Source organism: Paraburkholderia sp. WC7.3g (assembly GCF_050436345.1).
GTDB lineage: Bacteria > Pseudomonadota > Gammaproteobacteria > Burkholderiales > Burkholderiaceae > Paraburkholderia > Paraburkholderia podalyriae.
In genome coordinates this window covers 1,381,438-1,437,700 of sequence record NZ_JBNDMA010000004.1, presented here as the reverse complement: position 1 = coordinate 1,437,700, position 56,263 = coordinate 1,381,438, and the positions used below count along the sequence as shown (strand labels likewise).

At 60.9% G+C, this 56,263-nt stretch carries 53 protein-coding genes and 10 pseudogenes (1 of these 63 cut by a window edge); 34 read left to right on the top strand and 29 right to left on the bottom strand.

Going from position 1 to position 56,263, the window contains the following annotated elements; translation table 11 throughout:
* From OKW43_RS40150 to OKW43_RS40135, 4 genes are all read left to right on the top strand, one after another.
* A protein-coding gene (locus OKW43_RS40150; protein WP_429454311.1) for a LysR substrate-binding domain-containing protein crosses the window boundary here: on the top strand, positions 1-325 show its 3' end. Its footprint begins 611 nt before the window's first position; the window shows 325 of its 936 coding nt (coding positions 612-936); the start codon falls outside the window, past its left edge; it ends in the stop codon at positions 323-325.
* A gap of 401 nt (positions 326-726) precedes the next feature.
* Positions 727-879 carry a hypothetical protein gene (locus tag OKW43_RS40145; RefSeq protein ID WP_429454309.1) on the top strand — a complete coding sequence of 51 codons (153 nt, stop codon included), beginning with the start codon at positions 727-729 and terminating at the stop codon, positions 877-879.
* A 4-nt stretch (positions 880-883) separates the two neighbouring features.
* A complete protein-coding gene (locus OKW43_RS40140) occupies positions 884-1,411 on the top strand; it encodes a protein-L-isoaspartate O-methyltransferase family protein (RefSeq protein ID WP_429454307.1) in 528 nt (175 codons plus the stop codon).
* A 473-nt stretch (positions 1,412-1,884) separates the two neighbouring features.
* Positions 1,885-2,361 (top strand): acyl-CoA thioesterase, encoded by a 477-nt coding sequence (locus OKW43_RS40135; RefSeq protein ID WP_429454305.1) that lies wholly within the window; start codon positions 1,885-1,887, stop codon positions 2,359-2,361.
* Between the two features lie 1,047 nt (positions 2,362-3,408).
* Here OKW43_RS40135 and OKW43_RS40130 read toward each other — a convergent pair.
* The 4 genes from OKW43_RS40130 to OKW43_RS40115 all read right to left on the bottom strand — a co-directional run bounded on the left by OKW43_RS40130 (position 3,409) and on the right by OKW43_RS40115 (position 5,708).
* The gene (locus OKW43_RS40130) at positions 3,409-4,581 is read right to left on the bottom strand and encodes an MFS transporter (protein WP_429454303.1); all 1,173 of its coding nucleotides are present in this window, start codon (positions 4,579-4,581) and stop codon (positions 3,409-3,411) included.
* Positions 4,582-4,656: 75 nt separating this feature from the next.
* Complete coding sequence (locus OKW43_RS40125; RefSeq protein WP_429454301.1) at positions 4,657-4,887, bottom strand: tautomerase family protein; 231 nt, start codon at positions 4,885-4,887, stop codon at positions 4,657-4,659.
* Positions 4,888-4,957: 70 nt separating this feature from the next.
* Positions 4,958-5,371, bottom strand: coding sequence for a (R)-mandelonitrile lyase (locus OKW43_RS40120; protein ID WP_429454299.1), 414 nt, complete (start codon positions 5,369-5,371; stop codon positions 4,958-4,960).
* Between the two features lie 10 nt (positions 5,372-5,381).
* On the bottom strand, positions 5,382-5,708 hold the full coding sequence (locus OKW43_RS40115; RefSeq protein WP_429454297.1) for a carboxymuconolactone decarboxylase family protein: 327 nt from the start codon (positions 5,706-5,708) through the stop codon (positions 5,382-5,384).
* Positions 5,709-5,904: 196 nt separating this feature from the next.
* On the opposite strand from OKW43_RS40115, the gene OKW43_RS40110 reads away from it, so the two are divergent.
* Complete coding sequence (locus OKW43_RS40110) at positions 5,905-6,804, top strand: LysR family transcriptional regulator (RefSeq protein ID WP_429454295.1); 900 nt, start codon at positions 5,905-5,907, stop codon at positions 6,802-6,804.
* 40 nt (positions 6,805-6,844) lie between these two features.
* Here OKW43_RS40110 and OKW43_RS40105 read toward each other — a convergent pair whose 3' ends face one another.
* Positions 6,845-8,110 carry an IS256 family transposase gene (locus tag OKW43_RS40105; protein WP_429444807.1) on the bottom strand — a complete coding sequence of 422 codons (1,266 nt, stop codon included), beginning with the start codon at positions 8,108-8,110 and terminating at the stop codon, positions 6,845-6,847.
* A gap of 219 nt (positions 8,111-8,329) precedes the next feature.
* On the opposite strand from OKW43_RS40105, the gene OKW43_RS40100 reads away from it, so the two are divergent.
* From OKW43_RS40100 to OKW43_RS40075, 6 genes are all read left to right on the top strand, one after another.
* Positions 8,330-8,935 (top strand): hypothetical protein, encoded by a 606-nt coding sequence (locus OKW43_RS40100; RefSeq protein ID WP_429454293.1) that lies wholly within the window; start codon positions 8,330-8,332, stop codon positions 8,933-8,935.
* A 2-nt stretch (positions 8,936-8,937) separates the two neighbouring features.
* On the top strand, positions 8,938-9,312 hold the full coding sequence (locus OKW43_RS40095; protein WP_429454291.1) for a hypothetical protein: 375 nt from the start codon (positions 8,938-8,940) through the stop codon (positions 9,310-9,312).
* On the top strand, positions 9,309-9,566 hold the full coding sequence (locus OKW43_RS40090) for an SET domain-containing protein (RefSeq protein ID WP_429454287.1): 258 nt from the start codon (positions 9,309-9,311) through the stop codon (positions 9,564-9,566). Before OKW43_RS40095 ends, OKW43_RS40090 begins: the two co-directional genes overlap by 4 nt.
* A 386-nt stretch (positions 9,567-9,952) precedes the next feature.
* Complete coding sequence (locus OKW43_RS40085) at positions 9,953-10,228, top strand: hypothetical protein (protein WP_429454285.1); 276 nt, start codon at positions 9,953-9,955, stop codon at positions 10,226-10,228.
* A 293-nt stretch (positions 10,229-10,521) separates the two neighbouring features.
* The gene (locus OKW43_RS40080) at positions 10,522-11,397 is read left to right on the top strand and encodes a DUF3800 domain-containing protein (protein WP_429454283.1); all 876 of its coding nucleotides are present in this window, start codon (positions 10,522-10,524) and stop codon (positions 11,395-11,397) included.
* Between the two features lie 753 nt (positions 11,398-12,150).
* A complete protein-coding gene (locus OKW43_RS40075) occupies positions 12,151-12,417 on the top strand; it encodes a hypothetical protein (protein WP_429454281.1) in 267 nt (88 codons plus the stop codon).
* A gap of 74 nt (positions 12,418-12,491) precedes the next feature.
* On the opposite strand, the gene OKW43_RS40070 is transcribed toward OKW43_RS40075, so the two are convergent.
* Complete coding sequence (locus OKW43_RS40070) at positions 12,492-12,851, bottom strand: BON domain-containing protein (protein WP_429454279.1); 360 nt, start codon at positions 12,849-12,851, stop codon at positions 12,492-12,494.
* 137 nt (positions 12,852-12,988) lie between these two features.
* On the opposite strand from OKW43_RS40070, the pseudogene OKW43_RS40065 reads away from it, so the two are divergent.
* Together OKW43_RS40065 and OKW43_RS40060 are read left to right on the top strand one after the other, a co-directional pair.
* A pseudogene (locus OKW43_RS40065) lies at positions 12,989-13,099 on the top strand (sigma factor-like helix-turn-helix DNA-binding protein); the annotation flags it as partial.
* A 215-nt stretch (positions 13,100-13,314) separates the two neighbouring features.
* Positions 13,315-13,920, top strand: a pseudogene (locus OKW43_RS40060) (DUF3047 domain-containing protein); the annotation flags it as partial.
* A 172-nt stretch (positions 13,921-14,092) separates the two neighbouring features.
* Here OKW43_RS40060 and OKW43_RS40055 read toward each other — a convergent pair.
* The 12 genes and pseudogenes from OKW43_RS40055 to OKW43_RS40000 form a co-directional block, all read right to left on the bottom strand.
* Complete coding sequence (locus tag OKW43_RS40055) at positions 14,093-14,353, bottom strand: DUF2783 domain-containing protein (RefSeq protein ID WP_429454277.1); 261 nt, start codon at positions 14,351-14,353, stop codon at positions 14,093-14,095.
* A 10-nt stretch (positions 14,354-14,363) separates the two neighbouring features.
* Positions 14,364-16,058: an FAD-dependent oxidoreductase gene (locus OKW43_RS40050; RefSeq protein WP_429454275.1), complete on the bottom strand. Its 1,695-nt coding sequence runs from the start codon at positions 16,056-16,058 to the stop codon at positions 14,364-14,366.
* A 68-nt stretch (positions 16,059-16,126) separates the two neighbouring features.
* Positions 16,127-17,821 (bottom strand): MFS transporter, encoded by a 1,695-nt coding sequence (locus OKW43_RS40045; RefSeq protein WP_429454273.1) that lies wholly within the window; start codon positions 17,819-17,821, stop codon positions 16,127-16,129.
* A 195-nt stretch (positions 17,822-18,016) separates the two neighbouring features.
* Positions 18,017-19,336, bottom strand: a complete 1,320-nt coding sequence (gene fahA / locus OKW43_RS40040; RefSeq protein WP_429454271.1) for a fumarylacetoacetase — start codon at positions 19,334-19,336, stop codon at positions 18,017-18,019.
* Positions 19,337-19,338: 2 nt separating this feature from the next.
* Positions 19,339-19,977: a VOC family protein gene (locus OKW43_RS40035; protein WP_429454269.1), complete on the bottom strand. Its 639-nt coding sequence runs from the start codon at positions 19,975-19,977 to the stop codon at positions 19,339-19,341.
* Between the two features lie 21 nt (positions 19,978-19,998).
* Entirely contained in the window at positions 19,999-21,786 is a 1,788-nt protein-coding gene (locus tag OKW43_RS40030) for an FAD-dependent monooxygenase (RefSeq protein WP_429454267.1), read from the bottom strand.
* Positions 21,787-21,822: 36 nt separating this feature from the next.
* Entirely contained in the window at positions 21,823-23,340 is a 1,518-nt protein-coding gene (locus tag OKW43_RS40025; RefSeq protein WP_429454265.1) for an AMP-binding protein, read from the bottom strand.
* A complete protein-coding gene (locus OKW43_RS40020; RefSeq protein WP_429454263.1) occupies positions 23,337-24,503 on the bottom strand; it encodes an acetyl-CoA acetyltransferase in 1,167 nt (388 codons plus the stop codon). Before OKW43_RS40020 ends, OKW43_RS40025 begins: the two co-directional genes overlap by 4 nt.
* Before the next feature lie 180 nt (positions 24,504-24,683).
* Entirely contained in the window at positions 24,684-25,799 is a 1,116-nt protein-coding gene (locus OKW43_RS40015) for a LuxR C-terminal-related transcriptional regulator (protein ID WP_429454261.1), read from the bottom strand.
* A 292-nt stretch (positions 25,800-26,091) separates the two neighbouring features.
* Positions 26,092-26,544: a cupin domain-containing protein gene (locus tag OKW43_RS40010; protein ID WP_429454259.1), complete on the bottom strand. Its 453-nt coding sequence runs from the start codon at positions 26,542-26,544 to the stop codon at positions 26,092-26,094.
* 1,090 nt (positions 26,545-27,634) lie between these two features.
* On the bottom strand, positions 27,635-27,904 hold the full coding sequence (locus OKW43_RS40005) for a DUF1488 family protein (RefSeq protein ID WP_429454257.1): 270 nt from the start codon (positions 27,902-27,904) through the stop codon (positions 27,635-27,637).
* Between the two features lie 172 nt (positions 27,905-28,076).
* A pseudogene (locus OKW43_RS40000) lies at positions 28,077-29,222 on the bottom strand (tyrosine-type recombinase/integrase); the annotation flags it as partial.
* A gap of 195 nt (positions 29,223-29,417) precedes the next feature.
* Between OKW43_RS40000 and OKW43_RS39995 the strand changes: the two are divergent.
* Positions 29,418-29,612, top strand: a pseudogene (locus OKW43_RS39995) (DNA-binding protein); the annotation flags it as partial.
* A gap of 404 nt (positions 29,613-30,016) precedes the next feature.
* A pseudogene (locus tag OKW43_RS39990) lies at positions 30,017-30,133 on the top strand (PDDEXK nuclease domain-containing protein); the annotation flags it as partial.
* Between the two features lie 691 nt (positions 30,134-30,824).
* Here the strand turns inward: OKW43_RS39990 and OKW43_RS39985 are convergent.
* A complete protein-coding gene (locus OKW43_RS39985; RefSeq protein ID WP_429454255.1) occupies positions 30,825-31,799 on the bottom strand; it encodes a D-alanyl-D-alanine carboxypeptidase family protein in 975 nt (324 codons plus the stop codon).
* A 671-nt stretch (positions 31,800-32,470) separates the two neighbouring features.
* Positions 32,471-33,445, bottom strand: coding sequence for a cysteine synthase A (locus tag OKW43_RS39980; RefSeq protein WP_429454253.1), 975 nt, complete (start codon positions 33,443-33,445; stop codon positions 32,471-32,473).
* Between the two features lie 319 nt (positions 33,446-33,764).
* Here OKW43_RS39980 and OKW43_RS39975 point away from each other — a divergent pair, with 319 nt between their 5' ends.
* Positions 33,765-34,469 carry a hypothetical protein gene (locus tag OKW43_RS39975; protein ID WP_429454251.1) on the top strand — a complete coding sequence of 235 codons (705 nt, stop codon included), beginning with the start codon at positions 33,765-33,767 and terminating at the stop codon, positions 34,467-34,469.
* Positions 34,470-34,529: 60 nt separating this feature from the next.
* On the opposite strand, the pseudogene OKW43_RS39970 reads toward OKW43_RS39975, so the two are convergent.
* Positions 34,530-34,622: pseudogene (locus tag OKW43_RS39970) on the bottom strand (IS6 family transposase); the annotation flags it as partial.
* A gap of 653 nt (positions 34,623-35,275) precedes the next feature.
* Between OKW43_RS39970 and OKW43_RS39965 the strand changes: the two are divergent.
* Together OKW43_RS39965 and OKW43_RS39960 are read left to right on the top strand one after the other, a co-directional pair.
* Entirely contained in the window at positions 35,276-35,494 is a 219-nt protein-coding gene (locus OKW43_RS39965; RefSeq protein WP_429454249.1) for a hypothetical protein, read from the top strand.
* A gap of 349 nt (positions 35,495-35,843) precedes the next feature.
* Positions 35,844-36,047 carry a hypothetical protein gene (locus OKW43_RS39960; protein WP_429454247.1) on the top strand — a complete coding sequence of 68 codons (204 nt, stop codon included), beginning with the start codon at positions 35,844-35,846 and terminating at the stop codon, positions 36,045-36,047.
* Between the two features lie 336 nt (positions 36,048-36,383).
* Here the strand turns inward: OKW43_RS39960 and OKW43_RS39955 are convergent, their stop codons facing one another.
* The 6 genes and pseudogenes from OKW43_RS39955 to OKW43_RS39930 form a co-directional block, all read right to left on the bottom strand.
* Positions 36,384-36,695, bottom strand: coding sequence for a high-potential iron-sulfur protein (locus OKW43_RS39955; RefSeq protein WP_429454762.1), 312 nt, complete (start codon positions 36,693-36,695; stop codon positions 36,384-36,386).
* A gap of 87 nt (positions 36,696-36,782) precedes the next feature.
* A pseudogene (locus OKW43_RS39950) lies at positions 36,783-37,130 on the bottom strand (molybdopterin-dependent oxidoreductase); the annotation flags it as partial.
* 32 nt (positions 37,131-37,162) lie between these two features.
* Positions 37,163-37,528: a hypothetical protein gene (locus OKW43_RS39945; RefSeq protein ID WP_429454245.1), complete on the bottom strand. Its 366-nt coding sequence runs from the start codon at positions 37,526-37,528 to the stop codon at positions 37,163-37,165.
* A gap of 205 nt (positions 37,529-37,733) precedes the next feature.
* A pseudogene (locus OKW43_RS39940) lies at positions 37,734-38,834 on the bottom strand (IS1634 family transposase); the annotation flags it as partial.
* 332 nt (positions 38,835-39,166) lie between these two features.
* The gene (locus OKW43_RS39935) at positions 39,167-39,370 is read right to left on the bottom strand and encodes a hypothetical protein (RefSeq protein WP_429454243.1); all 204 of its coding nucleotides are present in this window, start codon (positions 39,368-39,370) and stop codon (positions 39,167-39,169) included.
* 317 nt (positions 39,371-39,687) lie between these two features.
* A pseudogene (locus OKW43_RS39930) lies at positions 39,688-39,998 on the bottom strand (DUF4148 domain-containing protein).
* Here OKW43_RS39930 and sufB point away from each other — a divergent pair.
* The 7 genes from sufB to OKW43_RS39895 are packed head-to-tail and all read left to right on the top strand — an operon-like array spanning position 39,942 to position 45,777.
* The gene (gene sufB / locus OKW43_RS39925; RefSeq protein WP_429454241.1) at positions 39,942-41,219 is read left to right on the top strand and encodes a Fe-S cluster assembly protein SufB; all 1,278 of its coding nucleotides are present in this window, start codon (positions 39,942-39,944) and stop codon (positions 41,217-41,219) included. The pseudogene OKW43_RS39930 and the gene sufB sit on opposite strands and share 57 nt — an antisense overlap.
* 43 nt (positions 41,220-41,262) lie before the next feature.
* Positions 41,263-42,054, top strand: coding sequence for a Fe-S cluster assembly ATPase SufC (sufC, locus tag OKW43_RS39920; RefSeq protein WP_429454239.1), 792 nt, complete (start codon positions 41,263-41,265; stop codon positions 42,052-42,054).
* Entirely contained in the window at positions 42,051-43,376 is a 1,326-nt protein-coding gene (gene sufD, locus OKW43_RS39915) for a Fe-S cluster assembly protein SufD (RefSeq protein ID WP_429454237.1), read from the top strand. Before sufC ends, sufD begins: the two co-directional genes overlap by 4 nt.
* Positions 43,373-44,626 (top strand): SufS family cysteine desulfurase, encoded by a 1,254-nt coding sequence (locus OKW43_RS39910; protein WP_429454235.1) that lies wholly within the window; start codon positions 43,373-43,375, stop codon positions 44,624-44,626. Before sufD ends, OKW43_RS39910 begins: the two co-directional genes overlap by 4 nt.
* The gene (sufU, locus tag OKW43_RS39905) at positions 44,623-45,078 is read left to right on the top strand and encodes a Fe-S cluster assembly sulfur transfer protein SufU (RefSeq protein WP_429454233.1); all 456 of its coding nucleotides are present in this window, start codon (positions 44,623-44,625) and stop codon (positions 45,076-45,078) included. Before OKW43_RS39910 ends, sufU begins: the two co-directional genes overlap by 4 nt.
* An 8-nt stretch (positions 45,079-45,086) precedes the next feature.
* Positions 45,087-45,455: an SUF system Fe-S cluster assembly protein gene (locus tag OKW43_RS39900; protein ID WP_187638523.1), complete on the top strand. Its 369-nt coding sequence runs from the start codon at positions 45,087-45,089 to the stop codon at positions 45,453-45,455.
* A gap of 1 nt (position 45,456) precedes the next feature.
* Positions 45,457-45,777 (top strand): non-heme iron oxygenase ferredoxin subunit, encoded by a 321-nt coding sequence (locus OKW43_RS39895; protein WP_429454231.1) that lies wholly within the window; start codon positions 45,457-45,459, stop codon positions 45,775-45,777.
* A gap of 565 nt (positions 45,778-46,342) precedes the next feature.
* On the opposite strand, the gene OKW43_RS39890 is transcribed toward OKW43_RS39895, so the two are convergent.
* A complete protein-coding gene (locus tag OKW43_RS39890; protein WP_429454229.1) occupies positions 46,343-47,176 on the bottom strand; it encodes a cell envelope integrity protein TolA in 834 nt (277 codons plus the stop codon).
* A 679-nt stretch (positions 47,177-47,855) separates the two neighbouring features.
* Between OKW43_RS39890 and OKW43_RS39885 the strand changes: the two genes are divergently transcribed.
* Both OKW43_RS39885 and OKW43_RS39880 read left to right on the top strand, forming a co-directional pair.
* Positions 47,856-48,266: a hypothetical protein gene (locus tag OKW43_RS39885; RefSeq protein ID WP_429454227.1), complete on the top strand. Its 411-nt coding sequence runs from the start codon at positions 47,856-47,858 to the stop codon at positions 48,264-48,266.
* 625 nt (positions 48,267-48,891) lie between these two features.
* Positions 48,892-49,278: pseudogene (locus OKW43_RS39880) on the top strand (transposase); the annotation flags it as partial.
* Between the two features lie 28 nt (positions 49,279-49,306).
* Here OKW43_RS39880 and phaZ read toward each other — a convergent pair.
* A complete protein-coding gene (phaZ, locus tag OKW43_RS39875; protein WP_429454225.1) occupies positions 49,307-50,542 on the bottom strand; it encodes a polyhydroxyalkanoate depolymerase in 1,236 nt (411 codons plus the stop codon).
* Positions 50,543-50,685: 143 nt separating this feature from the next.
* Between phaZ and OKW43_RS39870 the strand changes: the two genes are divergently transcribed.
* The 7 genes from OKW43_RS39870 to OKW43_RS39840 all read left to right on the top strand — a co-directional run bounded on the left by OKW43_RS39870 (position 50,686) and on the right by OKW43_RS39840 (position 56,146).
* Positions 50,686-51,279, top strand: coding sequence for a hypothetical protein (locus OKW43_RS39870; RefSeq protein ID WP_429454223.1), 594 nt, complete (start codon positions 50,686-50,688; stop codon positions 51,277-51,279).
* 337 nt (positions 51,280-51,616) lie between these two features.
* Positions 51,617-51,964 carry an MTH938/NDUFAF3 family protein gene (locus OKW43_RS39865; RefSeq protein WP_429454221.1) on the top strand — a complete coding sequence of 116 codons (348 nt, stop codon included), beginning with the start codon at positions 51,617-51,619 and terminating at the stop codon, positions 51,962-51,964.
* Between the two features lie 196 nt (positions 51,965-52,160).
* Positions 52,161-52,418 carry a hypothetical protein gene (locus OKW43_RS39860; RefSeq protein WP_429454219.1) on the top strand — a complete coding sequence of 86 codons (258 nt, stop codon included), beginning with the start codon at positions 52,161-52,163 and terminating at the stop codon, positions 52,416-52,418.
* A gap of 451 nt (positions 52,419-52,869) precedes the next feature.
* Entirely contained in the window at positions 52,870-53,331 is a 462-nt protein-coding gene (locus OKW43_RS39855) for a BON domain-containing protein (RefSeq protein ID WP_429454761.1), read from the top strand.
* 191 nt (positions 53,332-53,522) lie between these two features.
* Complete coding sequence (gene fusA / locus OKW43_RS39850; protein ID WP_429454217.1) at positions 53,523-55,598, top strand: elongation factor G; 2,076 nt, start codon at positions 53,523-53,525, stop codon at positions 55,596-55,598.
* Positions 55,599-55,756: 158 nt separating this feature from the next.
* A complete protein-coding gene (locus tag OKW43_RS39845) occupies positions 55,757-55,912 on the top strand; it encodes a hypothetical protein (RefSeq protein WP_429454215.1) in 156 nt (51 codons plus the stop codon).
* A 90-nt stretch (positions 55,913-56,002) separates the two neighbouring features.
* Positions 56,003-56,146, top strand: a complete 144-nt coding sequence (locus OKW43_RS39840) for a hypothetical protein (protein ID WP_429454213.1) — start codon at positions 56,003-56,005, stop codon at positions 56,144-56,146.
* Positions 56,147-56,263 lie beyond the last annotated feature (117 nt).

Sequence of the window (56,263 nt, the reverse complement as noted above, 5' to 3'; positions counted from 1 at the left end):
GCTTTACGACGCGGTCACGGGCGCCTGTGAGCGGGCTGGTTTCATTCCGAGGCTTGGGCAGGAGGCGCCACAGATCACCTCAATCGTACCGATGGTGGGCGCCGGCTTTGGCATTTCGATCGTGCCGCGTTCGACCAGCCAGATCCAGACTGACGAAGTGGTCTATCTGCCGATCTCAGGCGACGCGCCCAAAGCGCCGATCAGTCTCGCGTGGCGGCGCCACGATCGGTCGCCAGTGGTGCGCCACTTTCTGACCGTCGCTCGTCGGATGGCGCGCGAGTGGCGCAAGCCCGACCGTGTGGTCCGGCAACACACGCACCAGTGAACCGTCGCCCAGCCCGGCCAGCGCTGCATGAACGGGCAGCGCGCCGATACCATTGCTTGCGCGGATTGCGACCACAATTGCTTCGGCACTGTCGAACTGGATTGTCGGCAATTACCCATCGAAATCATTGAGTTTCCAGTTCATTTCGACCTTTTATGGAAATGACCGGCCACATGCTGCAACGGGGGCAGGGAATCCACGCTCGCCGAAACAACTGCCAAAAGCCAGGCGCTAATATCAAGCTATGACGTACCGAATGCCTATCGCTGCAGGCATCGATTGTTTCTGGCGAAGGGATGTGAACGGTTTGCGGTGGTTTTTTGCAGTCGGTCCCGCGGACGGCGAGAAAAGCGGCTCACTCGCGCATTAAGGCATGAGCGCAGTTCAGGAAGGCAACGATCATGGACGGCCTGACGAAGGCACGCGACAGGATGATCGTCCGGCTGCTGATCGCGTGGGGCATCTGCGATTACCGGGTGCTCGGAGCGATGCGGCGTGTGCCGCGCGAGGCTTTCGTCGACCGCCGGTTTGCGGGCGTTCGCCTACGACGATAAGCCGTTGCCGATCGACACGTTCCAGACAGTCTCGCAGCCATTCATGGTCGCGCTGATGCTGCAGGTTGCGGAACTGAAGCCCGGCGACCATGTGCTGGAGATCGGCACCGGCTCGGGTTATGCCGCGGCCGTGCTGGCCGAGTTGGTGGAGCGCATCAATACCGTCGAACGACACGCCGTGCTCGCCGATTCCGCGCGCGAGCGGCTCGCCGCGCTTGGCTACCGCAACGTCGTCGTGCATGCGCTGGACGGCACGCTGGGGTTGCCGCAAGCCGCGCCCTTCGACGCGATCATCGCCGCCGCCAGCGGCCCCGGCTGCCGTTCGCCTGGCGGGGCAACTGAAACCGGGCGGCCGCGCCGTGATGCCGCTCGGCAGTCACGATGCGGATCAGCGGCCGATCCGGTTCACGCGGCGCGAGCACGTTTTCGACGAAACCGATTTCGGTGCCGTGCGCTTCGTGCGGCTGATCAGCGGAAGCGCGGTTCGCGATCTCGCATAACACGTGTCAAGAGCACCTGCCGCCTGACATGACTACGCGAAGACTGCTTCCCGTGGGAGCTGCCGAAGTGATCACGCCGGGTTGAAGGGCAGATGCGGGTCGCTTTCGGAAATTCGCCGCAATTGCGAGACCACCGGCTTGCTGATCGAGCGCCGACTTCCGGGTTTGGCCACGAGCAGTCTTTCGCACTCGGTTGGCGAACGTCTGTTGGCGAGCGACGAGCCGCCATTTTTCAAGGCGACGACGACCGATGATTCGGCAGACGGGCCATACGCCCAACGGTGATTGTCGCTTGAGCGATCCGTTCGCGTCTCGTCAAGACAGGGCCTCTTTCATCACAGTCAGCAGTGTGATTGTGTCCCGCCTATCGGCACGCCGGCCTCGAGCCAGTTTTTTGTCATTCTTGACGACATTAAGGGAAAACCCTTAGTATAGTAAAACTAAGTGTTAACCCTTATTTCACTTCCGCATCAAGGCCGCGCCACTTTCAACGATGGGATCCCCGATGAATTTTCATACCCGCAAATGGGTCAAGCCCGAAGACCTGAACCCGAACGGCACGCTGTTCGGTGGCAGCCTGCTGCGCTGGATCGACGAGGAAGCCGCGATCTATGCCATCTGCCAGCTCGCCAACGAGCGCATTGTCACGAAGTTCATGTCGGAGATCAATTTCGTCAGCTCGGCGCGTCAAGGCGACATCATCGAGCTCGGCATGACCGCCACGCACTTCGGCACCACATCAATCACGCTGCGCTGCGAAGTCCGCAACAAGATCACCCGCAAGAGCATTCTGACTGTTGAGAAGCTGGTGTTCGTCAATCTCAACGAGAACGGCGAGCCGGCACCGCACGGGCGGACGAAGATCTGTCATGCGGATGAGGCGTTTGCTCGGTACCGCAAGAACGTGAACATATCGCCTGTTGTGCAGCCGCCGGTGGGCAACACTGATGCAGTGCGCGTCGAAGCAGATACGATGCACTGAGCGGCTTGTGCTGCCGGTCATTGCGAGGGGCGTACAGCGGGCATCGCGCTGTAGCCCCGTGCGCTGAAGAACTGAACTCGCTGCATGTATATGCGGCACTGGCACCCGATACTCGATGTCCGCGCTGTTCTTGGCGACTGAGATAGAGCGCGGACCGCCGCCCGTATAGATAATAATAAGATGTACAGAAGTCCGGAGGGGCGCTCCGCCTCGACCCGGACGTTGACCATAAGAGAAAAAATCGTTAGTGGTCTCCGGCTTGCTGCCCATATGTTTAATCTGATCAACATCAAGATGCTGTCGCGCGGCGCCACGCTGCTTGCGCCTATTTTCATCGCGGGATTCGTGACAGGTAACCGATGTGGTTCCGCGTCGAAATCGTGACCGTTTCAGCGTCTATTGCGACGGAGCGATCGCGCCTCGCCCCACTCGGGGTGCTGCTGCATTCGCTCGTCGTAGGCCTCGGTTTTGTCGCAATGACCATAGCCGCCGGAAGGCCAGCTTTGTTCGTGATTGCGTCAGTGTTGCTCGCGATGGCCTGCGTGGCCGTCACTGCCGCAGGCACAGAGATGCGCTGGGCAGGCTCCGTTACCTTCATCCCCGTCCTCTACCTCGCCTGCGTCACGGCAAACGATGCGAACGGGCGGAATCTGGCGCAGCTTGGTCTCCTCGGTCTCAACACGCTCCCCTATCTGCTTTGCGCGGCACTACCCGTCATACTGGACACGATGAGGGGCGGTAATGGGTCGACTTGCGACAAATTAGTGCGATCGAACGCGACTGGCCGTGCCGTGCCATGATGGGACAGGGTTCGGCCACAAGTTGCCGTTCACTTTCCTCGTCGCTCAGTCATTCGAGTGGCCGCTCGGACTCTATCAGCGGACCTTCGTAAAAGTCCAATGCTGGGCCGGTCATCGGCCACAGGAAACACTCAGTAAGGCCGGCCCGAATGGCCGCATTCAACATCTGACCGGACCATCCGTGGTGGTGATGGATTCGGAGCTTAAGGTCACTGGTCCGGCACCGAAACTTTTGCGTCAGAGATAGCTAAACATTCGACAGAGATTTGCCCCTTTCCGTGCATGCCACGTGAAGTACGAGTGGCAACAGCGCGGCGACAAGTCCGAAGACGCATACTGCCGACCATCCTCCATGTACCCACGCTACGCTTGCAACCGCCGAGCCACATGCGCCACCCATGAAAATTGCCGTCACATACACCGCATTGATCCGGCTTCTCGCGCTTTCGTCTAGCCCGAGAATCTTCGACTGGTTTGACACGTTTGCAATCGAAAGGCCGAAGTCGAGCAAGATGATGCCGACAATTAGTCCCGGTACCGAAACGAACAGCGGGAAGACGATGAAAGCCGCCAAGCAGGAGGCCAGCCCGATTAGCAAAGTTGCATACGCGCCGATCCGTTTGATCAATCGTCCGCTGCGATTTGCTGCGGCGATTCCGACCAGCCCGATCAGTCCGAATGCGCCAGCGACGGCAGGTCCGAATTCAAATGGAGGTTTCGACAGCAGCAGAGACAAGACCGACCAGAACGCACTGAAGACTGCGAACAAACAAGCCTGCATCAGGCAGGCAATCTGCAGCGCACGGTGCTTCTTCAGCAAGCCGAACATGGACGCGAGTAGTTGGCCATATGACTGTGTGGTTCGTGGCGACACCTTGGGCAAGGAACTGCCGAGGACGCTGCCGAGGATCAGTGCGATGAGACTTGCTAGTGCAAACATCCAACGCCATCCCAGCCACTCGCCGATAAACCCGCTGACCGTCCGCGCCAGTAGTAGTCCCGTCAGCAGCCCGCTGAAGACCACACCCACTGCATGCGCGCGCCGTTCGGGCGCAGCTAAATCGGCCGCTAGTGGAATCACAATTTGTGTGATCGTCGCACCGAAGCCGATGAACAGTGACGCTGCAACCAGAATGGGAAATGTGGGTGCCAGCGCGCAAGCCAGCATCGTTACCACCTGCAAAGCTGCGAGGCAAACCGTCAGCTTGCGACGGTCGACGAGGTCGCCCAGCGGAAGAAAGAAGAGTATGCCAAATGTATATCCGATCTGCGGTGCGGCGGCGAGTGTTCCCACCAATGACGTCGCGCCGAACGACTGCGCGATAACCGCCAGCAGCGGTTGCGCGTAGTACAGATTTGCGACAGAGGCTCCTGCCGACAATGCGAGGATACAGAGCTGTCTGTTCGTCAGCGAGGCCATGGCATCCATTTCAGTCGTGTTCGCGGTCGGCCCAGCGGCCACCACGTCGATGAGGGTTGCGCAGGCTATCCGCTTTCAAAACGGGTCGTAGCCAGGCTTCTTGTAAAGCTTGTCCATTTTAAGGACAATGTCAGGCCGGTAGACCTTCTCCATCCAGTCCCGCGCCGTCACCTCTTCGATGGTGACCGAGACAGCGCCGGCGCTTGCGTCCATGGTTAGCGCTGGGCTCTTGACGATGGCCTCGGCGAGTCTGGCCTTCTGTTGTTCAGTCGGGCCGGGCCAGAGTTTGACGACGACATGCGGCATGCAGATTCCTTCCAATATTGGGATGGCGATTTGTCGCTGGAGGCCGCACCTGCCGGGGCGGCTCCTTAGCTCAGTCTTTCGAAACAGGTCCGACGAGGTACTGCTCGTCGCTCACGCGTTTCATCCATTCCACGTTCTTGCCGTCGAGCGCTTCCTGAATCGCGATGTGCGTTATCGAAGTCGTGGGCGTTGCACCGTGCCAGTGCTTACGGCCGGGTGGACACCAGATAACGTCGCCTGCGCGAATCTCGACGATGGGCTCACCTTCGCATCGCGTCCAGCCGCATCCCGCGGTGATGAGCAAGGTTTGACCAAGTGGATGCGTATGCCAGTTCGAACGCGCGCCGGGCTCGAATGTCACGCTCGCGCAGGACACCCGTGCGGGCGGTGGCGGCGCATTCAAGGGGTCGATCCGGACAGTGCCGGTGAACCAGTCTGGAGGGCCTTTTACCGAGGCCTGTGATCCGGGTTTCTTGAGTTCCATGATGATACTTTTACTGCGTGGAGGCGGGGAACAGTTCCCTGAGTTTTGAGACCGCCGACATGGCTTGGGGCCAGCCCACGTAAAAGGCGAGGTGAGTGGTTAGCTCGACGAGCTCGTCATGCGTCACGCCGTTCTCAATGGCGCGTGGAAAATGGAAGTTCATCTGTTCAGTCTTGCCGAGCGTGATAAGCACCGCACACGTGACCAGACTACGGTCGCGTTTGGAAAGCTCTGGGCGTTCCCAGATATCGCCGAACAAGACCTCATCGCTCAACTCAGCCAGTTTGGGCGCTACATTGCCGAAAGACTGGCGAGCGGCCGTAGGTAGGGAGGGCATGAATTTGATCCTTTCTTAAATTGGAGCGCCAGCACGCTGGCAGGAGGAAGTGATCCGTCATGAGCGCGAGTCGGCCGTCCGGATCGAGAAATGTCTCGAAACTTAGCTGTGCCAGCACTTATCTCGGACTGTACGGCAGCGGCGTTTTGGTGAGAAGATCGTCAAATACATATGCACTTGTGCAAATAAATCACCAATGGCCAAAGAGAATTTGAACGATTTGCAGGCGTTCGTCGTGGTGGCGCGGGAACGCAGCTTCACCAAGGCAGCCGCGCAGCTAGGCTTGTCGCGTTCCGGGTTGAGTCACGCCATGCTGGCGCTGGAAGCGCGATTAGGCGTGCGCCTGCTCACACGGACCACGCGGAGCGTTTCGCCGACGGACGCCGGTACGCGGCTTCTGGCTACCATCGCACCGCATTTGCAGGAAATCGAGGCGGGACTCGGGGCTTTAAGCGCAATGCGCGACAAGCCTGCCGGCGCGGTACGTATTTCGGCGCATGATCATGCCATCGTCACCGCGCTGTGGCCCCGGCTCTTACCCCTCCTCAAGGAGTACCCGGATGTCGAGATAGAATTCAGCGTTGACTACGCACTGACAGATATCGCGGCTCAACGTTTCGATGCGGGCGTCCGCATAGGGGACCGCGTGGACAAGGATATGGTGGCCGTTCGCATCGCGCCCGACTTGCGAATGGCAGTTGCCGCATCCCCAGAATATCTCGCAGGAAAGCCGCTGCCGACAGCTCCGCATGACCTCACGGGTCATCGCTGCATAAACCTGCGCCTCCCGACTCACGGAGGATTGTACGTATGGGAATTCGAAAAGGATGGTCAGTCCGTCAACGTTCGCGTGCAAGGCCAAACTGTATTCAACAATACTTTCTTGATGCTGCAGGCGGCCTTGGATGGAATGGGCTTCGCATATGTGCCGCTTGACCTTGTTCGGCCACACATAGCTGCGGGCAAACTGGTCCCGGTACTTGAGGATTGGTGGCCGAGCTTTCCCGGATACCACCTTTACTATGCAAACCGGCGTCAGCTTGCGCCAGCCTTGGCATTAGTCATCAACGCACTCAGGTATTGCGAGCCGAGCTAACGTCAAGAGTGGTGTATGGGCAACTTGAAGGCAGGCGCTTTCAGGCGGCGAGTTTCTGCTGAACCCGTTGATCGTCTTTCACCTGTTCGCCGTCCTTGAAGGCAATGCCCTCCAGCAGCAGCTTGATCTGTGCAGGGCCGTTGATACGGCGCCAGGTTTTCTCGGCTTCCTCGATCAGCTTGAATGCCAGGCCCAGGAAGGTCGCTCGCGACACGCAGTTGCGCGTACGCGTGGTGCGGTGGCGCACGGTCGCGAACGTCGACTCGATCGCATTTGTCGTGCGCAGATGCTGCCAGTGTTCCGCCGGGTAATCGTAAAAGGCCAACAGGCTTTCCCGGTCCTTCTTCAACGTTTCGGTGGCTTTCGGATACTTCGCCGCGTAGACCGTCACGAAACGATCGAAGGCGGCGTATGCGTCAGCGCGCGTCGCGGCCATCCAGATCGCCTGCAGGTCTGCTTTGGCTTTGCCTTGCTGCGACTTCGGCAGCGCATTGAGCACGTTGCCCATCTTATGGAACCAGCAGCGCTGGCCTCGCGTCGCAGGAAACACTTCTTCCAGCGCGGCCCAGAAGCCCATCGCGCCGTCGCCGATCGCCAGCAGCGGACCAGCCTGCAGGCCTCTCGATTTCAGGTCGAGCAGCAGTTCCTGCCAGGACGCCTTTGACTCCCGGTACCCATCGCCGATCGCCACGCGCTCCTTGCGCCCATCCGGCCTCACGCCGATGATCACCAGCAGGCACTGGCCGTCCGAATTCTCGCTTCGCAGCCCCGTGTGGATCCCGTCGACCCACCAATACACGTAGTGCGATTTCGACAGATCACGTTGGCTCCAGCTGGCATGTTCGTCGGCCCACTGCGCCTTCAGGCGGCTCACCACATTGGCCGACAGACCCTTGGCATCTTCGCCTAGCAGGACGCTCAGAGCCTCGCTCATGTCGCCTGTCGAGATGCCTTTCAGATACAGCCACGGCAGCGCAGCACTCACGCGTGGCGACTTCCTCACATACGGCGGCACAATCGACGAATTGAACTTCACACCAGATCCTGATCGATCGCGAACCTTCGGGACCTTCACGGCAATTGGCCCAGCCGCCGTCAACACTTCGCGCTCAGGCAGATAGCCGTTGCGCACCACGGCGCGCTGGCCGTGCAAGGTCTTGACGTTCTCGAACCGCTCCAGCAGCGCCGCGAGCTCGGCTTCGATCGCCTGCTGGATCACCTGCCGGGCTCCGTGCCGCACCAGTTCGTCCAGACCCAGACCGGCTCCCGATAGACCAACGACTTCTTTTTCCGTAAACTTGTTCATGGTGGATGGTTTGTTGTTTGCTGGTTTCCGACTTCGACAATCAGATTCTCAGCTGAAACCTCCACCGCCTACAATCTCCCGCCTCAACTCCCCCGTACACCACTTCCGACTTTAGCTCTTGCGAGCCACGGGGGAACGCCTGATTGGCCGCATTGAGCGGTGCTGGACCCTGAGTTTGTCTGATCTCACCTTCCGCTTTGGCCGATGACTTGTCCTCGAGTGACGGCACGGACTGCCGCGCTGCTGGCTACGCAGGTCGAGGTTCGGGAGCTCGAGAAGGCGCAGGCTGAATCTCACGCGCAGCGCCAGGCGCTGGAGGCGGAGGTTGCCCGGTTGCAGCGTGAGAACGCCGGGCGCGACGCGGCGCTCGCGCAGGCCCGTGCGGACTTCGCGCAGGAACTGCAGAAGCTCAGGGACGATGCGCATCGGTCGGAGGAGCGGCTTCGGGCATCGGAAAAGCGCGCCCTGCTGGAGATCGACCGCGAGCGAGGTAACGCGGCGAAGCCGCAGAAAGAGCTGGACGAAGCCGCGCATCGCGCGGACCGCAAGGATGCGGACCACCGCCGGGCAGTTGACACCATGCAATCGCAACTGGGCGACGCGCGTCATCAGACGGGCGTACTGCAGGGGCGGCTCGATGCGGTTCAGGCGGAGAACACGCGGTTGCAGACGGAAGTCATCGCGCTGCGGGATGCGCAGGCGCGTGCGAGAGACGCGCATCGGTCTCCTGTTCCTGCCACGGTCCGGAACGCCCCGCGTGCGACTCGCCCGTCGCGCGCTGCGGTCGCGGCCAAACCGGGAACACGTCGCAAAAAAGCGGTATAAGCATGGGTCACCGCATTCCGGAAAGTCGCTGCATGACTGATATCTATCTGCTCACCGGGCTGACGCTCCCCGCCGGCATCGCGCATGAGTCGTTGCCCGGGACGGTCAAGGCCTTCATCGCTGACTGCTGGCAGGGCATGAGCCGCACGCAGATGATTGCGCGCGCGAAGTCGCGGGGTCTGCGCCTGTCGTTTCGCGCGACAGGACCGTGTGCGCATGGCAACACCGGGCTGTTTGAGTTGCGTTTCAGTGATGGGACATCGGGCTGCCTGATGCTGGCCCACCTGCAGCGGGTGCGGGGCGAGCCGCTGCCAGGCACAAGCGATCCGGAACGCCCGGTCATACGTTTATCTTCGGGCTGGCTGACGGACGCGTGATTGACGGCAGCGTGGGCGGCAATAGTGCCCGCTGGCTGAACCACTCCTGCCAGCCGAACTGCGAGGCGATCGAGGACGGGCGGGGGCGGGTTTTTATCGAGACGATCAAAGACGTACTGCCGGGCGACGAGCTTTCCATCGCCTATGGACTTACGACCGATGAAGCGATGACTCCCGAACTGGTCGCCGGGTATGCGTGCCACTGTGCGACGAAGCGGTGTACCGGTTCGATGCTGGCCTTGGCATACGCATGACAGGCGCGTCGTGACCGACGCAATCCGTTACTCTCCGGGAAACGGATCGGCGCGGGGAGATCCACGAGATGACTCGTCGCGCTCAGCTGGCCGCAGTTCAAATGCGACGACATCCTTTTTTGAGCTGGTCGAGCGGTTACGCCACGTCGGCGCCGATCTCAATTCACCTCGCCGAGGTGGCCGCCACACGGCCTTCTCGCGCTGTTCGGCATTGCGCCCGGTTTCGCCGTTACGTCATCATCGTTCTTCTTTTCAGTCTGGCAATGCGGGTAGCGCGATAGAGGAGCCCCGTCCTCGAACTAGCGTTGCGAACCGCGATTCACCATGGTAGAAGCACCGCACGAACGCGCCCGTTTGCGGCGCGGAGAATACGACAGGAGTATGCGGTGAAACGAACCGCCGAAAATCAGCGGAAGGTCGTCGCGGTACGCGTCAACCGACAGATCGAGCAAAGGTTGCGGCTATTGGCAGAATTGACGGGACGCGGCCAATCGTTTTTCCTGCAGCAGATGATCGAGGGCGGCATCGGCGCCATCGAGGATGCCTGGCTGCCGCCGGATGTTCTCTCGCAGGTCCGGAGCGGCTTGATGCCGTCGCGGCAACCGGCGACCGAAGCGATTCCAGACCTCTTTGACAGCGCATTGCCGAGCGATATGAACTGATGAGGATAGCGTTCTGCGCAGGAAATCGCGGCAATAAGGCTGCCAGGACACGCAACAGTTCTGAACTGAACGCGAGCGACGCTCCCCGGCTGCATGCCGTCATGTGTATGGGGGGCTGGCCGACCGACCTCCCGTGCGGGAAAGCGGGTGCGCGTCGATCGACATTAAAATAGTCGCGTCGCCGGACTGAGAACAGGATCCCGGCGGCACGCGCCAAATTCCACCCGCAGTTGCCGCGGTCGCGTGGAGAATCCGCGAACGGCGCGAAGACGACCAGGAGAGCGTAACAACATATGAGCAACGACCCGACGCCGGTGCCGCAGCAATTTTTGCTGTTTGATGATAAGCCGCGACATTACGTGGACGATGATGCCGGCGAGGCGTCGGTGCCCGGCAAATACAGCAATTTCGTCGTCTACGTGGATGAGAGCGGTGACCACGGCATGCAGACACTGGATGCCAATTATCCGGTGTTCGTGCTGGCTTTCTGTGTGTTCTACAAGCGGCACTACAGCGAAAAGGTCGTACCGGCGCTACACAAGTTCAAGTTCAACCACTTTGGTCACGACCTGGTGGTGCTCCATGAACATGAGATCCGGAAGGAAAAAGGAGATTTTCGTTTCTTCGTCAATCGCGAGCACAAACACCAGTTCATCTCCGAGCTGACCGGCATTATTGAACTCAGCAACTTCATCCTGATCAGCTGTGTCATTGACAAGATCCCGCTTCGTGAGCGCGGGGACGCGGACAATAACCCCTACCATCTTGCGCTCGGGTTCTGTCTCGAAACGCTCTACGAATTCCTTCGGGAAAAGAATCAGGACGGCGCGCTGACGCACGTGGTCGTCGAATGCCGCGGCAAGAAGGAAGATAACGAGCTTGAGCTTGAGTTTCGTCGCATCTGTGATGGCGCCAACCGCCTGGGCATCTCCTTGCCGTTCGACGTCATCTTTGCCGACAAGAAGGTCGATTCGCCGGGGTTGCAGCTAGCCGATCTCGTGGCCCGGCCGGTCGGGATGAGCGTTATTCGCCCGGGGCAGGAAAACCGCGCATTCGAGGTGCTGAAACGAAAATTCTATTGCAGCGGCGGGCGCGAACATCTGGGGGAAGGCTACAAGGACTGGGGACTGAAGATTTTCCCGGCGCGAGAAAGCGAAAAGCCCCGGTGAGACTCACCGAGGCTTTGACGCCGACCGGGAACTCCCAGTCCACTTGAACGTTATTATGCGGCCGACGGGCACTGCTGACAAGGTTTTTGTACGGGCTCCGATCTGCTGCATTGCCAGTTTTTAAGAGTGTTCTTAATACACCGCGCCGGTTGATCGAGCAACAAATTGTATCGAGGCGCGCCAGATTCCCGCTCGTGAGAATCTGTAGACAGATCGAGGCCCGCGGGCGTTATCCGTCAATCGGGAGGACGGTGGAATGGAGAAATCGAAGCCAGCACGCAAAAGGGCAGGACAGGCGAGTCTGCCGGACCTGATGGACCAGCTCGACTTGCGTTGATGGGTTGCCCTGCTCGCAGGTCAGTATTCAGTGACCTGTTGGATCTGAAGAGGCAACTTGGCCTCGCAGGCGGGAAGCCTTCTGCATCGATCTGCCTCCCAAACGCCTTCGCGTAATCGGCATCACCCTGCTGCCGATTCCCTATCGCTTTTTCCTTGAATCCTTGACACGCAGTGACCGTCGGCGCGCGTCCGGTCAAGCCGGTCGGTGTTTGTCTCGGATCGGCCAACTCCTGTCATTCGACATCGCTGGCTGGGTCGTTGACAATTGGCGGGGCGAAGCCGCGCTTGGGAGCTTCGCAGCCCCGCGCAACCGTGTGCGCAAACAATTCGAATGTCGTGCCTAAGTCGGGTTGTCGGTTCCTGATTAACAGGCGTATCTTGAAGGGTATTCCTTCCGACGCGATAGGGATAGTCATGGGCGACTTGTCGGTTATGGATGACATCCTCGAAAGGGCGAATGCGCTTGCCCGATGCACGCTTGCCCTTGCGGACGACGCCGAACAGTTTCCTTCGCAGGTGCAGCAACTGGTGTGGGACTGCCGCGCGAAAATTGGTTCTGAGGGCTCAGTGATGGTGCTCAGCGCGTTGTGCGCTGCCGAATCGTTGCTGCTCCTCAAGCGACCGGGCAGGGCGCTGACCTTGCTGCGTTCGACGCTTGTCGCCAATTCACAGAATGAATGATGATTCGAAAGTTGCGTTCTTTTTCATCGTCCGGTTCGTGATAACACGAACCGCGGCTGAGAAAGGTCGAAGGGTTAATACCCTTTCGTATAGAGCGTCAGATAGTTACTCACCGACGTTACACCCGGCACGCCCTTCGCCACTTCCGCGGCCTGCTGGATCTGAGGACCGTCCGACACGCTGCCGGATAATGTCACGACACCGCCCCGGGCCTTGACGAATACGTTCGACACGTTGAAGTTGGGCGCTTTCGATAACGCCTTGCGTACATCCCGAGCCAGCTTCTTGTCCGCTGGCGTCGCCTTGCCTGAGCTTGCAGCCGGACTCGACCCCATCGGCATAGCGTTGCTGGCTTGCGCGTAGACGTTCGACGTCAACGTCAACGTCACGCATCCCACGACGACGAGCAGAATCACGACGTACCATGCTTTCATGATCGCCTCTCTTGTTCGGCCTGGCGAGAATTGAAAATGGATAATATTTTGGGTCGCTTCAGATGTTGATGTTCGTTAATTATTCTAGCCGTGTTTACAGCTTTCGCTAATGAAAGATCGGGCGGCAGCTCCGGCCGCAGTTTGAGCTGACGCGCGAACGGATCCGACAGATTGAAGCCAAGGCACTGCGCAAGCTGCGACACCCCGCCCGGTCCGGGCGATTAAAGTCGTTTCTGGGCGAGCAGTAGAAACCAGAGGCAATAAACGGCCATGCGGGGCCGGGTACACCGGATGAGAAGCGGAGCGCCGCGTTGACGTGAAATCCCGACAGATTGTGCGACCAAATCAAGGCATTCGACGTGGCGGCTGCCGATGCCTTGGGCGACAAGGCGTGAGCACCGGGCAAAGTGCGAGCGAATATCACGTAAGAAGCGTCGGTAAGCTGTGACCGGGTGGCGTCGGCCTCCGGGTCACGAAAAGCGACGGCAGTACGCATTACCAACTCCTGCACTGGCATCCGAAGTCATCATCGGGAGCGACAAGAGTGAAGTCGAACCGCTCTGCTTCTGCGCTGATACACGAAGGTAATATCGACCTCGTCCGCACACCCGTCGTGGCATGGCGCTGGAAAGCAGAGAGGCCGATCGAGGGCGCCGACAATCGCATCGGATCGAAGGAAGACGCGCCAGCGCGACCAGTGTTCTTCTTTGACGGCGACAAAAGCAAGCTGTCGCTGTTCGACCGGGCCAAGATGGACCTGGCAAAGCGCCCGGGTGGTGAAGAGCTGCCCTATGCCACGCTGATGTATATCTGGTCGGCCACCGCCGCACCAGGCACCGTCATTGCCAAACCTCACACGGACCGCGTACAGATGATCGTGGTCTCTGGTCTGCCCGGCGACGCGGGTCAGTGGCAAAACCTGCGCCGCAATATCGTGCAAGACTATGAGCGGGTCTTTCACGAACCGCCAGGACGAATCACCGGCAACGGGCTGCTGACCGATACCGACAATACCGGTACCACGACACGCGCCTGGTATCGAGACATCCAGTTCCTGCCCGGACCTTGATAACGCAATGCCACCGGCTTCCGCCACCCGCGATCGCCGTGCCCAGGGTCGTCAAAAGCATGTTGCGCACGACTGCGAGTGCCTCTTCCGGTGCATGCGACGCATCAAACCCATGCACAAAATCCGTCAGACGCCATTCAGCCTGCATCAAATCATTGGATCCGCTCATGGATCAACGCTCCGCGGAAGGTTCGAGGTTGCCGGTGGTCTCCACTTTCCCCCTCGCGATACCAAGCGCCTCGCGCAGCACCGATAGATCGCCGATGTGGTTGGCCAGCAGCAGGATCAGCCGCGCGTTGAGCGTTGAACTCTGCGCATCGGTGAGGTCACGATGAGCATCGATGAGCGCCTCGTAAAAATCGTCGCCGGGAACGAACGAATAGAAATAGCGTTTGCCGGGTTCAGTAAAATTGGGCTGTGTAGTCAGTGCCATTCTGAGTCCTTCAATCGTTGCACGTCGCGCGGGCAATCGCACTCCGTACCTTCATCGGGTCAAGCTCGCGCCAGCGTGCCGCGACATGCTGGTCGGGCCGCACAAGATAGACGCTCCCGGGAGCGAGATCGTATCGCTCGCGGACGCGCCCCTTGACGTCGATGAGCGTGGGAATGCCGCCAGGGGCGCTGCCACCTTCCGTCACCACAACTGCCTCGACCGGAATCGGCGCGTCCGAAAGTTCGGCGAGCGCATGAACAGTCGCCGCATCGAGCGCTGATGCGTCCTTCGTGAAAAGGAGCAGCGCGAAGCGGTCACCGAATGCCCCGAGCAGCCATGATTGACCGCCACCGGTCACCGGCGCATCGGCCATCGGCGCCCCCGGCACCATCTTGCCGGCGAACGTCGACGCATCCGGCGTGTTAAGACTCGAGTCGATCTGGATGGTGGGCACCGAGAGACGGCCAGAGTTCACCAGCGCCCGTGCAAAAGGCTGTTCCCCGGCCAGCCCCAGTAGGGCATCACGGAACGTTTTGCTGATGTTGCTTTTCGGGGTAATGAAATCCGTCGAGCGCGTGGAGTTCCTGATGTTGTCGTCAGCAGCCAGCCCGCGCTCTTCCGTGTAGGTGTCGAGCAGCGCCGACGGCGCCTTGCCTTCCATAACGAGCTTGAGCTTCCATACCAGATTGTCGGCGTCCTGTATGCCCGAATTGGCACCCCGGCCGCCAAAAGGAGAAACCTGATGCGCGGAATCGCCGACAAAAAGCACGCGGCCATGATTGAAGCTGCCCATGCGCCGGCACTGGAACGTGTAGATGCTCACCCATTCGAGCTCGAACTCGCGGTCGTCGCCCAGCATCGCTTTGATGCGCGGGATCACATTCTCTGGCTTCTTTTCCTCTTCGGGGTCGGCCTGCCAGCCAAGCTGGAAGTCGATCCGCCAGACATTGTCGGCCTGACGGTGCACGAGCGCCGACTGATTACGGTGAAACGGCGGATTGAACCAGAACCACCGCTCCGTGGGGTAGTCGGCGTCCATGACCACATCGGCAATCAGGAACCGATCCTTGAAGATTTTTCCGTCGATGTCCAACCCAAGAAGGGTGCGGATCGGGCTGCGCGCGCCGTCCGCAGCGACGAGCCATTCCGTGTCCAAGGTGTAGTCCCCCGCAGGGGTCCTGACCTGAAGCGTCACCTCATGACCCTGCGGCATAACGCCGATGACCTCGTTCTTGAAACGGATCTCGAGATTCGGCAACTCGCGAGCGCGTCGAAGCAGAAACTCTTCGAGGTAGTACTGCTGAAGGTTAATCATGCCGGGCCGATGATGGTCGGGCTCCGGGCTGAGATTGAAGTTAAAAACTTCCGTCTCGTCAAAGAATGTACGGCCGACGTTCCAGGACACGCCCTTTTCCATCATCGGCCCACTGCAGCCGAGTCGGTCGAAGATCTCGAGCGTGCGTTTGGCGTACGCCACCCCGCGTGAGCCGAGTGAAACAGTATCGTCGTTGTCCAGGAGAAGCACCGGCGTCCCCTGGGCGGCCAGGTCAATAGCGGTAGTGAGACCAACCGGACCGGCGCCGACCACGACCACCGGGTAGCGCCCATGGGGAACGCCATTGAGCTCAGGCGGACGCACAAATTCGAATTTCTCGTACTGATAGGTACTATGCACTGTCAATGTCTCCAGATTACAACCTTGCATAACCGCGCCGCCAGGTCCACGCCATGCAACGCCGACCCGGCGCCCGCCCGCCACGCCAACCCCTCGTGTCACGTCTCGTGCTGCAGTCTTCCCGTGCGTGCCGCCAGCATGAACGCCACGACAAGGATTGCGCCGATCAGAGCGGCCAGCCTGGGATAGGCCAATCCTGCATACATGTTCCCGTTCGCCGCGACGATCGCGAAAGCCGCTGCAGGAAGAAATCCTCCAGTCCAGCCGAAGCCGATGTGGTAGCTCACGGAAAGCGCGGTGAAGCGAATCCTGGCTGGAAACAGTTCAGTCATGGCGGCTGCTAAAGGTGCGTAGGTCATGGCTGCAAAAGTGGCAAGGGCGACCAGCAGCAGGAAGACCATTGGCCGGTTCACATCCTGCGGCGTGGCCTTCTGCGGGTACCCAGCGGAGTCCAGCGCACCGCGCAACGAGGCGGCGAAAGCTTTAGCCTTGACTGGGGCGTCCGGCCCGCTGCCGTCGTAAGAAGCGACGACCTTATCGCCCACCCTGATGATTGCACCGGCACCCGCGCTCGCTATCTCATTCGTGTAGCTGATGCCGGCGCGGACAAGCGCACTCTTCGCGAGATCGCAGGACGTATGGAACTTCGACGTTCCGAGTGCATTGAATTGCGTCGAGCATTCGTGCGGATCGGCCACGACCACGACGGGCGCCGTCTCAATGGCGCGTTCCAGCGCCGGATTGGCAAAATGCGTCAGGCCGCGGTAGATAGCCGGATAACAAAGGACAACCAGAATGAAACCTGTGCAGATGACTGTCTTACGCTCGATCTTGTCGGACAGCACGCCGAAAGCGAGAAAAATCGGAACCGCCATGACGAGCGAGAACATTGAAAGCAGATTGGCCGTTGCGGGCTCAACGCGCAGCACCTCGGTCAGGAAAAATGGCGTGTAGAAAAACGCGCTGTAAAAAGTCACCGCCGCGCCGGGTCCAAGAGCGAACAGCGAACAGATCATTGCGACGATGTTGCGACGACCGGTGAACGCTTCCCTGAGCGGCGCGCGTGAAACCTGGTGTTCGTTGCGCAGCCGTTCGAATTCGGGTGATTCGCCCATGCGGGTACGCATCCACAACGACAACGCCAGCAAAACCAGCGATAGCACGAACGGCACACGCCAGGCCCATTCAAGAAAAGCCGCCTCGCCGAATGTAGAACGCGTGCCCTGCACGACCAGTTGAGAGAGGATCAGACCTGCGATCGGTGCAATCTGCAGCCACGACGTATAGAAGGCGCGCCGGTTTGCCGGAACGTGTTCCGCGACGTACACCATCGCCCCTCCATTTTCGCCGCCCAACGCGAACCCCTGCACAAGCCGCAGCCCGACGAACATAATGGGGGCGAGGACGCCGACGGTTGCATATGTCGGCAGCAGACCGATTAGCACGGTCGCGAGTCCCATCAGTGCGACCGTCACGACGAAAATCCGTTTTCGACCGAGCCGGTCGCCTATGCTGCCGAAGACCATCGCGCCAAGCGGCCTGACGAGAAAGCCTGCCGCAAATCCGAGCAACGTAAAGATCAGCGACAGCGCGGGATTGACACCGGAAAAAAACTGCTTGCCAATCACGGCAGCCATGGTGCCGACGAGGAACAAATCGTACGCCTCGAAGCACGATCCAAGCGATGCAGCAACCACAATCTGGTAAAGGCTCGCACCCGAGCGCTTTCCTGCGGAATGTTCAGGCAAAGCTGTGCCTGCCGCGAGGCTCGCGGCGGTTTGATCGGATCTCATTGTGTCTCCTCCATCCGGACGATGGTGGACCGGCTTTGGACCAAACCCTTTGGGCATGTCACTAGGTTGCCTTGTCCTTTACCGATCCGGGTGATTCCTGGGTAGCCGCTTATCTCTTACGGACAATGCGGTTCATGTTTTCCTACCAGCTGTGGACCAAGGCCACAGCCGCTCCTTACATCATCACGTCACCCATCACGGCCGGCGCGCGGGAAGCACCGTCGCGCGGCACTCACCGAACCCGATGCGACGATACCCGTCTCGTTCGCACCATGCGCGCATGATGACCGTGTCGCCGTCCTCCAGGAACGTGCGGGTTTCTCCGCTCGGCAACGTGAACGGATGCTTGCCGCCTTCCGTGAGTTCAAGAAGACAGGCGCGCGAAGCGGGATCGGGGCCTGAGAGCGTCCCGCTGCCGAGCAGGTCGCCTGGGCAAAGATTCGTCCCGTTCGATGTCTGATGTGCAATCAGTTGTGACATTGCCCAATAAGCGTCCGGATAACGCGAGACGGACAAGCTCGCCGGAGGTGCGCCGCTGGTTCGCATCTGCGCTGACTGCAACAGGGTCTCGACCCGGATATCAATCGAACCGCGTGTCGCCAGCTCCGGACTCCAGAAGTGCGGCATCGGCGCAGGATCACCGTCAGGACGAGAGAAGCCAGTGCGGTACGGCTCGAGCGCCTCGAGCGTCATGATCCACGGCGACAGGCTGGTGAAAAAGCTTTTCGCAAGGAACGGCCCCAACGGCTGGTATTCCCACGACTGAATGTCGCGCGCGGACCAGTCGTTCAACAGGCAGATGCCGAATACATGCGAGTCAGCATTCTGGATGTCAATGGCCGTGCCGAGTTCGTTTCCTTGTCCGATGAGTACACCGAGCTCGGCTTCGTAATCAAGTCGCCGGCTGGGCGCAAATTCCGGCTCGGCGCTACCCGGGTCCTTCAGTTGACCGGTTGGTCGGCGGAAATCCTGTCCCGACACACGAATCGACGACGTACGGCCGTGATAGCCTACCGGCAGCCAGCGATAGTTTGGCAAGATCGGATTGTCGGGGCGGAACAGACGGCCGACGTTTGTTGCATGGCTGAGCGATGAGTAAAAGTCGGAGAAGTTTTCGATGCGCGCCGGAAGAGCGTATTCAGCGTCCGCCTGCGGAGCGAGGCATTCGGAAACCTCCTTTTGCTGAGGACAGTCCTCAGATAGCAGGAACGACACAGCCGAGCGCACAGCGCTTCGCTTGTCGGGCGATAGCGCCATGTAATCGTTGAGCGGCGCACGTGCAGCCGCCTGCGCTGCCTCACGCGCTTCTGCCGGGAAAAGATTCCTTGCCAGAGCAGCGCCTACATCGAGGATTTGATCGCCGATCGCGATGCCGCCGCGGAAATTTTCATTTCCCGAAGCCCGCCGGAATACGCCGTGGGGCAGGTTCTGAATTGGAAAATCCGTCGCGCCGTCATTGGCTGAGCGGACCCAGCTCTTCCGTGAAGCGTCATGGGTGTGATTGGAACGGGTCATGTTCAATTGTTTCCTTCCGCAGAGGTCTCGTAGCGCTTGCGCTTGATCTGTCCGATCAACTCAATCATGGCGGCGGAGACGTCCCGACCTTCGGCTTGCGCCGCTGCTTTCGCGGCGAGCCATTGCTCAAGGTCAGCCTGCGCCTGTCTAGTGTGCCTGTTCCATGCAGGATCGATCGGCGTCGTCAATTCGAGCCGGTAACCGTTTGGGTCCCGGAAATAGATGCTCTGGATGATGCCTTTGTGATCGACAGGGCCAAGTACATCTACGCCCTCGCTGACCAGCCATTGCTTCCAGCGCATGAGCTCGGCCGTATCGCTCACTTCAAGCGCGATGTGGTCGAAGACGTCGTAGGCGGGATGCGACGGAGACGAGGGCAAAGGCAAATTGGTGCATTCGAAGAACGCCATCGTTGACCCGTCTGCCATCCGGAAAAAGATGTGGAAATACGGAAAGGCGTCACCCGTGGACGGCACGTGATCATCCATGATCGTGCTCGCGAGTTCCATTCCAAGGATGCGACCGTAAAAATCGGCGGTGGCCCCCACGTCATGCGTGACGCGGGCATAGTGATTGAGCATATTCGGCCGCAGTGCCAGCTCGGAGGCCGAGCGGCGCGATGCTAATGTGGAAGTTTGCATATCGATTCCTATCTGTCGTGGTTAGACCAGCACGGGGGCGCGATCGATGACTTGTGCCAGCACGTCCGTCAGGCACTGCGCGAGATCGACACCTCCTGGAGCGGTTGTACAGCGCCACGCGACGTGCTGATCCGGGCGCAGCAGGATTGCGCCGTCATCCTCGATTTCGCGTACGTTGCGCCATTCGCCCGAAGGATCGCTTACCTGTGCGTCGTCGGCGATGACGACCACCTCGACGGGCATACCAAGCCTGTCAGTGGTCTCCTTTGCCGCCGTTTCCCAGACGTCCGGCCGGCCGGTAATCAGCACAAAGCGATCAGCCCGTGCGAGATCAAGGCTGGAAATTCTCTGCGAGCCGCGCGCGAGCCACGCGTGTGCGATGCGATGGCCGGGGCGCGTGGTCGGAACGAAGCGTTGGCCCAGCGGGTCGCGGGGCGGAGGCGACGTGTTGTCGCTGACGAGCGCACCCCGGTCGTACCGGATGCCGATTTCGAGGTCATGCGCCTGATATTCTGTCCGGTGCACCTTCATCAGTTCGTTGAACCGGGCACGTCGTGCCTCTGCGTCGTCGCCCTCGGCGAGCAAGGCCTTGAAGTTTGCCTCGCTGCCCTGCGGATCGCCCGGCACGATTCCGATGGCTGCATTCGTCACCTGATAATTTCCGAACGTGAACAGTGCCCAGTTGACGTTGCGCTCGGCGACCGGGCGACGTTCGCTCTCATAGCTGTCAAGCAAGCCGGCTCCGGCACGGCCCCGAATCACGGCAGCCAGTTTCCATGCCAGATTCTGTGCGTCGTGCACGGCGGAGTTCAGACCGAGCCCCGTCGTGGGCGTATGTCTATGCGCGGCATCACCTGCCAGAAAAACGCGGCCAAACCGATAACGATCAGCCAGCACGCCCTGCACGATCCATTTGCCGACGCTGAGCACGCTAACGTCGAGATCAGGAATCTTCAACAACGCGCGGATGCGAGGCACGAGCGTAGCCGCCTCGTAATTTTCGCTGCTGCCGGGCTTGAAACTGAAGTGGAACATCCATTCTTCTGAGCGACGGTCGAACCGCGTCGGGCCCAACTTACCCAGCACGCCGCTACCCCATGCTTTGGTGTCGCCTTCGGGATTCGCAAACCAGAACGTGCTGACGTTGTCGTCGTCGATATAGGCCGACAGATCTGCCGCGAAATAGACGGTCACCATCTCCAGCAGTTCGGGCGTACCTTCAAGACGCGCACCGACGCACGGACCAACCGTTTTTCCACCGTCGGCAGCGACGACGTACTGCGCGCGGACCTGATAGGTTTCGTCAGCGATACGGTCACGCACGGTCGCGATGACCTCGGTCTCGCTTTGCTCGATCGACAGCAACTCGTGACCGAAGCGCATCTGCGCACCACCCATCTGCTCCGAATGCGCCTTGAGCAGCGGCTCAAGGCGCACTTGCGGATAAACGGTGCTCTGGCACGGACTATCTTTCTGATACGTCGACGCCAGGGAACCGCCGCCCCAGGCTTCGAGTTCGTAAAGCGTCTTGCGGTCCCAAGGGCGATCGCCGCCCAGACTCGTGCACCAGCGCATCTTGCTGACGTATTCGATCGGCAATGAGCGCGCGTAGATTGCGTCGGCAAGGCCGTATTGACGGAACACCTCCATCGTGCGCTGATTCAGGTACCGCGCCTTCGGCATCGGCGACTGCTGCGGGTGCCTCTCGATCAGCAGCGATTCAACGCCAAGGTTGGCCAAAAAAATAGATGTGCTCAGCCCGCAACCGCCTCCACCGACGATCAGTACCGGTACATTGACTTGTTTCAAGATTGCTCTCCTCATCTTCAGAAGCTTGCGCAACGGCTACTGGCCGAGCCGGGTGCGCAACTCCGTTTTCAATACCTTGCCGTAACTGTTTTTTGGCAACTCATTGGTGAACCGGTAGTGTTTCGGGCGCTTGAAGCGTGCGATGTGCTGCGCACACCACTCGTCCAGTTCGTCGCGGGTCGTTTGACGGCCCGCGTGAAGCACCACGAAAGCCACGGGCACCTCACCCCATTCGTCGTCTCGCTGTCCCACTACCGACACTTCCGACACCGACGGATGAGCCAGCAAGGTTTCCTCTACCTCTCGCGGATAGATGTTGGAGCCGCCCGAAATGATCAGATCCTTCGATCGGTCGTTCAGCGTGAGAAATCCGTCCTCGTCGAGACTGCCGGTATCGCCCGTATAGAGCCAGCCGTTGCGGATCGCGTCGCACGTAGCGGACGCATTGTTCCAGTAGCCAGGCATTACGGCGGCGCCGCGCACAACGACCTCGCCTGTTTCTCCTTTCGGGGCGGAGCTTCCATCTCGCGCCACGACGTCGACTTCGACGAGCGACTGTGCGACACCCACCGAAGCGGCACGGGCCAACCAATGAGCATGCTTCCGGTCTGAGAGATGGTGACGTCCGAGTGCGGTAATTGTCATCGGGCTTTCGCCCTGCCCATAGATTTGCACGAGGCGCGGACCCAACACTTCCAAAGCCTGCTGTAAGTCATTTACATACATCGGTCCACCGCCATAGACGATCGTCTTGAAGCCAGCGGGATCTGCATCGACTGCGCGGAAATGATCGACAAGCCGTTTGACCATCGTCGGTGCCGCGAACATCGCGAGAGGTCCGACACGCGCGGCCAGACCAGCCAGCTCCTCGGGCTCGAATCCACCCGACCGCGGCACCACGTGACGCGCGCCCCGCAAGATGTACGCATAGTGGTAAAGTCCGGCCCCGTGAGACATCGGCGCTGCGTAGACCATCGCGTCTTCGGGGCTGACATCGTCCACGTCAATGCAATAGCACGCGGTCATCGCCATCAGGTTCCGGTGAGTCTGCATGACGCCTTTCGGTCGCCCAGTTGTTCCGGATGTGTAGAACAACGACGCGAGATCGTCGGGCTGACGGTGATGCAGGTCGGCCGGTGCATATTCGACCGCATGTAGGTATTCGTCCGAGCCGAACACGACGCAGCGCCGTTTACCGCGTTGCAGGTCGCCCAATGTCGACAGCAACTCGCTCGAAACGAACAGCACGTCAGCCCCGGCGTCATCCAGGATGTACTCCAACTCTCTGGGATGCAGCTTGCAGTTAGCAGGCACGGAAACGGCACCTGCCCAATAGATGGCCTGAAGCACCTCCAGATATTCGGGACGGTTGGCGGAGTAGATAGCAACCCGAGCACCAGGCTGTACACCGCATTGCTCGCTCAGGAAACCCGCTAGCGCCGCCACGCGTGTTGCAAGTTGCCCGTATTCGAGCCAGGGTTCGTCGCCGTGCAGAACCGCGAGCCGCTTGGGAAAGATCGCTGCAGTGCGCTGCAGCCACCGGGCGATGTTCATCGGCTGCGCTCCAGAATGCTGACATAGCTCGCCACCGCGGAGCCTCCCATGTTGAAGACGCCGGCGAGTGAGGCATCGGGAACCTGCATTGCGCCTGCCGTATTGGTCAATTGCATCGCAGCAATCACGTGCATGGACACGCCTGTGGCGCCGATCGGGTGGCCTTTCGCTTTGAGCCCGCCCGAAGCGTTGACCGGTAGCCGCCCCCCACGGGCAACGACCCCTTCTTCGATAAGACGACGGCCTTGGCCAGCAGCGGCCAGGCCCATTGCTTCGTAGCTGAGCAACTCAGCGATCGTGAAGCAATCGTGAACCTCGGCGAACGACAAGTCGTCCACCGCGCAACCGGCACGCTCGAGTGCGCCGCGCCAGGCGCGCTTCGGACCTTCGAACGACGCAGCATGGCGGCGCCCCAGCGGCAGATAGTCGTTGACCTGCACACGGGAACGGATTGAGACCGCACGCGGAAAATCTGCGGCCGCATCGCTCGAGGCAAGCACCAGTGCCGCAGCGCCATCGGAGATTAGCGAGCAGTCTGTCTTGCGCAGCGGTGACGCAATCATCGGATTTTTTTCAGATACGGTATTGCAGAACTCAAAGCCGAGATCTCGCCGCATATGCGCCCACGGATTGTCGACGCCGTTCGCGTGATTTTTTGCGGCTATACGCGCGAGCGCCGACGAATGGTCTCCGTACTGCGCGAAATAGTCCTGCGCGATTGAGGCGAAGATTCCCGGGAAGCCCCCGGGTGGATTTCCCGCCTCGCCCGAGTATGCGCAGTTACCAAGAATGCGCGTAACATCTTCGCCGGATACATCGGTCATTTTTTCGGCGCCGATTACCAGCGCGGTACGCGCACGGCCCGCCTCAATCGCATCGCATGCCGAATAAATTGCGGCGGCGCCCGACGCGCAGGCGTTCTCGATACGCACCGCTGGCTTCCAACGCAGCCCATCGCTGCAATTCAGCGTCAGTGACGAAGCGAAGATGTCCGGGACCAGACCACCATTCAGATTGCCCAGCCAGGTGCCGTCGATTTCTTCGCCTTGCAGGCCCGCATCCTTCACGGCTTCGCGGCCGGCCCGCACGATCAGATCCTCAAGGCTTGCGCCGTCGAACCGGCCAAACGGCAAGTGCGCCCAGCCTACAATCGCCACTCCCATCGCGTTCTCCCATCAATGTGCATTTGGGAAATTTACCCGCGTCATCACTGGGATGGCAGTCGTCGAATTACATTAGGGTGAACACCGGTAAGATGCGTCTTAACTTCCTTTCATTAATCCGCGTTTCTTCGGGCGTATGACCCGTAACGTGGCAATGTGGCGCAGAGGTAGTGCAGAAGGTCACCGATCGCGCCCGAGTAGCTTGCCGATCAGTTCTCCCGTCGTCATGGCTGCATACTTGCGCATAAGGCGGGCACGGTGTGCTTCAACCGTTCGATGACTAATTTGCAGTTCGCGCGCGATCTGCTTGCTGCTTTTTCCCGTCACCAACAGTTGTGCGACCTCGCGCTCGCGCCGAGTCAGGTCGCGGGTCACCCGACGGACCGACGAAATATCCTCGAATGCCCAAATCGCCGTTGCAAATGGATCGTTGCGGTTCATTGAGCGCCCGGAAACGTGGCACCAGAACGGGCTGCCATCAAGCCTTTGCATGATGCGCTCATCGGAATAAAAGCCCGTCTCCTTCATTGCCAGCCATGCGCGCTCGCCGATGTGTCGAAACTCGTCCTGGGAGGGGTAGAGGTATTCCAGTGAGCGCCCAGCCAGTTCGTTGGGCGCACACCCAAATATTTCACCGAACGTGTAGTTGCAAGACACGATGACTCGCTGCCTGGACAGGAGCAGGCCAACCGGTGCCATGCGAAACGCCTGCGCAAGATCGTCAGGCGGATACGGCGACTCACCGGAACCCACGTCGGTAGCCAGTCTGTCATCACTGGAACCCTCTCCTTCCTGGTTGACGGTGGGCGGCGCTGCCTTTATGGAAACGACTTCGGATCCAGCAGAAGGAGGCGCGGTACGGGATTGTCCGTGGGATCCGGACCGTTTTACCGGCCTGTCCATGTTCTGCCATATCCGGCCGACAGTGGAGGCGGAAACGTTAGACTCTCGTGCGACGTGACGGGCGCTGCTTACTGCCGTGACACCGTCGGGCTTGCGAGATGCAATCGCGGCCACCGTCGAATCGCCGATTCTTTGGGGAGCTCCGCTGCGAGGAAGATCCGTCAAGCCCTGCAGGCCATCCATGATGAACCTTCTGCGCCATTTGGAGACTGTGTGCGCCGTCGACTGAACGCGAGCGGCCACAACAGCATTGTCCAGTCCCTCTGCACAGGCCAGGACGATCCGGGCGCGAAAAGCCAGCGCTGGACTATTGCCGCCGCGCTGCGCGAAGTCGTTGAGCGCGGCTCTGTCCTCTGGACTTAACGACAGATGCAGTTTCGGCCTTCCTTTCATCGCCTGGGCTTCAGCCGCCGGACAGGTCAATCGGCCAGACGACTTATGTAACGAACATACCAGGCATCATACCCGTTGAACTGATACATAGGCTCCGTCCAGCCGTCGGACTTTCGCGGTCTCTGTTGCGTGCACCGTCGGCTTCGCCTAGGAATGCAAGACAAGCAGAACATTGGCGCTGCCGGATGCCGCGTGGTTGGTAAGAACCGTTAGCTTGCATGGTAAGCACGACTTCAGGTCATGCTTACTGCGTCTCAGTGCGCATTGCGAGCCAAGCGGTACGTCGTGCAATTCAGCCGAGGATCTTTAAACCTTCAGGAGGCTCGCACGGTACTGTTCCCATCCTGGCCGGCACTGAAATTTCCAGGAACTCGAAGTCTTCCGAGATTGCCGTTTCATTGTGTTTGAGACCAGGTGGAATATAAAGCGATTCGCCAGCGCCAACCCGAATAACTCGACCATCTTCGAACTGAAGATCTATCCAGCCTCGGAGGGTGAAAATAAACTGCGTTTCGCAAACATGGTAATGCCAACCGGTCTGCTGCATCACGCCTGTCGCCACGGTCACCTGTGCCCTCATTCGACCGTCTGTGGCGTCGGAAACACCGAGATCCCGATAATTGAAGAATGTTCGGCGACCTGCTACTAGTGGGGCTGTTTCCGTCGTAGCGTATGCGAGTTTCTCTAAAAGATCAGCGGAGACGTTTGCGGCCTCGGGGGAAAGGGTACCGCTGTAGTGTTCCATTGAATGTTCCTTAATTTAGCCGGTGGGTGCCAGGTGCTCTCGTCAAAAGAGAGGTCAAGCTTTCGCGACTCGAAGGCCGGCGCGAGAGTGAGAGGCTCACAGAGCAGCGCGTGTCTCTTCATTGAGCCTCCATCGAATTTACTGGCCTGGGTGGAAGGCAAACAGTCGCACGATTACATCAGGGAAAACCCTACTTCTTGCATTATCCGCTCCAGGCAAATCGTTGTACTTCGTCCGAACGCCGAATGGATGTGTGACGGAAGGGCATTTGCTGTAGAGGAAGGGCGTAACACCTGGAGGCGCGAGTGCTCGAAGGAAGCCTGGGCGGCGGCGTCCTCTAAGCGTTGACGAAGGGGATTCGGGGATTCAACTCTTGGAGCATCGGTTCCGCCTTCGGGCATTTATGCCGATTCCGTCGCTGCGTTTGGACACGCGATCGACTGCTTAACCTTGGGAAACGGGCGTCCGGGCTGAGAGACGGTGGACGGCGGCTTCACGCCCTGAGCAACTGTCTTGAACGTCAAGCGTTTTTGGAATCTGACTGATGAAAAACAGCGTCCCACGGCTTCCCTGTTTTGACCATTGCGTTGAGGATAGTCAGCAGCTTGCGCGTCGGTGTCACTCGCAAAACCGTCACGGCCTCGATGACCGTCCTTCAGAAAAAATCGAAAGTGCGCTCCACCTCAGACCGCTGACGGGCAGACGCAGATCGCCAGTCGGCACCATGCGAACGCGACGCATCGCCGCGCGTCGCACATCTGCACCGCAAGGGCCCCTTTTCGCTGCAGGCTATCGTCGCAGGCGAACGGCTCAGTACAAGGGACGGCCGCAACGTCCGTCGGTTTTTCCGTTTGAGCTACGCGCCAGAGATAGCCCAGCAGCCCGTGCGTACTCAAGGCGTCCGGCGCTCGTGACGCAACTAACTGTCAAACGCTCACGGCCTCTCGCTGAGCTTCGCCGCAACCCCGTCTGGCAGAAGGATGGGATAGCGGGCCACGACCTCATCCGTTCGAAAAGGGGCATCCGAGTTGAGCAACCCGTGATTTCCCTGCGGACAACGATGTGGCGTAACCTGCCTTGGTCGCTTTGATCAGTGGCGCCTGAAATCGTCAGGTGTCAGTTCGACGCGTGCGCCCTGGTGCGCGAGCAGCTTGCGTTCAGCGATCGCGCGGATGCGGCTATATCCGTCGCGGAAGGTCCTGAGGATCCGGAGGTCGTCGGCCCTGTCTTCGAGCCAGAAGTGGGCCTCGAGTGCTGTGGTCGTGATGATGCATTCGACGAGGGTTTGCCCTCTGACGAGGCGGAATGACACGCCTTGCCGGTTTGCCAGAATCTGCGGCTCGAATTCAGGTTTTTCCATGACGGGTTTCAAGGTGCTGTCGTTTATGCGGGTAAAGCGGTATGCGTATTGGTCTGATGAGGTTGGCGATTGTCGCCGGCATCAGGGCACAGGCTGCGGGGCATCGTGAAGCGCGTAGGCGGGCATAACGGACGGCTCCTGACAGGCGCGTCCGTAACGCGAGCTGGTACTCTCACCTCCGGTTTGTAAAAGCCTCGCCGATCTGCCGCGCGCGCTTCACTTCGTCGCTGTGCAGGTAGATGGACGTCGTCGAGACGGAGGCGTGCCGCAGGTTGTCGCGCACCGTCGTGAGTTCGGCTCCGTGCCCCAGCGCGTAGGTGGCGTGGGTGTGCCGCATCCAGTGTAGGCTCGCGCGGCGCAGCTTCTCCGCGAGCGGCGGGTGATCGGCCTCGATGGCATTGGCGGCAAGGACGAGAAAGCGCTCGAGCACGCTCCACAGCCGCACACTGCTGATGGCCGCGTCACTGTCCACTTCCAGGCTGCCGATGACCGGTGTGTCCGGTCGCCAGCGCGCCGTAGTAGTCGGCAACTGGCGCCCGGCCAGATAGCGGACCAGTGCGTCCCACGCGAGCGGCGGCAGCGCCACCCGCGCCATCTTGCCGCCTTTGCCGGTGACGCGCAGCCAGTGCTCGCCGCGTGCATCCGTCTCGACGTGGCCGAGCGTCGCGCCGACCAGCTCACTCGCGCGCAAACCCGTCGCAAAGCCAAAATCGAGCAGGAACCGCAAGCGCTGCGCGGCCGGAACCGTCCAGCCGTGAGACCATTCCAGCCCGTCGGCCATCGTACGAATCAGTGCCCATTCGCCGTCGGTAAAGGCGCGCGACGCGTCGAGCGCCGATGCGGTCTTGCCACCGCGCACCCTGATGCCCGCAAACGGATTGGCCAGCACGTAGCGCTGTTCGACCAGCCAGCGGAACAGGGCGCCGAGAATCGACAGCGCGTGCGCGACCGAGCGCGCCGACAGGGTGCCGTTAAACGGCCGCCAGTCCGGTGACGTGCGGGGGCGCACCGGGCCGATCCAGCGTCCCCGCGGCGACGGATGGCGCAGGAACGTCCGGTACGCGATCGCGTCTTCGGTCGTGAGCGACGACAGCGCGCGGCCGCGTTCGACGATGGCCCAGAGCAGCAGCCGCTCGGCTTCCTTGCGGTAGCTGTCGAAGGTCGCCGGCTTGTCGGCAAAGCGCGCGAGCCATGCCTGTATTGCCTCCAGGTCATTTGCCGCGGCAATCTGCGCATGGCCGCCGATCGCGCGGTTCGATCCCGTGCGACCGTCAAGCGCCGCAGGGATAGCGAGCGTTTCGAGCGGAGCGGGTTGCAGCGCAACGCCGCTGCGGGCGGCCGGATTCGACATGAAGGTGAGCTTTTCCGGGAAGCGCGTCGAGGCGCGCAATGGCAGGCGGCCCTGCGTGGCAATTTTCAACATAGCCGTAATGTCAAAATATGGCATTTGATGCGTTAGATATCGGCCGGTTTACGTTGTATTATTTATCCGATTCCACCCCAGCATGCTTCCATGGCCGACGCCCTGCCTGACGAAATCCGTCTCGCCGCTGAAATCGACCGTCTGAAGGCCGAAATCCCGAAGACGCGCGAGCTGTACCGCGAGGTCTGCGCGCTACTGTTCTTCCGCTTCGGGATCACGCCGACCGCCAACCGCCTGTACCAGCTGGTGAAGCGGGGCAGCATGGGCACGCCGACCCAGGTGCTCCTGTTTGACACGTATATGGCGACGCGCAAAGTGCAGCACCGATGAGGGGCGCGAAGCGGGCGGCGCAGCCTCGTCCCCATCCTGCCGCCGTGCCTTCTTCGTGCATGGCCCGCCGCATCGGGCTCGGGCCTGCGACGGACATCGGGATGAAGCGGGCGAGTGTCGGCGTGGGCCGGTCGGCTCGGTTACCGGTCCCGTAGACATTCGCGAGAAATGGCCGGCGGGGCTGGCTCACTCAGTGAAGCTGGCGCCGCGAGGCCGAGCGGGTATCCGGGAGATTGTCTCCGCACCGCGGAGACAATCTCCAATCCGTTGGCTGTGCGCGCTCCCCGCTGGAATTGAAAAGGAAGGGGCTTCCCCACAGCAATTTAAAGCGCTAACCTCGCTGACCTGAACGTGAAAGTATGAGCGACCTTACGCCTTCCTCCCTGCTTGACGAAGTCCGACGGCTGATTGATTCAGCGCGTGAGCGGGCCGCGGCTGCGGTCAATGCGGAACTGACACTCCTGTACTGGCAGGTGGAATCTACCAACGAAAAAAGGCGAGTCCTCGACTTGCCCTGTATGGCATTCCGATATCAACGCGGCGGTGTGCATCCGATGGTCCTTGTCGCGCTTTCACGGTCACGTCGGTTTTCGCGGCAGCGGCGTTCGCTTCGTTGCCAGCATCGGTCCTGGCCTTTTCGGCTCGTGCCTTGACGGCCTTCTTGCTCACCTTTTGTGTGCCTTGGCCTTCGGGTGCGCGGCCGGAATCTTCTTGATGCCAGCTTCAGCAGACGCCTTGTCGGCTGTCGTCTTCGTTGCGCCACCTTGTGCTGCGGTGCCGGCCTTTCGGCGCTGCAGTTTGTGCGAAAGCCGTCGAAGCGAGCAGAGCGGAAGCCAGAGCAGCGAACATCGACTTCACGTGATTCCCTTTTTTTGTCGTGACTGAAAAAGTTCAGCGCTGCACCTATAGCGCAACCTTGACGACATGGGTTGACGCTGCAATGGGAAAAAATACGCGGCGTGCAACGGTGTAGGGCTGTCCTTCGTGCCGCAGGCCGCGCGGACGCCGGGCGGCGATAATCAGATCACGTGCGGGGCAGCGGTTACGGAGCCCGCACGTTCTCGCGCGGTACTGCTTTAGCGACTCCGCAAGGTATTGAGCGAGTCGGTGAAGGCCGCCACGACGAGTTGCCTTGCGGCGTATTTGAGTAGCGACAGTTCGGGCACCCTACGCTCCGGGTTGACTGGCACTGATCCGATGCGATGCGTGGCGACGTGACGGGACAGCCGACACGGTTCGCCAGGATGCGAATCGCACCTTCACGCGCTGCGCCTGGCTGGCGATGGCTCGATGATGATGATGCGAACGTGCAGAGACGTAATACATGCGAGGCACGGCGACGGGCGGCTGATCGCCGTTTAGCCAGTTGCGGATCGCCGCCAGATCGGCGGCACGGGCGCCGGACGTCCTTGCGCCCAACAGCGCGATGATCAGCGGGCCACCTGGCATGGCGACGTCGGCGACGATGCAGCGTCCGGCCTCGCGCGTGTAACCGGTTTTCGCGAGCTGAACGTCCCAGTCCGCCCAGCGGACGACCGGATCGGTGTTGTGATAAAACCTGGTCCGACTGCCGATTGCCTGTTCGTACGCGGTCAGCGTGGTGAACGAGCTGATCATCGGATAGTGCGAAGCCGCGTTCGCCATCCTGGCGACATCGCGCGCCGTCGAGACATTGTCCGGCGAGAGGCCCGTCGGATCGTCGAAATGCGTGTCGGTCATGTGCAGCGCGTGCGCTTTCAGATTCATCTGCTGGATGAACGCGGACTGGCCGCCCGGGAAGGAGCGTGACAGGGCGGACGCTGCACGGTTTTCGGATGACATGAGCGCGAGGCGCAGCATCTCCTCGCGGTCGAGCGACGCGCCGACCGGGAGGCGGGAACCCGAGTGCTTGAGCCGGTCGATGTCCGCGTCGTCAATTGTCAGGGTATCCGCCATCGCCTGCGCGTTGTCAATGACGACCATCGCCGTCATCAGTTTCGTCAGCGATGCGATGGGTCGAACGTCGTCAGCGTTCTTTTCGAGCAGGACTTCGCCGCGCGCGACGTCGTACACGAGCACGCTGGGAGAATGGAGCAATAGGGTGTCAGCACGCGCGCAGAGAGACGCGGCGGCAAACAGCAGTGCGCAGATGAACAACTTCATTTTCCTTCACACCTTCGTACTGCATGCCGCCCGCAACCGCGAGGCGGACTGGCTCCACGGGCACAACAGTCTTCCTGCTACTTAACTGTAGTCGTTCGAATCAGAATAGCGTGTGTGCGGTCGGACAGAATTTTTTCGGCGTCGGGCACGTGCTTCGCATCGGGCACGCCGCGGCGCTCAGAAGAGGGAAGGCTGTTCGGCGGGAGCGGCGTCGAGCCGGACTGCCCTCTCCTGAGCCGTATTGCGGGAAGGGTGTGGTGCACTACGCACGGTTCTGCCGGAGAGGGAAAAAGGCTATTCCTCGACGTGACGGCAGAGCGGTTCAACGGCGTCGCGTGTTTACGCCGACCAGGCGGGTGCCCGGTGCGTCCGAAACTCGTGGCGCCGACCGACATTGAGGGCAACAGGTCGGCGGTCGGCGCGGTGACATGCGCGCCGGACGGATCTCTGCTGAGCTGAGCGCCTCGATGCAGAGTTCGAGCGGTAACCCGCAATCAGACAACACTGCATCGACCGCGCTGGACCAATTCGTTGCGCTGCCGCTGCACGTCTACGGCAGCACACCGGCCAGTTTTCTGATTACGTTCCAGCCGGAAAAGGGGGCGCGCTCTCGTTGCTAGCGGGACACGCCGCGGGTTCGCGGGTGATGCGGTAACGTGAAAGCCACCTCCTCAGGCCGGCACCAATCCTTTTTCCATCAGCCAGGCGGGATTGAATAGCCGGGCAAAATACAGGTCCCCACGATCGCACAGCAACGTGACGATGGTGTGGCCCGGCCCCGTCTGCCGCGCCAGCCAGACGGCTGCCGCCACATTGATGCCGCTGGAACCGCCCACGAACAGCCCCTCTTCCCGCAGCAGGCGGTACACCATCGTCACGCAGCTCTGGTCATCGATGCGCACCGCGTCGTCGATAGGCGTGCCCTCGAGGTTGGCGGTGACACGGCTGGAGCCAATGCCCTCCGTGATCGAATTGCCTTCCGCCCTGATGTCGCGCGTTTTCACGAAACTGTACAGCCCGCTGCCGTGCGGGTCGGCAAGCACGGTTCTAACTGCCGGATTCTGTTCCTTGAGGAAACGCGCAACGCCTGCGAGCGTGCCGCCGGTCCCGGTGGCACACACGAAGGCATCCACCGTGCCAGCCGTGTTGCGCCAGATTTCCGGTCCGGTGGTTTCATAGTGGGCCTGCCGGTTGACGAGGTTATCGAACTGGTTGGCCCAGATAGCGTTCTCGATCTCCTGCGCCAGACGGCCGGCGATCTTCTGGTAGTTGTTGGGATCCTTGTACGGCACCGCCGGCACCGGACGCACCTGCGCGCCGAGTACGCGCAGCAGGTCCATTTTTTCCTGCGACTGGGTCTCCGGAATGACGATCACGCAACGATAACCGCGCGCGGCGCAGATATGCGCCAGCCCGATCCCGGTATTGCCGGCGGTGCCTTCCACCACCGTGCCGCCCGCCTTGAGCACGCCACGCCGCTCGGCGTCCTCGATGATATAGAGCGCTGCGCGGTCTTTCACCGATCCGCCCGGATTCAGGAACTCCGCCTTGCCGAGAATTTCGCACCCGGTCTCCGCGCTGAGCTTTGCAAGCCGGATCAGCGGCGTGTTGCCAATGCAGGCGGTGAAACCATCCTGTACATTCATGATGCCCCCTTGCCCGCGATCAATCGTGACGCACGGCGAATGCTTCCAGAATAGGTCGATAAACCCGACGCAGGCTACTGTAGCGGCCCGATTGCATAAATGGTCGGGACCGATTGCATCGGTGGTTTCGGGACCACATTAGCTGCAAATATCAGAGCGCCCGGGACCACATTACGTGAAAACGGGCCCACATTATTTGAGAGCAGTCAATAACATCGTCCATGAACGGCGAGGTTCATACATGGGTGACACGCGTGGCGCCGGATGAGGTGGCGATGGTCGATAATGGCGGCCCATTTTTCTCAGTCGTGGTGCGTGCATGAATCGATCCGATAGCGCGGCAGCGAAGCTGCCTGAACCCCAGCGTCAGGACTTGGCGGTTCGGGCGTTGGCGGGATCCGGGACGGTCAGCGCGCTGGCCGCCCAGCACGGCGTGAGCCGCAAGTTCGTCTATCAGCAAACGGACAAGGCCCGCGCCGCGCTGGAAGACGCGTTCGCGTCGGCGGTGCCGGAGGAGGAAGTGCTGTTCGAGTTGCCGGTCAGCAAGCGGTGGCTGCGCCAGGTGACACTCGCGCTGACGCTGATCTGCCGCAGCTCGTATCGCGGTGTGGTGGAGTTCATGCGCGACCTGCTGGGCGTGTCCACCAGTGTGGGCAATGTTCACGACGTGCAGCAATGGGCCGCGCAGCAAGCGGGCGCGCTCAACCGAGCGCAGGACCTGTCCGGCATTCGGGTGGGCTTACACGACGAGATCTTCCAGGGCTCGCGGCCGGTGCTCGCTGGCGTCGATGCCGGGTCGACCTACTGCTATTTGCTGGCGGCCGAGGCCCATCGCGACGGCGACACCTGGGGCGTGCACCTGCTCGACGCGGCGCAACAGGGCGGAAGGTCGATACCCAGGACCTCCAATTCAATCGGACTGCCAATTCCACCGCTCTACGAGCGGTGCGGTTCAGCTCGTCCGTGTTACCCAAAATTGTCGATTTTCGAACCACGCCCATATTTCGGACACTCGACGAGCTGAAAGAACCGCCATCCAGATCGAGGGCGAAGTGGTGTCTTTGAGGTGCATGCTGGTGAGATCGAACTGGCCTTTGCGAATGCGATGCATCAGTTCGATGCCGGCGATCGTAGTGGCCGCATTTCCGAATCGTTTGAAGCAGAGCATTGCATTGATCTATCAACACAAATTGCGAGGGAATATCCCCTCGGCTTTGAAACCGGTTGGGTCCAGCATTTCAGACAGGATCTCTAAGCGGGCGTCTTCGATGAGCCGGAATGAGATCCCGCATCTCATTGGGCTGCAGGTAAGAGTTGACCGCCCACCCCGGTGCGGGTATCAGCCTGGAAGCAGGCATACACATGCCCTGCGCGTGCGTCCGGAACAACAAGTCCTTCGGGCCCGCCGCCAATGTCGCCCCAACGGCTTCGCAGGCAGTTGCGAAGCCTCACTACGGTTGACGGCGGGAGATCGGCGGCAGGCGTGCACCGACCCAAAGCTGCAACTAACGAGACCAAAATGGACATTCAGCCACCAGGTCACGAACGCACGGTGCGCCACGTGGCAACAGCTAAGCCTCGGGGAACAGGTCCCCCGCAACAAAGGATCAGTACCCCGGCGCAATCTCACGGTACGCATGTGTTTTTCGCGCGGAGTCGGCCACTGATCGTCGGTGCGGATTGGCGGAGCGGCCGGACTCTGCAGTTCGCCCGACGCAGCGATCCAGACTCATACTTGCGTGAAACCGCCGTCTAGGCCGCAGCGATAAAATCGGCGATGCGGCAGCGATCGATTTCGCCAGATCAAGGGGGGTATTAGTTATGGAGTGGATGGACGCGCGACCCGTGGTGCCGGGTTACTACTGGGTGCGATTTACGGACGACCGGACGCCGAAGCAGACCATCGGGGAAGTCGCAGAAGTGCCCGGGAACGGTTCACGGCAGTTAGTCGTGATCCTTCTGGGCGACGATGAAATATTGGAACTGGACGATTCGTTCTTCGACCGCGCACTGTTTGCTGGACCGATGGAATCGCCGTCGATGGAGTGACCTCCGTTGCCGGTTGCCGAGTCTGAAGCGAGGCGGGTTATCGCTCTTTGAATGGATCTCTGGGTTCAGCCTTGCGCGGCGCGCACTGACCTTTGCGGCCAGATGGCCGCCACAAACCCGTACGACCAGCTGACGCTTGATGGCGTTGGCAACGTGAAGGATGCGCATCGGAGAGCACTGCACCTGCGGGCGCTGCTGCGGTGTATTTGCGCGCACTCGCCGGGCCGCCGGCGCGACAAATCTGGATGTTCCTGAACGCGGAGCAGCACTCATTCACCTGCGCCGGAGAGCCGGCTTACGGATAGCTCCTTCATGCTAGGATTCCTAGAAAATCCCGAGAGAAACCTTCATGGCCAGCCACAATTTCTCGTACAACGAGGTCAACTACAGCGTTTACGTGACCCAACAAAAGGACGGCCGGTGGGACTGGGCATACACGTTGACCAAACCGCCCGTCTACTGGAAAAATCCGCAGGCGCCTGCGGGAACTCCGGAGCAAGCGATCGAACATGCTCGTTTCGACGCCGAGCGCCGCATCGACGCGATGAAATAGGCCGTCGAAAATGGCCCGTATCATCGGGCATGGCAAGGTTGCCGCACAGGACGGCAGTCACCTTGCAAACGAAGCGGTGGGCGGCGTAGCCCAGAACGGCGCATCCGACGCTGGTGCCCCAGCACATGCGCGGGCGGCGACTTCCTCCTGCGTCGGTCCGGTCAGCTTCTGCGACGTTTTCTTCGGCAGCGAATGCCGCCGCGCAGAACGCTCATCGCATCGATACGGGTGGCCGCCCGTGTGCAGGCAAGCAAACATCGCGGTGTGTGACAAGGCAGGGCTTGCAAGCAATTGTTTGTCGAAGGGCAGCAAACTGAACCTTGATCGATCCGCAGGTCAGGCTTTTTTCACATACGCGCTGCACCATCCCTTGGCACTGACCTGTTTTCCGCCAAAGATCGGACACGGCCCGGCAGCATCACCTGGCTTGCCCTGATAGAGCTGGCAATTCGCACACGACTGTCCAGCCTGGTATTTTGGATATTTGGCTTTGTCGATCTGGGTCGCGTCCGGTTTATACCCGAGCGACTGGGCCGTAGGATCGCTTTCAGAGAGCATGGGCGCGTCAGCTCGCGCCTCGTTGGTGAGTACCGCGGTCGACGCCAGCGACGCGGCAAATATCATGAAGTGGCGACGTGAGACTTGCACGGTGCATTCCTCCTCAACTTGAACCATCCAGAAGTTATCGTCCGGCTGTGCCAGGACTTCGATGTCGCTGAGCATCTTGACCCAGTAAGTCGAATACCAGCATGGGACAATCAGGCGCGTCGGAAATCCGTTCACCATCGGAAGTGGCTGGCCATTCATCGCATAGGCGACCATAACTTCTCCGTCGCGGGCATGATCGACGTGCAATGACTTCATGAAAACCGGGGTCGCGGGTATGACGCCCGTATCCAGGCCATGAACGCGAACCGCAACTGAACCGGCCTTTACACCCGCCCGGTCCAGAATGTCGCGCAAGCGCACACCAGTCCACAACGCGTTGCCCATCGCGCCGTTCGCCCATTGACCTCCCGCGACAGGCGGAGTGAAGAACCCTCGGGAGTTGCCCGAGCACTGGTTGACAGCGGCAAATTCCACGCGGGGAAAGTTCTTGAGCAGCTCAGTCAGACTCAGGCTAAGTTCCGCTTCACGGCCCCGTGCACATTCAACCGGAACGCGGCACCATCGATCTGCGTGGGAATATTGGCCAGGTGCCAGCGCACATAAAACTGGTCATTGGGTGTGAACACCCCGTGGTCGAATACTGTTAAAGGGGTTTCCAGTAACGGCGGCAGGGTCCGTAGCAGGATCATTTCGCCCTTTTGCGGGAATGCGTTCGTCAGGTCGCGCTGGCCGCCTTTGAAGGGCAAATCGATGTGTCCTTCCGCCCATGTCGCGCGGCTCCAGGAAGTGAAGGTGCCCGCCAGACCGCCTGCCGCGATGCAACGCCGAATCAGGCGGCGCCGCTCGCCCACAATGTCCGGTTGATGTCCCATGATTTAGTCCCCCGCAATCTGGAAACCGCTGATCCGTTCGACTGGCGGATCGATCGGGTTACCCGGGATAGAACGATCGGAACCTGTGACCCACAGGATCACGCATTCATACAGTAGCTCTACCCAGTCTAGCCCGACCTTCGCAAAACAAGGTTTTCAAATCGATGGGTTATGCCCTCGTTTGATGGCCAAATTGGCTCTGAATTCATACATGAAATAATGTTTGCGCCCAGCGCTGCAGCTCGAAGACCTTCACGGCGCGCCTCTGCTCGGCCGTGAGCTCCGGCGCCAGCATCGCAGTGGGTCGTCGTCCGGTTGCTCCGGTCTTCGTCCTCACCAGGGTCACGCTGATTTCGGCCAGGGCGTCCATCATCCGACGGGCCGAAACCTCGGTGCGCAGAGCGATCTTTGCCAGGCTCACGAGCATCAGGCCGAGCACGGTCGCGAAGGTGTGCAGCCGCAGCGATCCGTCGGCCCACTGGTGCGACGGGCCCCACGGAACCACACCCCCTTTCTTCGCCCGGCGGAACAACTCCTCGACATTCCACTGCCCTCGGAAGGCGTGGACGATGCGCCCGTTACTCCAGTTGTGCCGATCTGTACACAGCACCCGTCTGCCCAGCCGTGTGCGCTCCAGCGTGCGACGCAATGCGTCATCGACGTGCCAGTGCAAGGACGGTGCCGGCTCGCTCCCGGCGATGGTAGCCACAACGAAGCTCGCCAGATGTTCCCGGGCGAGCGCCTTCTTGACTCGCAGCTCCAGCCGACTGCGCGTAATGCGGCCCTTTTCGACCAACCCCTGCAGCGTGCTCAATTCCGCCTTCGCCTTGCGCAACGCCACCGCGATCCCGCGCTTCTGGCCCGCCAGCAGCTCCTGGCTCTCCACCACCACCACGAGCGTGCGGTCCAACTCACCAACACGCGTTCGCATCCGCGCCGCCCGCACGTCACTGAGCTTGCCCGACAGCGGCTTCATCGCACCGCGTTGCGCCGCCATCTGCAGCGCCTCTTCCGCGGCCTTGTGCCCCAGCGGCAACGAGATGAGGCTGTAGTAGCCGGCGGCATCCAGATCGAGTTCGAGCTGCGGGCTCCAGAACCCGCCGTCCCGCACCACCGTGCGCTGCGCCGGCCGCTCGCGACCCTCGGCACTATCCAGCGCCTCGTGCAACTGCGCCAGGCGCGCCAGGCACGCCGCAAGCACTGCCTGGTCCGATCCGTTGCCGGGATACGTCCGGTACAACAACGGCACATGGCCCGTCTCGCTGACCAGCAGGCCCAGCCCGACTACGCGCAGATCCCTTCTCTTGCTCTTGGCGTAGCATCTTCAAATCAAAGAATCAAGCGAAATTCAATATCTACGCCTTATCTAAGCCGTATTCCGCCTCGGCGTCACACCGAAAAACGCCGAGCTTGCGAAGGTCGGGCTAGGCAACGTTTGCACCTGCTGGAATGCGTTTAACCCTGATTCTCGTGTGGGTCACAATGATCCGCCCGCCGTTGAGCGGGACGCAGGGGGATTTGGGCGCGTGTGCGACAGGCGCAAGCTGGACTGATCGTGCCGGCATGCTGATAAGCGAGCAACGCGAACGATTGCTCGACTGCGACGCTACTGCAACGGCTGGCCAGTTTTAGCCTGGTTCAGGCATTGACGCAGCGTTCGCGGCGTTTGTTGCGGCGGTGGCGGGTTTTGAGTATCCGCGACAGGTGGCAAGCAAAGGTAGACGCCATGACGAGCGTAGCGACAGCCAGACTGCAGTCGAGGTTGCACATCAGGTCAGTCAGATAGAACATGGGCAGCGCGACGAGCGGGTGATATATCGCGCGATTGATCAGGGATTCCATCAGTCTCTCGCAGTATCTTGCTGAAAAAGGCCGTCAGTTCTGGGATATCCTGGTCAGGCCTCGCGAACTGAATGAAGCAGCAGGATTTCCGCATCGAGTCCGTGGTGTGCCAGGGCGCCTGTGTCAGGTGCCGAAGGGGGGGCTCCCCGAAGCACAACTTGTAACAGGGTGCCCTGTCTTGTTCCGCGACCGCTACGGTTGATTTCCTTTCGGGCAGGAGCAGCCAGCGTGCTGGTAAAGCAGGCCTCCTGTGTCGCGGTGGCTGCGCCAGCCCTGATGAGCGCTGCTGGAGTCCTTCGCCCCGACTGTCGTGCGCGTCAACGTCCCGCATAGACAAAGCGGGCTGGCGCGGCATGGACCGATGCACCTGCCTGGGATGAGCCTTCCTGCGCCGTGCCGCCTACGCAACCGCTCGACAGTTGCTGACTGTCCTGGGCCGCGATCTTCGCTTCGGCGGCCTGGATATATCGACAGGGTGGGATGCGTTGTCGGCGCCCGGGGTAGAGCCGGCCTGCTCGAGACGGAGGAGCTCGGCGCGGACCTGCGCGCGGGTCACAGGGTTGGGTGCCAGTTGCGCAAAGCTCAGTGCGGGACTGGCGAGCGCGCTGACGGCGAGGGTGTCCGGCATCCGCCGATCGACTACCAGAGCATCGTCTATTATTCCACGCCGATGGCGCAGAGGAATCGTCCGAAGAGTCTCGATGAAGTCGATCCGGAACTGCTGCGTGCTTACGAAAAGCTGGGTGTGCCGCTGGAAGAACGCGAACTCCTGGCAGGCGTCGCGGTGGATGCGGTATTCGACAGCGTCTCGGTCGCCACGACGTTCGGCGAAAAGCTTGCGGAACTCATCGTGTTCTGTTCGTTCTCGGATGCCGTGCAGCATCATCCCGAGCTGGTGCAGAAGTATCTCGGCTCGGTGGTGCCGCATACCGACAATTTCTTTGCTGCGCTGAATTCCGCCGTGTTCAGCGACGGCTCGTTCTGCTACATCCCGCCGGGCGTGCGCTGCCCGATGGAGCTGTCTACCTACTTCCGCATCAACGCGCAGAACACCGGGCAGTTCGAGCGCACACTGATCATCGCTGACAAGGGTGCGTATGTGAGCTACCTGGAAGGCTGCACTGCACCGATGCGCGACGAAAATCAGCTGCATGCCGCTGTGGTCGAGCTGATTGCGCTGGAAGGGGCACAGATCCGCTATTCGACCGTGCAGAACTGGTATCCGGGCGATGCATCGGGCAAGGGCGGCATCTACAACTTCGTGACCAAGCGTGGCGATTGCCGCGAGGCGAATTCGAAGATTTCGTGGACTCAGGTGGAAACCGGTTCGGCGATCACGTGGAAGTACCCGAGCGTGATCCTGCAGGGCGATAACTCGGTCGGTGAATTTTATTCGGTGGCGCTGACCAACCACTATCAACAGGCCGATACCGGGACGAAGATGGTTCACCTCGGCCGCAATACGCGCAGCACGATTCTGTCGAAAGGCATTTCAGCGGGCCGCGGAAAGAATGCGTATCGCGGCCTCGTGAAGGTCGGCCGTGCGGCCGAAGGTGCGCGCAATTACACACAGTGCGATTCGCTGTTGATCGGCGACCGTTGCAGCGCACACACGTTCCCCTATATCGAGGTCAAGAACCCGACCGCGAAGGTCGAGCACGAAGCGTCGACATCACGCATCGGCGAAGACCAGCTGTTCTATTGCCGGCAGCGCGGGCTGTCTGCGGAAGATGCGGTGTCGATGATTGTGAACGGCTTCTGCAAAGAAGTCTTCAAGGAGCTGCCGATGGAGTTCGCTGTCGAGGCGCAGAAGCTGCTCAGTGTCAGCCTGGAGGGCAGTGTGGGCTAACCGTTAGCACCTGGCCCACGGCGATTCGCGAGGGATTGGAACCATGCTTGAAATCAGCAATCTGCAAGTCGAAGTCGACGGCAAGAAGATTCTGCGCGGCATCGATCTGAGCGTGAAGACCGGCGAGGTGCACGCGATCATGGGCCCCATCGGCTCGGGCAAGAGCACGCTTGCCCAGGTGCTGGCAGGGCGCGAGGACGTTGTCGTCACCGACGGCACGGTCTTGTATCTCGGTCGCGATCTGCTGGCGCTCGGGCCTGAAGAGCGTGCGCACGCAGGTCTGTTTCTCGCGTTCCAGTATCCCGTTGAAATACCCGGTGTGAGCAATGTTTATCTGCTGAAGGCAGCGTTGAACGCGCAGCGCCGGCATCGTGGCGAGCCGGAACTCGACGCGATGGAGTTTCTGCAACTGGTCAAGGACAAAATGACGCTGATGCAGATGGACGAGACCCTGTTGTACCGCGCAGTCAACGAAGGCTTTTCCGGCGGAGAAAAGAAGCGCAATGAGATCCTGCAGATGGAGGTGCTGGAGCCCCGGCTCGCCATTCTCGACGAAACGGATTCCGGACTCGATATCGATGCGCTGCAGATCGTTGCGCAGGGCGTCAACAGCATGCGCAGTCCAGAACGGGCGATTGTGCTGGTTACGCACTATCAACGACTTCTGGGTTACGTCGTGCCGGATCGCGTGCATGTGCTGGCGAACGGCCGGATCGTAAAGTCGGGGTCCCGTGACCTGGCCCTGGAGCTGGAACGCAAGGGCTATGGCTGGATCGAGGATGAGGCCGTGCAATCAGCCAGCGCACTCAGTGTAGCAAGTGCGGGGCACTCATGAAAAACGAATCGCTCGACTTCTTCCACCAGGCTTTTGGACAACTCGCGAAGACGTTGCCCGGCGCTGAGTTGCCGTGGCTGCGTGCTGCGCGCCGAAGCGCCTTCGAACAGTTCGACGCGCTGGGTTTGCCGACCACCCGCCACGAGGACTGGAAGTACACGAATGTATCGACTATCGGGAAACGCCTCTGGCATTTCAGGGCACAACGCACCGACGATAGTGACGTGCGGTACGTCATCGGTGAACTCGTGCTGGACCCCGGCGGGCATCGACTGGTCTTCGTCAACGGTCGACATGTGCCGCGGCTGTCGAAGCTGGATGGCTTGCCGCATGGGGTATTTGTAGGCTCGCTCACGCGGGCGTTGAGAGAAATGCCGCAATTGCTTGAGGCGGCGATCGCCTCGCAGGCATATCCAGATGGCTTTGCCGCGCTGAACACGGCGTTTATGACGGATGGGTTTGCCATCGTGCTACCGCCTGGCGAGGTCATCGATCAACCCTTGCACATGCTATTCCTGACTGACGAAGCCGGTCTTGCGGTGCAGCCGTTCAATGTCGTGCGTGCAGGAGCACGCTCGGGCTGCACGATCGTCGAGCACTTCGTAGGGGTGGGCGACGACGCGTATTGGACCAATGCGGTTACCCGCATCGTCGCAGACGAGCAGGCGGACGTGCAGCACTACCGGTTGCAGCAAGAGGGCCTGAAGGCTTTTCATATCGCGTCGGTCGCCGCTGCGCAGCAACGCGGCAGCTGTTTTACCTCACATGCGTTTGCGTTTGGCGCCGCGTTGTCGCGCACGGGCATCCGCACGAGCCTGAACGCCGCGAACGCGCAAGCCACGTTGAACGGTCTCTATTTCGTTGGCGGCCGGCAGCACGTCGATCACCATACGCGCATCGATCATACAGAGCCTCATGGCACGAGTCGCGAATACTATCGCGGGGTGCTCGACGGCGCTGCGCGCGGCGTGTTCAACGGGCGCGTCATCGTGCATCGCGATGCGCAGCAAACGGACACGCATCAGGCGAATCACAATCTGCTGCTGTCACGCGATGCGGAAATCGACACGAAGCCGCAACTCGAGATCTACGCCGACGACGTGAAATGCACACACGGCGCGACGGTCGGTCAACTGGACGAGAACCAGCTGTTCTATTTACGTGCACGAGGTGTCGAAGAGCGCATGGCGCGGGCGCTACTGACCTACGCATTTGCACGCGACATTGTCGAAGGTGTGCGCATCGATTCGCTGCGTGGCCGGCTCGAAAACCTGCTGTTCGCGCGCACCCCGGAAGGCGAGCGCATCAGGGAGTTGCTATGAAGCCGATCGAACAGATGCAGACGCCCGATCCGCGCAATGTCGAGCACTGGCGAGCCGATTTTCCAATTCTGGGCGAGCGCGTGCATGGACGGCCATTGGTCTATCTCGACAATGGCGCAACGACGCAAAAGCCCGCCTCGGTCATCTACGCAGAAAACGCTTACTACCGGCATAGCAACGCCAATGTGCACCGCGGCGTGCATCTGCTGTCGCAGCGCGCGACCGATTCATTCGAGGCCGCACGCGCGAAGATTGCACGCTTCATCAATGCGCAGCGTCCGGAGGAGATCGTGTTCGTGCGTGGCACGACCGAAGCGATCAATCTCGTCGCCCAGAGCTATGCTCGCCCGCAGATCAAACCCGGCGACGAAATCCTGATTAGCGCGATGGAGCACCATTCGAACATTGTGCCGTGGCAGCTCGTCTGCGAGCAGACGGGCGCGGCGCTGAAAGTCGTGCCGATCGACGATACGGGCGCACTCGATGCTGACGCGTACGAGCGCTTGTTAAGTGAACGTACGCGGCTGGTCGCGGTGACGCACCTGGCCAACGCGCTCGGCAGCATCAATCCGGTGGAGCGCATCGTTGCAGCGGCACACGCGCGGGGCGTGCCGGTGCTGCTGGATGGCGCACAGGCAATCGCGCATCTGCCGGTCGACGTCCGCGCGATAGATTGCGATTTCTACGCGTTTTCCGGGCATAAGGTGTATGGACCGACTGGCATTGGCGCGCTATACGCCAAGGCCGCACTGCTTGAGGCGATGCCGCCGTGGCAGGGCGGCGGCGACATGATCCGCTCGGTGACGTTCGAGAAAACGGAATACAACGCGATTCCGTGGAAGTTCGAGGCGGGTACGCCGAACATTGCCGGCGCGATTGCGCTGGGCGCGGCGCTCGACTATGTCGACAGCCTCGGCATGGAGGTCATCGCCGCGCACGAGAACGAACTGCTCGCCTATGCAACGGATGCGCTGCGGGTGATACCGGGTTTGCGTTTCATCGGTAGCGCACGCGACAAGGCAAGCATTCTGTCGTTCGTGCTCGACGGCGTGCATGCCCATGATGTCGGTACGATTCTCGATCATCACGGCATCGCCGTGCGTGCGGGCCATCATTGCGCGATGCCGGTGATGCAGCGCTTCGGCGTACCGGCGACCGTGCGCGCGTCGCTCGCCCTCTACAACACGCAGCAGGATATCGACGCGCTGATCGAAGGTCTCGGCAAGGTCAGGGAGATATTCGGAACATGAGCGATCTGCGCGATCTGTATCAGGAAGTCATCTTCGACCACTACCGGCGGCCGCGCAACTGTCATGGACTGTCCGGTGCCAATCACATGGCTGAGGGCTATAACCCGCTGTGCGGCGACCGGATTACGCTTTATCTGCGAATCGAGGACGGCATCGTCAAAGAGGCGAGTTTCGAAGGCGCAGGCTGTGCAATTGCGACAGCATCAGCGTCGCTGATGACCGAGGCGCTGAAAGGAAAAACGGAAGCAGAGGCCGAAGCGCTGTTCGGGCGCTTTCACGACATGGTGACAACGGCCGCTGCAGCGCAGGCCGCAGCCGCGCCGGAGATGGGCAAGCTGGCGGTGCTGTCCGGTGTACGTGAATTTCCCGAGCGTGTGAAGTGCGCGACGCTGGCCTGGCATACGCTGCACGCCGCGCTGCACGACGGGGATCGCCCCGTTTCGACAGAGTGAGGCAGACGATGAGCACATTCGACTGGCTAAAGCGCGCTGAGGTCGCACAACCCGGCAGAGGCACAACGACAGAACGTCTTGAAGAGCGCGTGATCGACGCGCTGCGCACCGTGTTCGACCCGGAGATTCCGGTCAACATCTACGATTTGGGGCTTGTTTATGGTCTTGACGTGGACGAAGCCGAAGGCCGCGTTGGGATCCGCATGACGCTGACCGCGCCCGGCTGCCCGGTTGCGCAGTCCTTCCCGGCGACGGTAGAGGATGCGGTGTTTCCGGTGAGCGGAGTGAACGACGTGCACGTTGAACTGGTGTGGGATCCGCCGTGGTCGAGAGACCGGATGTCGGATGCGGCGCGCCTGCAATTGGGGATGCTTTGACATGTCCGACTGGGTCGATGTCGCCGCGATCGGGGATTTTCCGGCCGGGGCCGTTCGCAGCGTCGAGGTCGATGGCGCGCAGGTTGCGCTGTTCAACGTCGACGGCACCTGTTATGCAATCGAGGATGTCTGCCCGCACGACGGCGGCGTCCTGACGGGCGGTGTGGTGGAAGGCGACGTGGTCGTCTGTCCGCGCCACGGTGCACGGTTTTGCATCAGGACCGGGAAGGTGTTGGCGCCGCCAGCATATGAGGATGTGGTGGCGTTTCCGGTGCGGATCGAGGCGGACGTTGTTCAGGTGCGGGACGGGCGGTGGGATTGAGGAGCGCTGTTTTTCTGGTTTTGCCGAGCAGGTTTCCTGCCAATTTCGTCATTGGTTTATTAGAACGGGTTGCGGGTTTTGATCAAACTCGACGCAGCGCTGTTGAACGAGAACTCAGACACGGTGCTGCCTGATCCCGGCATCCAACGATCTGCATGCGGATGACCTGCTTCAGTGGACGCTCACGGTCGATGACGGCGCCGCATCAGGTGGACCGCGGCGACTGCAGCGCATCGGCGCCCGCGGGCCATTTTTTTCGGGCGCGCTCAACCGTATGCATCGCGCAGCCTGGCGCATACCGATGGCCGCCCGAGCCTGCTGCAGGTGCGTTTCAACCGCGGAAAAGACCAGGCCGGTGGTGCCTGTCCGGACGGGATATTTATACAGGCACAGCCCGCAACGCCTTGTCGAGCCTGGCGCTCCCTACCGCCGTATGCTCTACAGAAATCACGGAACACGACCTGTTTAAGAAAAAGCTCAGAAACAGGGTCGCCGCATAGCTGCGGCCGGTGCATCGCCTTGGACGACGCCCATTAGTCGGGCAACCGGACCTGGCGAATCGGAATCAGCCTTTCGGCCGAAATGTGATCAGAAAACTCGACGGTGCGCTGCCGTTGACATCCCGCGGCATCGGATCGGATTTCTCCACCGCGCTCAACGCGGCGATGTCCCATTCGAGGTTGCCACTCGAGCGCAGCATTGTGGCACTCAAAAGCGACCCATCGGGCGCACATTTCACGGCAATAACCGACGACGGGTTTCCATCGATGTCAATCGGCGCCACGACGTTCGGGCGCACCCGCCGTCTGACCCGGTCTGCGTAACCCGGCGACGCCGTTGCGACGCTATCAGGCTTCAGGTCGTTACCCGACGATATGTCCGCTGCCAATGCCCGGAATGCGGCGAGGCGTTCCTCGTGTTGTCCGTCGGCCGAACTGTCTGCCTTCTGCGCGATTTTTTCTCCCGCCTTCGCCACCAGGGTTCGGACAGCGGGCGCTTGTCGTGGCCGTTTGGCCGGTTGGGCCTGACGCACCGTTTGCCGATACTGGTGCATTTCCGGCTGAGACGCGACATTGACATGAGCATTTTCGTCGCGGGCCGTAGATCGCATGGGCTCCTCCGTCACGGAAAGCTCAGGCAACGACGATGGAGCCGACGTGGACCGGTCAGCCGCGACTACGGTCGTGCCGGCCGGTGTGTTTTTCTGCCAGTGTGCGCCGGAGAACAGGAACGCGGCCAGCACTACATGCATCGCTGCGGCGAGCGCAAATGCAAGACAGGTGCCGCGCTCGCGAGGGAGTTGGACCGGCGGGCGCGTTTGCTCAAGCATGTCAGCTTTGGTACGGGCGGGCGTGCCGTTCCAGCCTGTCGCGCGGGAGAGCGTCGATACCGCTCGCATGGCGCGCTCCGTCACCTCAAGCGCAAACTTGCGCCACCTGCGCCGCGCGCGCCGCAGTCGGACTGGAAAACGTGCCTTCGTGCTCATTGCGATTTGAGGCCGAACCCCGCGCGCCTGATGCGGCGCGACTGCAGTCTGCCCATTTCAATTGCCGCTACCAACAATTTTAGTTTTGTCGGTGGAGATTACCACCCGTTGAACGGGATCTGATCTCTGCCGGCCCATGATCTTGCCTGTACCCTGGCAACGGCCTCCACGCGGGTGCTACAGCGACCGAAAAAGACGAGACAGGAATTGCCAAATCTATTGGGGTGTCGCTACCCGATGAAGGCGGCCGTTACAACGCGCGCAAAAATTTATCGTCGCGCCTCGGCGGGCGTAGGTGGCGTAGAAGTGAAGTATTCGGGTGACCTCGGCGATTACCCCTCCGACGCGGACGCTATCGACGCGGCGCAGCATTGAGCGATCCAGTCGTGCGGCACACGTACGGATTCCTCGAAACGGCGCCGGCATGCCGATGACTTGGCCTCCGTATACCGGCTTCGGGACAGCGCCGCATGAAAACGGGCAGGCAATGCGATTGCGCATGATGCGGCGGATCGGCAGCGTGTGGTGAAAGGCATCGATCGCGGCGCAGGCGCTAAACTATTAGTGTCGGTATCGTTCGAGGAGGTCCATCATGGCAATCGACGTCAAGGATCCCAACTACGAGCGCGGCGAGAAGGCGACATATGTCACCGTCAACGGCGTCAAGTATGCAATCGTGCGCGCGGACGCCTGGTTCGACCAGATCGGGGCCGAGAAAGCCCCTGCGCCGGGTAGCAAAGCGCTGTCGCTTCCGCTGGGGGACGTAACCAAGGGCCGTGGGAAATTTTGCGGCGTAAAAACCGTCAAGCTCGCCCTCAACCCTGACCATCCGGCCTATCACGCACCAGTGCACAGGGCGACTTACTACCCTGCAGATCAGGTGACGTTCACGGGCGTCTCCAGGAAGAAGCTGCGCCCCGGCAGTTCGGCGCATAGCAGAACTGATCGTGTCGGGCGCGGCAAGGTCGGCGTGGGCGGCATGCGCACCAAGTCGCACAGCTGACGGCGCGCGGGTCGCGTCGCTACTTCCTGGTCGAGAGACTAGCGGGACGCGTCCCGCTTTTCTTTGATCGCCTTCGTCTTGTCCTTCCGCCAGCTTAGGAAGTTAGTCACCGCGGCTGCGATGAACGTAACGATCGTGGAAGCCGACGACGCAATGAGTGTCTTTTCCCCAGTATCTGGCGAAGGCGTTGTCGGTTGATATGGGGAAGCGGATGAAAGTGGGACTGCCGTGACGCTTCCCGACAAGGGTTGTGATGTGCTCGACTGCACGACGGTTACTTGCGGCAGCTGGGTCCCCGACATGTAGCGCACGAAAAGGGCGGCTGTTATGCAAAAAAAGCCCACAAAGAGACCAAGGAATAACCGACAAAACAGCTCGAGCCTGGTGGAGTTTGTCACGCCTGCCTCCGTCTTCGTCGACGGTTGCCGCATTCTTATATTGCGCCAGAATCTCGCGGAATTTACATCCCATGCGTTGAAAGACTGGAGGGCGGCCCCACGAGCGCATTGCCGAGACGCGACGCGTTCAGAGTATTCATTCGAGGTTGTGATGTGATGGACGACTCCCGCTAAACGGCGAGAGATTCATGCCAAATCTATGGTCCACCCCATTTTTGCAACCCTGAATCGGGCCGCTCACCGCTTCCGCGCTGGCAGCCTCGATCGGCAACCCGCGAGCCTTTCGGGACGGCCGCGAACTCGCTGCATGGCTGGGTCTGGTGCCGCGCCAGCATTCCTCGGGCGGCACCCTGCGCCTGCTGGGTATCAGCAAGCGCGGCGATACGGCTTTACGAACACTTCTGATTCACGGCGCCCGCGCGGTCATCCGCATGGCAGCCATGCAGGCCCGAGATGGCTGATTCCTGGCTGATGAAACTGTGTCGGCGCCGGCAAAAAACTTCGCTGCCGTGGCGCTCGCGGCAAAGAATGCACGGACAGCGTCGGCCATGTTGATACGAAACCAGGCCTATCAGGCTGGCCACGTTCCCGCGCGATCCAGCGTGATGGATTGACAGAGCCAGCGTTTAGCGTTCACCCCGGTCAGCGCACCGATGCCCAGAACCGGACCACGGCGGGGTGAATCACCTCGTGCCACCTTGGTCCCGTGAACAGGTCGTAGTGGTCGCAATCCGATATCGTCCAATGGCAGCGCTTCTGTACCGGGATCGCACTGCACAGCGCGTGAGCGGCATGCGTCTGGCCCGCGCCGGCAATGTCGTCGCGATCGCCCTCGACCGTACAAAGTGCCATGGATGCAAGATCCTGCGGCTGCACACAGCTTCCGCCGACGCGCCATTCCCCGTGGGCAAGGTGCTGCTCCTGAAAGATCACGCGGATCGTGTCGAGCAGATAATCTTCAGTCATGTCGAGGGCCGCAGCGTATTCATTCAATGAACGCAGGCTGTTCGCGATGGCCGTCGCATCGGCTGAGAGGCGGCTCGACCAGTAGCGCAATTCGAGTGCCAACTGGCGGTGCGGATGTGTGGCGACGATCGCCGCATGCTGGATGAAGCCCGGACAGACCCGGCGACCGGAACCGACGTAGCGGGGCGGAACGGTTTCGATCACCGTGCCGCGAAACCAGTCGAGGCTGTGGCTTTGCGCCAACCGGTCGACGGCCGTCGGATTGAGGCGCGTGTCGATCGGCCCGCCCATCAGCGTCAGGCTGAGCGGCGGCGCTTCTCCTTGTCTCGCCAGCAATGCCGCAGCCGCAAGGGTCGGAGCGGTTGCCTGGCAGACGGCGATGACGTGCGTATGCGCGCAGTCCAGTTTTCGCAGAAAGCGTTCGAGCGCGAGCACATAGTCGTCGAGTCCGAAGCGGCCTGCGGCAAGCGGCACGTTACGCGCGTTGGCCCAGTCCGTAACGTACACATCGCCGTCCTGTAGCAGCGTTTCGACGGTCTCGCGCAGCATGACCGCGTGGTGTCCCGCGAGCGGCGCGCAGAGGAAGATATCCGGTGGCGCAGTGCAGTTTTGACCGCGCCTGGGTGCAACTGGCGTCGGCGCGCGCATGAATTGCCGCAGCGCGCAAAACGGCGTGCTGTCGACCACCCGTTCGACCACAGGTACCGAGCGGTCGCCGACCGTCACCACCGGGATGCCGAACGGCGGTGGCTCGGGCGGCGGTCGAACCAGCCGGTACAGCCAGTCATAGCCGGCAGCAGCGACGGGCGTGCAAGACATCGCCGGCAACGTCCAGACGTCGTATCCCAGCATCGCGCAATTACTGATCGACTGCATCAGGTCACGCTGAGCTTCAAGCCACGGGTACCACATGCTGTCTCCAGCGTCTCGCTCCTTCCCCCGTCGAGGCCGGAGGGCCACCGGATAAATGGGAACGAACCGCGCTTAACGGCGATCCACACGCCGAGAAATTGTTGATCGGACGCGAGCGATCGGGCGTCGCGTTTTCGGAACGAATGAAGCGTCAGTCTGATGGCATGCTGGATGACGCGGCCGCTGGAATGTGGTGCCGGTTGTTAACATGGCTTGGCCCGAAGGCCTGGAATTTCATGTGTGTGAACCTCGCCAAGTTGTCATTGATGCCCTCGAACTCCGTGATGAACAGGGATCTTCATTCATGGGTAGTGCTCTGCTACCAATATTGCAGACATGATCAGCGCGATCACGCCAAACAGCACTCCCGTCATCGACTCGACCATGGCCGCCTCCTTGCCAAGTCGCCGACATGCTTGGATTTTAGGCGATGCGCTCGTGGAAACCGGCGTTTTGCGCTGTCCCTCTCATTTCTGAAAGACGTGGCGCTACCCGTCGATTGGTACGTCGAACTGGGTTCGACAACCTGGGCATTTAAATGGCTCGAAGTTACCTTGCGCTGGCAATGCTGCGAGCAGCTGCTCCTCGCCGGCGAGGTAGCAGACTGGGCACGGAAACGCGTCGTGCGATCGAAGTCGGTGCCACCGGTCGACGAACCGCTGAATGTCGACAGGCTGGGTGCCGTTCGCTTCGAGGTGGTCAAGAAGCACGTGGAACAGAGCGGGGCTTTGTATTGAGACCTCCGCAGAGATTTTCAGCCATCGTAGCATCTGCCATCAATGTGCGGCTGGTAGTCCAGGAGTTCCGCACGCAAGCCACGCCGGATGTTCAGTGGGAGCGTAGTGGTGGGGATTCTCCCCAGTCATCGGGAGAATACGATGCTGTCAGACCGCGCCACAAAATCCGCCGAGCCACCTGTCGGCGCTTCGGGAAGCGCTTGCTTACCCCTGTTGGTCGCCGACGGGCCACATTCGCACAACGCTGCCTCCAACCTATAATAATTGTGTTGGACGACCACTGAGTTGAGTCTTGGCGCAATGAGTGCTTACCAGCACAAAAGCGGCGGAGATGGGCATGCGCTTTGAAGCATTTTCCTTTGGTTCCATCCGTATTGATGGCGTCACCTACCAGCATGACGTAGTGATCGAGCACGGACAGGTTCGCAAACGCAAGAAGAATCCATCCAAGGCGTTCCGCGAGACCTTTGGGCACACACCGCTGTCAGTGGCGGAGGACATACCCTGGAAATGCAGGCGGCTGGTGATTGGCACCGGTACCGGGGCGTTACCGGTAATGGAAGAGGTGAAGCTCGAGGCCCGGCGTCGGCAAGTCGAACTGGTCATCCTGCCGACAGCAGAGGCCATCGCCAATCTGAAGGAGCACCCTGACCATGCCAATGCCATCCTGCATGTCACGTGCTAGGCCCGTCAACCGGAAGTGTCCCTGTGCTTCTTGATTGTAGTTGTGTCCCATGTCCTTCGCGCCCGAGCTTGCGGGTCATGTCTTTCGTGTCATTTCAGAGCAAGGGATGTCCCGAGATGCGACAGCCTCTCGGGTTTTCACAAACGTTCGAATGACCGCTTGGTGTCGATTGCGAAAGAGTTGCCCGAAGTGCGAATTGTTGGATATCGCACGCCTTCTGACCGCGTATGAGAAGGTGGTGTGGCAGAATTCCCGCACGACACCTCAGGTCATGCGCGGTGATCTCACTGGTTACGAAAACTTCGACAAGCAATCCGAATTTGGGAAGATCAAGGCACCTGTTATGTTGTTGCGAGGCGATGCGGACTGGCATCAGTCAAGTGATGCTGGCTGCGAGTTGCCAAACCAACGTCGCCAAAGTCGTGGGGCGGCTGCTCAAGGGTTCGACGCGTGAGGACCAGGCGCGACATGCAGCGCGCGCGCTTGCTAACTAACAAGGTGCGGAGATTCGAATAGCAGATGCGTGCGACGCGTACGTCGTTCGCATCCCACTGCTGCACGGTTGGGCAAAGCAGGGCGACAGCAGCGAGGGCCGAAGTCGACACTGCGACGTATTTAACGAACGCGAGCCTTATCAGGCACCAAAGAGGCGGCAGGAGACTACGCGGGGCCGGGCCCGCGCACTGCGAGATGGGCCAGGTTCGCGAGGCGGTCCATTGATTGAGCCGCGCCATGAACTTTTTGCGCGAGGCGGATCATGCAAGGCAGTGATGCAGTCGCGTCATCCATTTGGCGCACTTGCTCAGCGGTGCGGCGGAGTGGGTCGCCGCCTGCGTGTGAGAATCGAGTCGCCAGCCGGTGATGGGGCCATGTGCGACAGTGTGTGCGAGCGACTCTTGCAAGCCGTGGACTTTCGCAACTGCGTGATCTGTGCGCGCGTCAAGGGGCAGGTGGAAATACTGCGCGGTACCATGGACGCGGTAGGTAACGACGATGGCAGCGGCGCCATCGAAGTCACCGTTCAGCACGGCGTGGTGACGCTGACGGGACAAGTGATCAGCCTGTCCCACAAACGCCTGGCCGGGGTCTTCACCTGGTGGGCCGGCAGTTGCCGCGAAGTGGTGAACCTGTTGGACGTGTTTTCAGCCGAGGAAGACAACGACGACGAAATCACCGACGCCCTACACCTGGTGTTGGAAATCGATTCCTGCGTGCATGCCGACCAGATCACGATCAAGTCGCTGAACCGCACGGTGACACTCGAGGGTTGGGTGTCGAGCGAGGCCGAGCGCAGACGGGCGGAACAAGACGCCTGGTACCGGGGCGCGATCGACCAGGTCGTCAACCGCATCGACGTGCGGGCCTGATTCATCGACAAAATTCTTTCTGCCCATGGCTTACCCCCGATGGTTTCGGCTACCCGCATTGAGGGGTTGTTGCAAAATCAAGCGAGGCGTTTCCGGTGGCCTGGCGCGGCTGCATCAGTACAAGTAGTACGGCAAGGCCGCGCCGGAGCGCCGGCCACTATCATTTTGCAAAAGCCCCCAGGAGATGACCTGTGGCTGCAACCTCCGTGCCGATCGCCGGCATCCGCAACATCGGCGTCATTGCCCACATCGACGCTGGCAAGACCACCATTACCGACCGGATTCTCTTTCACACGGGACGTACCCATTGCCTTGGCTCGGTCGACAGCGGCACGACGGTGACCGACTGGATGGCCCAGGAGCGCGAACGCGGCATCACGATCGTGGCGGCGTCCATCAGCGCGCGGTGGCGCGACTGCATGATCAACCTGATCGATACGCCGGGGCATATCGATTTCACCGCCGAAGTGCAGCGCTCGCTACGGGTGCTGGATGGCGCCGTGGTGGTATTCGATGCGGTGCACGGTGTGCAGCCGCAAAGCGAGACGGTATGGCGGCAGGCCGATCGCTACCGGGTGCCGCGGCTGTGTTTCATCAACAAAATGGATCGCATCGGGGCCGACTTCGAGCGCGCGGTAGCCAGCGTGCGTGAGCGCCTCGGTGCGCCGGTGGCGTGCCTGCAAATGCCTGTCGGTCACGAAGCGGCGTTTGAAGGCGAGGTCGATCTGCTGTCGATGCAGCTGCTGCGCTGGGGGGCTGCGCAGGAGGGAAAGCCTGAATGCGGTCTCGTACCGGCTGAATATCGTGCGGCGGCCGAAGTCGCGCGGCAACGCCTGATCGAGTCCGTTGCCGAGGCTGACGATGAACTGCTCTCGCTTTATGTGGCCGGCGGCGACATCGGGACGGAGCCGTTACGCGCGGCGCTGCGCCGTGCCACGCTCGCCAATCGCCTGTTTCCGGTTTGCTGTGGCGCCGCCTTACGGGATATCGGCGTGCAACCGCTGCTGGACTGCGTGGTCGATTTTCTGCCGTCACCGCTCGATATCGGCGAGGTGCAGGGAATCGATCCCGACAGCGGCCTCACGATCTGCCTCGCGCCGCGCGACGAAGAACCGCTCGCGGCGCTGGTCTTCAAGATCGTCAACGATCCCTACGTCGGCCACCTGGCCTATGTGCGAGTCTACTCGGGCATGGTCAGCGCCGGCATGGCGCTGCACAATGCCACCCGTAACCGCAAGGAGCAGGCCGGGCGCCTGTTGCGCATGTATGCCAATCACCGCGAAAACGTCGAGGCGCTGCACGCCGGGGAAATCGGTGCGTTTCTCGGCCTGAATCAGACCTATACGGGCGATACGCTGTGCGACGCGGAACACCCGGTCACGCTGGAAACGATCACTTTCCCGGAGCCGGTCCTGCGGGCCACGGTAGAACCGAAAACGCTCGCCGAGCATGGCCGCATGGCCGAGGCGTTACGCCAGTTGACCGACGAGGATCCGACCCTTCAACTGAGCCTTGATGAAGACAGCGGCCAGTTGCTGATTGCCGCCATGGGCGAACTCCACCTCGAAATCTTGCTGGACAGGTTGGAGCGCGAATACGGTGTAGCGGCGAAAATGGGGCGGCCGCGCGTGGCCTACAAGGAAACCATCACGCGCGCAGTGGCGGCTGAGGAGGGGCGTTTCGTCCACCAGACTGGCGGGCATGGCCAATACGGCCATGTGATTCTCTCGCTGCACCCCGGCGCGCGTGGCTCGGGCATGCGCTTCGAAAACGCAATCACCGGCGGGGCTGTGCCGCGCCAGTTTATCCCGGCGGTGGAGCAGGGTGTGCGCGATGCCGCCGAAATCGGAGCGCTGGCAGGCTATCCCGTCACCGACATCGAGGTGCGTCTCGAAAGCGGTTCCAGCCATTCTGTCGATTCGAGCGAATTCGCTTACCGCGCCGCGGCCATCCAGGCATGTCGCGCGGCGTTCGGCAAGGGGCGGATGGTGCTGCTTGAACCGATGTTCCGCGTCGAGGTGCTGGTGCCGACTGAGTACACCGGGGCCGCGCTGGCGCAGCTCGGCGCCCGCCGCGCCGAGATTGAAGCGGTGGCGCCGCGCCCAGGCGGTGTGGAAGCGATTGCCGGCCAAGTGCCTCTCGCCGAAATGTTCGGCTACGTTACTGAATTGCGCTCGGTCACCCAGGGCCGCGGGCTGTATTCCATGGAGTTCGACCACTATGCCGAGGTCGAGCTTGAGGTGACAGGCGTGCCGTCCCGGAATTAAACGGCGGAACGATCTTCATCGGTCGGATTCAGCGCCTGCCGGCACGGTTCGAAACCCGCCGTTTTTGGGTCACACGCAGGCGAGCGGAATCCGTTTGGGCAGCGTCATTCCGCGCTTCGTGTGTAATCCTCGTAGAACTCTATCTGCAGACGCAGGCCATGATCAACTTTCACGATCCGCGCCCTCGGACTGCCATCATTCGTTCGCCGGTCACCGAATTGACGGCGTACAACAGCGACCAGGCGGTGGTGACGGTGAGCGACGGCACCTTGCTCGTGTTTACCGCCTGGTTGCCACGTTTGGTGTCAGTGTGAACACGAACGCCCGCTCGCGCATCAGCGTTGGTTTCAATGTCATTTCACCGCTCATTGGGTTGTGACACCACCCGAAAATACGGCTTGCTGATGAGTGGCTGGCCTCGACACGACCGCCTTCGCGAAGTCGTGCAACTCGGGTATGTCGATGAGCGTCGACAGTTGCGCATTCTCAAACTGAAGCCTTTCTACCTGATCGAGCAGGGCCAGGACCGCTGTAGGGTCGACAACTGATTGTGGTCCACGTCGGCAACGCCGCAAGCGACGTCGGCATGGTCTCGGCGTACCATAGTCGTATGCAGTACGCCGCCGTCGGGGCCGCGCCCCGCAGTGAGGCGCTTAGCGCTATTA

Excerpts from the sequence above, each read along its gene's own strand:
- OKW43_RS39840 (WP_429454213.1), top strand. The coding sequence starts at position 56,003 with ATGAGTGGCTGGCCTCGACACGACCGCCTTCGCGAAGTCGTGCAACTC.
- OKW43_RS39980 (WP_429454253.1), bottom strand. The coding sequence starts at position 33,445 with ATGAATGTACAGGATGGTTTCACCGCCTGCATTGGCAACACGCCGCTG.
- OKW43_RS40020 (WP_429454263.1), bottom strand. The coding sequence starts at position 24,503 with ATGGGAGTGGCGATTGTAGGCTGGGCGCACTTGCCGTTTGGCCGGTTC.
- OKW43_RS40115 (WP_429454297.1), bottom strand. The coding sequence starts at position 5,708 with ATGCCCTCCCTACCTACGGCCGCTCGCCAGTCTTTCGGCAATGTAGCG.
- OKW43_RS40050 (WP_429454275.1), bottom strand. The coding sequence starts at position 16,058 with ATGCAAGGTTGTAATCTGGAGACATTGACAGTGCATAGTACCTATCAG.
- OKW43_RS39870 (WP_429454223.1), top strand. The coding sequence starts at position 50,686 with ATGAAGCGTCAGTCTGATGGCATGCTGGATGACGCGGCCGCTGGAATG.
- OKW43_RS40110 (WP_429454295.1), top strand. The coding sequence starts at position 5,905 with ATGGCCAAAGAGAATTTGAACGATTTGCAGGCGTTCGTCGTGGTGGCG.
- OKW43_RS40070 (WP_429454279.1), bottom strand. The coding sequence starts at position 12,851 with ATGAAAGCATGGTACGTCGTGATTCTGCTCGTCGTCGTGGGATGCGTG.
- OKW43_RS40015 (WP_429454261.1), bottom strand. The coding sequence starts at position 25,799 with ATGAAAGGAAGGCCGAAACTGCATCTGTCGTTAAGTCCAGAGGACAGA.
- OKW43_RS40135 (WP_429454305.1), top strand. The coding sequence starts at position 1,885 with ATGAATTTTCATACCCGCAAATGGGTCAAGCCCGAAGACCTGAACCCG.
- OKW43_RS40130 (WP_429454303.1), bottom strand. The coding sequence starts at position 4,581 with ATGGCCTCGCTGACGAACAGACAGCTCTGTATCCTCGCATTGTCGGCA.
- OKW43_RS40035 (WP_429454269.1), bottom strand. The coding sequence starts at position 19,977 with ATGCAAACTTCCACATTAGCATCGCGCCGCTCGGCCTCCGAGCTGGCA.
- OKW43_RS39945 (WP_429454245.1), bottom strand. The coding sequence starts at position 37,528 with ATGGGACATCAACCGGACATTGTGGGCGAGCGGCGCCGCCTGATTCGG.
- OKW43_RS39885 (WP_429454227.1), top strand. The coding sequence starts at position 47,856 with ATGGCAATCGACGTCAAGGATCCCAACTACGAGCGCGGCGAGAAGGCG.
- OKW43_RS39895 (WP_429454231.1), top strand. The coding sequence starts at position 45,457 with ATGTCCGACTGGGTCGATGTCGCCGCGATCGGGGATTTTCCGGCCGGG.
- OKW43_RS40055 (WP_429454277.1), bottom strand. The coding sequence starts at position 14,353 with ATGGCACTGACTACACAGCCCAATTTTACTGAACCCGGCAAACGCTAT.
- OKW43_RS39845 (WP_429454215.1), top strand. The coding sequence starts at position 55,757 with ATGATCAACTTTCACGATCCGCGCCCTCGGACTGCCATCATTCGTTCG.
- OKW43_RS40075 (WP_429454281.1), top strand. The coding sequence starts at position 12,151 with ATGGGCGACTTGTCGGTTATGGATGACATCCTCGAAAGGGCGAATGCG.
- OKW43_RS39960 (WP_429454247.1), top strand. The coding sequence starts at position 35,844 with ATGGCCAGCCACAATTTCTCGTACAACGAGGTCAACTACAGCGTTTAC.
- OKW43_RS39935 (WP_429454243.1), bottom strand. The coding sequence starts at position 39,370 with ATGGAATCCCTGATCAATCGCGCGATATATCACCCGCTCGTCGCGCTG.
- sufU (WP_429454233.1), top strand. The coding sequence starts at position 44,623 with ATGAGCGATCTGCGCGATCTGTATCAGGAAGTCATCTTCGACCACTAC.
- OKW43_RS40025 (WP_429454265.1), bottom strand. The coding sequence starts at position 23,340 with ATGAACATCGCCCGGTGGCTGCAGCGCACTGCAGCGATCTTTCCCAAG.
- OKW43_RS40080 (WP_429454283.1), top strand. The coding sequence starts at position 10,522 with ATGAGCAACGACCCGACGCCGGTGCCGCAGCAATTTTTGCTGTTTGAT.
- OKW43_RS40120 (WP_429454299.1), bottom strand. The coding sequence starts at position 5,371 with ATGGAACTCAAGAAACCCGGATCACAGGCCTCGGTAAAAGGCCCTCCA.
- OKW43_RS40145 (WP_429454309.1), top strand. The coding sequence starts at position 727 with ATGGACGGCCTGACGAAGGCACGCGACAGGATGATCGTCCGGCTGCTG.
- OKW43_RS40010 (WP_429454259.1), bottom strand. The coding sequence starts at position 26,544 with ATGGAACACTACAGCGGTACCCTTTCCCCCGAGGCCGCAAACGTCTCC.
- OKW43_RS40105 (WP_429444807.1), bottom strand. The coding sequence starts at position 8,110 with ATGAACAAGTTTACGGAAAAAGAAGTCGTTGGTCTATCGGGAGCCGGT.
- OKW43_RS40125 (WP_429454301.1), bottom strand. The coding sequence starts at position 4,887 with ATGCCGCATGTCGTCGTCAAACTCTGGCCCGGCCCGACTGAACAACAG.
- OKW43_RS39910 (WP_429454235.1), top strand. The coding sequence starts at position 43,373 with ATGAAGCCGATCGAACAGATGCAGACGCCCGATCCGCGCAATGTCGAG.
- OKW43_RS40045 (WP_429454273.1), bottom strand. The coding sequence starts at position 17,821 with ATGAGATCCGATCAAACCGCCGCGAGCCTCGCGGCAGGCACAGCTTTG.
- OKW43_RS39975 (WP_429454251.1), top strand. The coding sequence starts at position 33,765 with ATGAATCGATCCGATAGCGCGGCAGCGAAGCTGCCTGAACCCCAGCGT.
- OKW43_RS39985 (WP_429454255.1), bottom strand. The coding sequence starts at position 31,799 with ATGAAGTTGTTCATCTGCGCACTGCTGTTTGCCGCCGCGTCTCTCTGC.
- OKW43_RS39965 (WP_429454249.1), top strand. The coding sequence starts at position 35,276 with ATGGACGCGCGACCCGTGGTGCCGGGTTACTACTGGGTGCGATTTACG.
- fahA (WP_429454271.1), bottom strand. The coding sequence starts at position 19,336 with ATGACCCGTTCCAATCACACCCATGACGCTTCACGGAAGAGCTGGGTC.
- OKW43_RS40095 (WP_429454291.1), top strand. The coding sequence starts at position 8,938 with ATGGGTCACCGCATTCCGGAAAGTCGCTGCATGACTGATATCTATCTG.
- phaZ (WP_429454225.1), bottom strand. The coding sequence starts at position 50,542 with ATGTGGTACCCGTGGCTTGAAGCTCAGCGTGACCTGATGCAGTCGATC.
- OKW43_RS39900 (WP_187638523.1), top strand. The coding sequence starts at position 45,087 with ATGAGCACATTCGACTGGCTAAAGCGCGCTGAGGTCGCACAACCCGGC.
- OKW43_RS39890 (WP_429454229.1), bottom strand. The coding sequence starts at position 47,176 with ATGCGAGCGGTATCGACGCTCTCCCGCGCGACAGGCTGGAACGGCACG.
- OKW43_RS40005 (WP_429454257.1), bottom strand. The coding sequence starts at position 27,904 with ATGGAAAAACCTGAATTCGAGCCGCAGATTCTGGCAAACCGGCAAGGC.
- sufD (WP_429454237.1), top strand. The coding sequence starts at position 42,051 with ATGAAAAACGAATCGCTCGACTTCTTCCACCAGGCTTTTGGACAACTC.
- sufC (WP_429454239.1), top strand. The coding sequence starts at position 41,263 with ATGCTTGAAATCAGCAATCTGCAAGTCGAAGTCGACGGCAAGAAGATT.
- OKW43_RS39865 (WP_429454221.1), top strand. The coding sequence starts at position 51,617 with ATGCGCTTTGAAGCATTTTCCTTTGGTTCCATCCGTATTGATGGCGTC.